The organism is Nostoc sp. S13 (genome assembly GCF_029379315.1).
In the GTDB taxonomy this organism is placed as follows: domain Bacteria; phylum Cyanobacteriota; class Cyanobacteriia; order Cyanobacteriales; family Nostocaceae; genus Nostoc.
The window spans coordinates 1-57,671 of record NZ_JAQYWQ010000014.1; the positions used below are offsets into that span (position 1 = coordinate 1).

At 42.1% G+C, this 57,671-nt stretch carries 57 protein-coding genes (1 of these 57 running past the window's edge); 26 read left to right on the forward strand and 31 right to left on the reverse strand.

Translation table 11 applies throughout. From position 1 onward, the window contains the following. Positions 1 to 151 precede the first annotated feature (151 nt). The 6 genes from PUQ00_RS07075 to PUQ00_RS07100 all read right to left on the reverse strand — a co-directional run bounded on the left by PUQ00_RS07075 (position 152) and on the right by PUQ00_RS07100 (position 5,299). On the reverse strand, positions 152 to 1,111 hold the full coding sequence (locus PUQ00_RS07075) for a branched-chain amino acid ABC transporter permease (protein WP_300414563.1): 960 nt from the start codon (positions 1,109 to 1,111) through the stop codon (positions 152 to 154). Between the two features lie 49 nt (positions 1,112 to 1,160). Then, entirely contained in the window at positions 1,161 to 1,763 is a 603-nt protein-coding gene (locus PUQ00_RS07080) for a Uma2 family endonuclease (RefSeq protein WP_300414565.1), read from the reverse strand. Positions 1,764 to 1,783: 20 nt separating this feature from the next. Beyond that, a complete protein-coding gene (locus PUQ00_RS07085) occupies positions 1,784 to 2,734 on the reverse strand; it encodes a branched-chain amino acid ABC transporter permease (RefSeq protein WP_300414567.1) in 951 nt (316 codons plus the stop codon). A gap of 7 nt (positions 2,735 to 2,741) precedes the next feature. After that, positions 2,742 to 3,998, reverse strand: a complete 1,257-nt coding sequence (locus PUQ00_RS07090; RefSeq protein WP_300414569.1) for an ABC transporter substrate-binding protein — start codon at positions 3,996 to 3,998, stop codon at positions 2,742 to 2,744. Between the two features lie 249 nt (positions 3,999 to 4,247). Next, positions 4,248 to 4,574: a DUF6464 family protein gene (locus tag PUQ00_RS07095; RefSeq protein ID WP_300414571.1), complete on the reverse strand. Its 327-nt coding sequence runs from the start codon at positions 4,572 to 4,574 to the stop codon at positions 4,248 to 4,250. Positions 4,575 to 4,804: 230 nt separating this feature from the next. Beyond that, positions 4,805 to 5,299 (reverse strand): hypothetical protein, encoded by a 495-nt coding sequence (locus PUQ00_RS07100; RefSeq protein WP_300414573.1) that lies wholly within the window; start codon positions 5,297 to 5,299, stop codon positions 4,805 to 4,807. A gap of 527 nt (positions 5,300 to 5,826) precedes the next feature. On the opposite strand from PUQ00_RS07100, the gene PUQ00_RS07105 reads away from it, so the two are divergent. Genes PUQ00_RS07105 through PUQ00_RS07115 form a run of 3 tightly spaced genes read left to right on the forward strand, consistent with a single transcriptional unit; the run spans position 5,827 to position 7,740 of the window. Further along, complete coding sequence (locus tag PUQ00_RS07105; RefSeq protein WP_300414575.1) at positions 5,827 to 6,552, forward strand: hypothetical protein; 726 nt, start codon at positions 5,827 to 5,829, stop codon at positions 6,550 to 6,552. 59 nt (positions 6,553 to 6,611) lie between these two features. Next, entirely contained in the window at positions 6,612 to 7,277 is a 666-nt protein-coding gene (locus PUQ00_RS07110) for a hypothetical protein (protein ID WP_300414577.1), read from the forward strand. Further along, positions 7,261 to 7,740: a hypothetical protein gene (locus tag PUQ00_RS07115; protein ID WP_300414580.1), complete on the forward strand. Its 480-nt coding sequence runs from the start codon at positions 7,261 to 7,263 to the stop codon at positions 7,738 to 7,740. The genes PUQ00_RS07110 and PUQ00_RS07115 overlap by 17 nt, the downstream gene beginning before the upstream one ends. 539 nt (positions 7,741 to 8,279) lie before the next feature. Here the strand turns inward: PUQ00_RS07115 and PUQ00_RS07120 are convergent. Continuing rightward, the gene (locus tag PUQ00_RS07120) at positions 8,280 to 9,350 is read right to left on the reverse strand and encodes a 1-acyl-sn-glycerol-3-phosphate acyltransferase (protein WP_300414582.1); all 1,071 of its coding nucleotides are present in this window, start codon (positions 9,348 to 9,350) and stop codon (positions 8,280 to 8,282) included. A gap of 916 nt (positions 9,351 to 10,266) precedes the next feature. On the opposite strand from PUQ00_RS07120, the gene PUQ00_RS07125 reads away from it, so the two are divergent. After that, positions 10,267 to 10,521 carry a helix-turn-helix domain-containing protein gene (locus tag PUQ00_RS07125; protein WP_300414584.1) on the forward strand — a complete coding sequence of 85 codons (255 nt, stop codon included), beginning with the start codon at positions 10,267 to 10,269 and terminating at the stop codon, positions 10,519 to 10,521. Between the two features lies 1 nt (position 10,522). Next, positions 10,523 to 14,299: a PAS domain S-box protein gene (locus PUQ00_RS07130; protein ID WP_300414586.1), complete on the forward strand. Its 3,777-nt coding sequence runs from the start codon at positions 10,523 to 10,525 to the stop codon at positions 14,297 to 14,299. Positions 14,300 to 14,367: 68 nt separating this feature from the next. Here PUQ00_RS07130 and PUQ00_RS07135 read toward each other — a convergent pair whose 3' ends face one another. From PUQ00_RS07135 to PUQ00_RS07185, 11 genes are all read right to left on the reverse strand, one after another. Continuing rightward, positions 14,368 to 14,919 (reverse strand): hypothetical protein, encoded by a 552-nt coding sequence (locus tag PUQ00_RS07135; protein WP_300414588.1) that lies wholly within the window; start codon positions 14,917 to 14,919, stop codon positions 14,368 to 14,370. A 707-nt stretch (positions 14,920 to 15,626) separates the two neighbouring features. Continuing rightward, on the reverse strand, positions 15,627 to 15,803 hold the full coding sequence (locus PUQ00_RS07140) for a hypothetical protein (protein ID WP_300414590.1): 177 nt from the start codon (positions 15,801 to 15,803) through the stop codon (positions 15,627 to 15,629). Positions 15,804 to 15,919: 116 nt separating this feature from the next. Next, the gene (locus PUQ00_RS07145) at positions 15,920 to 17,125 is read right to left on the reverse strand and encodes an aspartate aminotransferase (RefSeq protein ID WP_300414592.1); all 1,206 of its coding nucleotides are present in this window, start codon (positions 17,123 to 17,125) and stop codon (positions 15,920 to 15,922) included. After that, entirely contained in the window at positions 17,122 to 18,387 is a 1,266-nt protein-coding gene (locus PUQ00_RS07150; RefSeq protein WP_300414594.1) for an iron-containing alcohol dehydrogenase family protein, read from the reverse strand. Before PUQ00_RS07150 ends, PUQ00_RS07145 begins: the two co-directional genes overlap by 4 nt. A 418-nt stretch (positions 18,388 to 18,805) precedes the next feature. Next, positions 18,806 to 19,327 (reverse strand): Ycf51 family protein, encoded by a 522-nt coding sequence (locus tag PUQ00_RS07155; RefSeq protein WP_300414596.1) that lies wholly within the window; start codon positions 19,325 to 19,327, stop codon positions 18,806 to 18,808. Between the two features lie 318 nt (positions 19,328 to 19,645). Next, positions 19,646 to 20,164, reverse strand: coding sequence for a hypothetical protein (locus PUQ00_RS07160; RefSeq protein WP_335029530.1), 519 nt, complete (start codon positions 20,162 to 20,164; stop codon positions 19,646 to 19,648). A 488-nt stretch (positions 20,165 to 20,652) separates the two neighbouring features. Further along, positions 20,653 to 22,032, reverse strand: a complete 1,380-nt coding sequence (locus tag PUQ00_RS07165) for an O-antigen ligase family protein (protein WP_300414598.1) — start codon at positions 22,030 to 22,032, stop codon at positions 20,653 to 20,655. Further along, positions 22,014 to 22,856, reverse strand: coding sequence for a YaaW family protein (locus PUQ00_RS07170; RefSeq protein ID WP_300414600.1), 843 nt, complete (start codon positions 22,854 to 22,856; stop codon positions 22,014 to 22,016). Before PUQ00_RS07170 ends, PUQ00_RS07165 begins: the two co-directional genes overlap by 19 nt. Positions 22,857 to 23,109: 253 nt before the next feature. Beyond that, complete coding sequence (locus tag PUQ00_RS07175; RefSeq protein WP_300414602.1) at positions 23,110 to 23,484, reverse strand: hypothetical protein; 375 nt, start codon at positions 23,482 to 23,484, stop codon at positions 23,110 to 23,112. 2 nt (positions 23,485 to 23,486) lie between these two features. Beyond that, a complete protein-coding gene (locus tag PUQ00_RS07180; protein WP_300414604.1) occupies positions 23,487 to 24,494 on the reverse strand; it encodes an SPFH domain-containing protein in 1,008 nt (335 codons plus the stop codon). 110 nt (positions 24,495 to 24,604) lie between these two features. After that, positions 24,605 to 25,039, reverse strand: a complete 435-nt coding sequence (locus PUQ00_RS07185) for an NfeD family protein (RefSeq protein ID WP_300414606.1) — start codon at positions 25,037 to 25,039, stop codon at positions 24,605 to 24,607. Between the two features lie 212 nt (positions 25,040 to 25,251). On the opposite strand from PUQ00_RS07185, the gene PUQ00_RS07190 reads away from it, so the two are divergent. The 7 genes from PUQ00_RS07190 (at position 25,252) to PUQ00_RS07220 (ending at position 33,329) form a co-directional block, all read left to right on the forward strand. Next, positions 25,252 to 27,246: a protein phosphatase 2C domain-containing protein gene (locus PUQ00_RS07190; protein ID WP_300414607.1), complete on the forward strand. Its 1,995-nt coding sequence runs from the start codon at positions 25,252 to 25,254 to the stop codon at positions 27,244 to 27,246. A gap of 73 nt (positions 27,247 to 27,319) precedes the next feature. After that, on the forward strand, positions 27,320 to 27,616 hold the full coding sequence (locus tag PUQ00_RS07195) for a hypothetical protein (protein WP_300414609.1): 297 nt from the start codon (positions 27,320 to 27,322) through the stop codon (positions 27,614 to 27,616). A gap of 230 nt (positions 27,617 to 27,846) precedes the next feature. After that, entirely contained in the window at positions 27,847 to 29,472 is a 1,626-nt protein-coding gene (locus PUQ00_RS07200; protein WP_300414611.1) for an NACHT domain protein, read from the forward strand. Further along, on the forward strand, positions 29,465 to 29,734 hold the full coding sequence (locus PUQ00_RS07205) for a hypothetical protein (protein WP_300414613.1): 270 nt from the start codon (positions 29,465 to 29,467) through the stop codon (positions 29,732 to 29,734). Before PUQ00_RS07200 ends, PUQ00_RS07205 begins: the two co-directional genes overlap by 8 nt. A 39-nt stretch (positions 29,735 to 29,773) precedes the next feature. After that, complete coding sequence (locus tag PUQ00_RS07210) at positions 29,774 to 31,801, forward strand: WD40 repeat domain-containing protein (protein WP_300414615.1); 2,028 nt, start codon at positions 29,774 to 29,776, stop codon at positions 31,799 to 31,801. Between the two features lie 5 nt (positions 31,802 to 31,806). Next, positions 31,807 to 32,892, forward strand: coding sequence for an ATP-binding protein (locus PUQ00_RS07215; protein WP_300414617.1), 1,086 nt, complete (start codon positions 31,807 to 31,809; stop codon positions 32,890 to 32,892). A 209-nt stretch (positions 32,893 to 33,101) separates the two neighbouring features. Next, positions 33,102 to 33,329 (forward strand): hypothetical protein, encoded by a 228-nt coding sequence (locus PUQ00_RS07220; RefSeq protein WP_300414619.1) that lies wholly within the window; start codon positions 33,102 to 33,104, stop codon positions 33,327 to 33,329. A 72-nt stretch (positions 33,330 to 33,401) separates the two neighbouring features. On the opposite strand, the gene cobM is transcribed toward PUQ00_RS07220, so the two are convergent. The 3 genes from cobM to PUQ00_RS07235 all read right to left on the reverse strand — a co-directional run bounded on the left by cobM (position 33,402) and on the right by PUQ00_RS07235 (position 35,744). After that, positions 33,402 to 34,226: a precorrin-4 C(11)-methyltransferase gene (cobM, locus tag PUQ00_RS07225; protein ID WP_300414621.1), complete on the reverse strand. Its 825-nt coding sequence runs from the start codon at positions 34,224 to 34,226 to the stop codon at positions 33,402 to 33,404. Between the two features lie 244 nt (positions 34,227 to 34,470). Further along, positions 34,471 to 35,346 carry a prolipoprotein diacylglyceryl transferase gene (lgt, locus tag PUQ00_RS07230; RefSeq protein ID WP_300414623.1) on the reverse strand — a complete coding sequence of 292 codons (876 nt, stop codon included), beginning with the start codon at positions 35,344 to 35,346 and terminating at the stop codon, positions 34,471 to 34,473. Positions 35,347 to 35,405: 59 nt separating this feature from the next. Continuing rightward, positions 35,406 to 35,744 (reverse strand): hypothetical protein, encoded by a 339-nt coding sequence (locus PUQ00_RS07235; RefSeq protein ID WP_300414624.1) that lies wholly within the window; start codon positions 35,742 to 35,744, stop codon positions 35,406 to 35,408. Positions 35,745 to 35,880: 136 nt separating this feature from the next. Between PUQ00_RS07235 and coaD the strand changes: the two genes are divergently transcribed. From coaD to PUQ00_RS07260, 5 genes are all read left to right on the forward strand, one after another. Beyond that, positions 35,881 to 36,432 carry a pantetheine-phosphate adenylyltransferase gene (gene coaD / locus PUQ00_RS07240; protein ID WP_300414626.1) on the forward strand — a complete coding sequence of 184 codons (552 nt, stop codon included), beginning with the start codon at positions 35,881 to 35,883 and terminating at the stop codon, positions 36,430 to 36,432. Next, the gene (locus PUQ00_RS07245; protein WP_300414628.1) at positions 36,342 to 37,010 is read left to right on the forward strand and encodes a DivIVA domain-containing protein; all 669 of its coding nucleotides are present in this window, start codon (positions 36,342 to 36,344) and stop codon (positions 37,008 to 37,010) included. Before coaD ends, PUQ00_RS07245 begins: the two co-directional genes overlap by 91 nt. Before the next feature lie 293 nt (positions 37,011 to 37,303). Continuing rightward, on the forward strand, positions 37,304 to 38,710 hold the full coding sequence (locus PUQ00_RS07250) for an AAA family ATPase (protein ID WP_300414630.1): 1,407 nt from the start codon (positions 37,304 to 37,306) through the stop codon (positions 38,708 to 38,710). Positions 38,711 to 38,832: 122 nt separating this feature from the next. Next, positions 38,833 to 39,483, forward strand: coding sequence for a DUF4276 family protein (locus PUQ00_RS07255; protein ID WP_300414631.1), 651 nt, complete (start codon positions 38,833 to 38,835; stop codon positions 39,481 to 39,483). Positions 39,484 to 39,673: 190 nt separating this feature from the next. Continuing rightward, positions 39,674 to 39,844 carry a hypothetical protein gene (locus PUQ00_RS07260; RefSeq protein ID WP_300414632.1) on the forward strand — a complete coding sequence of 57 codons (171 nt, stop codon included), beginning with the start codon at positions 39,674 to 39,676 and terminating at the stop codon, positions 39,842 to 39,844. Positions 39,845 to 40,107: 263 nt separating this feature from the next. Here the strand turns inward: PUQ00_RS07260 and PUQ00_RS07265 are convergent, their stop codons facing one another. The 4 genes from PUQ00_RS07265 to cysS form a co-directional block, all read right to left on the reverse strand. Then, positions 40,108 to 41,454, reverse strand: coding sequence for a TldD/PmbA family protein (locus tag PUQ00_RS07265; protein WP_300414634.1), 1,347 nt, complete (start codon positions 41,452 to 41,454; stop codon positions 40,108 to 40,110). Positions 41,455 to 41,569: 115 nt separating this feature from the next. Further along, complete coding sequence (locus PUQ00_RS07270) at positions 41,570 to 43,009, reverse strand: TldD/PmbA family protein (RefSeq protein ID WP_300414636.1); 1,440 nt, start codon at positions 43,007 to 43,009, stop codon at positions 41,570 to 41,572. After that, positions 42,937 to 43,140 (reverse strand): hypothetical protein, encoded by a 204-nt coding sequence (locus PUQ00_RS07275; protein WP_300414638.1) that lies wholly within the window; start codon positions 43,138 to 43,140, stop codon positions 42,937 to 42,939. The genes PUQ00_RS07270 and PUQ00_RS07275 overlap by 73 nt, the downstream gene beginning before the upstream one ends. A gap of 55 nt (positions 43,141 to 43,195) precedes the next feature. After that, positions 43,196 to 44,662: a cysteine--tRNA ligase gene (cysS, locus tag PUQ00_RS07280; protein ID WP_300414640.1), complete on the reverse strand. Its 1,467-nt coding sequence runs from the start codon at positions 44,660 to 44,662 to the stop codon at positions 43,196 to 43,198. A 136-nt stretch (positions 44,663 to 44,798) separates the two neighbouring features. Here cysS and PUQ00_RS07285 point away from each other — a divergent pair, with 136 nt between their 5' ends. Further along, positions 44,799 to 45,905 (forward strand): GTP-binding protein, encoded by a 1,107-nt coding sequence (locus PUQ00_RS07285; protein WP_300414642.1) that lies wholly within the window; start codon positions 44,799 to 44,801, stop codon positions 45,903 to 45,905. A 142-nt stretch (positions 45,906 to 46,047) separates the two neighbouring features. Here PUQ00_RS07285 and PUQ00_RS07290 read toward each other — a convergent pair whose 3' ends face one another. Then, positions 46,048 to 46,242 (reverse strand): hypothetical protein, encoded by a 195-nt coding sequence (locus PUQ00_RS07290; protein WP_300414643.1) that lies wholly within the window; start codon positions 46,240 to 46,242, stop codon positions 46,048 to 46,050. A 202-nt stretch (positions 46,243 to 46,444) separates the two neighbouring features. Here PUQ00_RS07290 and dtd point away from each other — a divergent pair, with 202 nt between their 5' ends. The 4 genes from dtd to PUQ00_RS07310 all read left to right on the forward strand — a co-directional run bounded on the left by dtd (position 46,445) and on the right by PUQ00_RS07310 (position 49,853). Then, on the forward strand, positions 46,445 to 46,897 hold the full coding sequence (gene dtd / locus PUQ00_RS07295; RefSeq protein ID WP_300414645.1) for a D-aminoacyl-tRNA deacylase: 453 nt from the start codon (positions 46,445 to 46,447) through the stop codon (positions 46,895 to 46,897). Positions 46,898 to 47,001: 104 nt separating this feature from the next. Further along, a complete protein-coding gene (gene psb28, locus PUQ00_RS07300; RefSeq protein WP_300414647.1) occupies positions 47,002 to 47,343 on the forward strand; it encodes a photosystem II reaction center protein Psb28 in 342 nt (113 codons plus the stop codon). 108 nt (positions 47,344 to 47,451) lie between these two features. Then, complete coding sequence (locus tag PUQ00_RS07305; RefSeq protein ID WP_300414650.1) at positions 47,452 to 47,964, forward strand: MogA/MoaB family molybdenum cofactor biosynthesis protein; 513 nt, start codon at positions 47,452 to 47,454, stop codon at positions 47,962 to 47,964. A gap of 137 nt (positions 47,965 to 48,101) precedes the next feature. Beyond that, positions 48,102 to 49,853: a diguanylate cyclase gene (locus PUQ00_RS07310; protein WP_300414652.1), complete on the forward strand. Its 1,752-nt coding sequence runs from the start codon at positions 48,102 to 48,104 to the stop codon at positions 49,851 to 49,853. A 190-nt stretch (positions 49,854 to 50,043) separates the two neighbouring features. Here PUQ00_RS07310 and PUQ00_RS07315 read toward each other — a convergent pair whose 3' ends face one another. From PUQ00_RS07315 to PUQ00_RS07330, 4 genes are all read right to left on the reverse strand, one after another. Then, the gene (locus PUQ00_RS07315; protein WP_300414654.1) at positions 50,044 to 51,180 is read right to left on the reverse strand and encodes a hypothetical protein; all 1,137 of its coding nucleotides are present in this window, start codon (positions 51,178 to 51,180) and stop codon (positions 50,044 to 50,046) included. 25 nt (positions 51,181 to 51,205) lie between these two features. Beyond that, on the reverse strand, positions 51,206 to 52,333 hold the full coding sequence (locus tag PUQ00_RS07320) for a hypothetical protein (protein ID WP_300414656.1): 1,128 nt from the start codon (positions 52,331 to 52,333) through the stop codon (positions 51,206 to 51,208). A gap of 682 nt (positions 52,334 to 53,015) precedes the next feature. Then, positions 53,016 to 54,107, reverse strand: a complete 1,092-nt coding sequence (mraY, locus tag PUQ00_RS07325; protein WP_300414658.1) for a phospho-N-acetylmuramoyl-pentapeptide-transferase — start codon at positions 54,105 to 54,107, stop codon at positions 53,016 to 53,018. An 80-nt stretch (positions 54,108 to 54,187) separates the two neighbouring features. Beyond that, positions 54,188 to 54,427, reverse strand: a complete 240-nt coding sequence (locus tag PUQ00_RS07330) for a DUF3134 domain-containing protein (RefSeq protein WP_300414731.1) — start codon at positions 54,425 to 54,427, stop codon at positions 54,188 to 54,190. Positions 54,428 to 54,671: 244 nt separating this feature from the next. Between PUQ00_RS07330 and PUQ00_RS07335 the strand changes: the two genes are divergently transcribed. From PUQ00_RS07335 to PUQ00_RS07350, 4 genes are all read left to right on the forward strand, one after another. Beyond that, entirely contained in the window at positions 54,672 to 55,256 is a 585-nt protein-coding gene (locus PUQ00_RS07335) for a PAP/fibrillin family protein (RefSeq protein WP_300414660.1), read from the forward strand. Between the two features lie 310 nt (positions 55,257 to 55,566). After that, on the forward strand, positions 55,567 to 55,782 hold the full coding sequence (locus PUQ00_RS07340; RefSeq protein WP_094349537.1) for a photosystem I reaction center subunit IV: 216 nt from the start codon (positions 55,567 to 55,569) through the stop codon (positions 55,780 to 55,782). 245 nt (positions 55,783 to 56,027) lie between these two features. Further along, a complete protein-coding gene (locus tag PUQ00_RS07345) occupies positions 56,028 to 56,906 on the forward strand; it encodes a DNA-formamidopyrimidine glycosylase (protein ID WP_300414664.1) in 879 nt (292 codons plus the stop codon). A 77-nt stretch (positions 56,907 to 56,983) separates the two neighbouring features. Continuing rightward, positions 56,984 to 57,199, forward strand: coding sequence for an NAD(P)H-quinone oxidoreductase subunit O (locus PUQ00_RS07350; RefSeq protein WP_300414665.1), 216 nt, complete (start codon positions 56,984 to 56,986; stop codon positions 57,197 to 57,199). 384 nt (positions 57,200 to 57,583) lie between these two features. On the opposite strand, the gene PUQ00_RS07355 is transcribed toward PUQ00_RS07350, so the two are convergent. Continuing rightward, positions 57,584 to 57,671, reverse strand: the 3' end of a protein-coding gene (locus tag PUQ00_RS07355; protein WP_300414667.1) for a translation initiation factor. It continues 245 nt past the right edge of the window; only the last 88 of its 333 coding nucleotides appear in the window; its start codon lies off the right edge, out of view — the gene reads right to left on this strand; the stop codon is at positions 57,584 to 57,586.

The following is a 57,671-nucleotide window of genomic DNA, read 5'->3' on the forward strand; positions in this document are numbered from 1 at the left end:
TCTTGTTTTGTGGTCAACTTTCGTAGTCGCGGGTCTGAATCCCCGACTGATAGCGTCACGCTTTCTCGTGTCCGCGTTCGCTTTTAGCGTCTCGTAGAGAGCGTCTTGATTCTGACGAATGTATTCTGACGAATGTATTCTGAATTCTTCTTCAATACTTTGCGTCCTTTGCGTCCTTTGTGGTTCGTTTATTCATGATTTTGCGTCTTGGGAAAATATCTGGAGTAATTAACCCTTGGGGGAAAAAGATTGTACCTATTACTATTAGTAAACCAAAAATAATTAATCTCCCATCTCGCAAAAATTGTGCTAACCAGTTAGGTAAGCCACCAGTATCAGCGAGGCTTCGCAGAATCTCTGGTAATGCTGTAAATACCATACCTCCGACTACCGGCCCTAAAAAAGTTCTCGAACCACCAATCAAAACAAAAGTTAAATATATAATACTGGCATCAAAAGTACCTTGACGAGCATTCCAGGTATTAAGGAAGTGGGCGCTAATTGCACCTACGATTCCTGCAAGAATAGCCCCTAGTGTAAATGCCAAAACTTTGTAATAAGTGTGATTAATTCCCATTGCACCCGCAGCTAATTCATCTTCGCGGATAGCGATAAAAGCCCTTCCGACGCGGATGCGTTCTAAACGATAAAGCAGCACCATACTAATTAATAGTAAGGGCAGAGCAATCCATAAATATTCAAGTTGTGTTTGGAAAGGTTGAGGAATGCCAAAAATTCCCACAGCACCGCCTGTAATATCTAAATTAAGGGAGATGACGCGCAGAACTTCCACAAAAGCGATAGTAGCGATCGCTAAATAAATTCCTCGTAATCTCAATGCTGGAATTCCCACTACTACACCCAATAAACCAGAAATTACACCAGTAATTAACATCTCCAATAACAACAATGGAATGGGATATAAACTACTACTAGATGTCAAAACTTTTGTGGATAAAATTGCTGCAATATACCCACCTAAAGCATAAAATCCTGGACTAGCTAAAGACAATTGCCCTGTCATTAGCGGTAAGTAAAGCGATAACCCTAGTAGCGCCCCCAATACCATAGAGACAATTAGAGAACCGTAAGTAGCGAAAAAATCAGCCATTTTAAAACATTCTGATGAAGCTTAATCAAACTATTGCTTTTATCAACTATTAAGCTGTTAATATTTGCTCTGCTGTCAGCGCCAGTTTAGGAAAAGTTTGTGACACAATCCGTTCTGAACCTCTAAACTGTGTGCGTTGGTATTTTCCTTCAGCATCTAATAGAAAAACAAACACAGCCGGAACTTTTGGATTTCCTAAATACTCTCTTAGTCCAATTGCTAAATAATCTACAATCCAATATTCTGTAATCCCTAAGCGTTGATATTCATCTAATTTATCAATGTAGTCATCTTCCCAATTAGTTGATGTTACCTCTATAGCTAACTGGATGAGTTCTTCAAGTGCAGAATAAGCAGAACGATTTGAGCGCCATCTATCTTTATCTATGACACTTACATCAGGCTTGCGTCCTTGCTCTATCCCATTGGCAGTTATAGTTTTAAAGACTGCTGTGTTATTAACTACATAATTTAGGTTTTGTCGCCTAATTTCATCATTGAAACCAAACAATAGAAAATTAGCGACATCATCATGATTTCTTGTTGCACGCACTTCTACAATTTCTCCATCCACAAGTTCATATAAACCTGACTCTGGACACTCTTCCAAAAATTGCTCAAAAGTTAATTTTTGTTTGATGTATGTTTTCATAGCGCTACGTCTCCTTATCCTTAAACTTTCTGAATAAACCGCCGTCCCAGTAAACCTTGGGGTCTAACTAATAGCATGATAAACAAAATTCCAAAGGCTACTGCGTCTTTATATCCAGAGTATTCGGCGGGTACAAACGCCTCTACTAGTCCAATTACTAAGCCTCCTAACACTGCACCGGGAATACTACCTAAACCACCTAAGACAATTACCGCTAAACCCCGCAAACCAAAAGCAATGCCAAAATATGGCCCTGCAATACTAACACTAGAAGCAACTAAAGTTCCTGCTAATCCTGCTAAAAAACTGCTGATGAAGAATGTTAAAATGATAAAACGATCGCTATTAATTCCTAACAAACTAGCTGTAGTTGGATCTTCTGCGATCGCCTGCATTGCTTTCCCATATTTAGTTCGATTGATAAAATAGGTAAGAATTGCCACAATCACCACAGATACAGTAAAAATTACCACCTGAACGCTGCGAATCGGAATTGGATTTTCTGGACTCCCAAAGTTAATCGCGGGTGGCAAATTGCCATAAGTATTTGCAGGGTATGTGTAACTTTCTGCGCCGACTAAATACTGGATTAAATTCACAATTACCACTGCTACCCCCAAGCTGGAAACAACAGTTAGTAAAGGGTCAGATCCTTGACGGCGCAAAGGTTGAAAAGCAACACGTTCCATCACTACCCCTACCAATCCCGCCAAGGTACTTCCTAAAATCAAGGATATAGCAAAAGGTAATTTTATCGGCAGGGCTGCATTCGCCAATAAGCCATTAAATCCAAAGTTACCACCCATAAGTGCATAAGTAAAATATGCACCCAAGGTAAAAATTGCGCCATGAGCTAAATTAATGATGCCCAAAATGGAATAAACTAAGGTATATCCCAAGGCAAAAATCGCATAAACACTGCCGATGGATAACCCATTTAATAACTGCTGCAAAAACAGATTGATATTCATGTAGCAACTATTTGAGGAATGTGAATTTACCCTGGCTTCCGTCTTTTGCCATCTTGATTTGGGCTACATAGAAATCCTTTTGAATAACTTCACCTATAGGAGTAAACCCAATTTCACCTAGTGGTGTATTGTATGTTCCGACAAGTATCTGTTTATTTAATTCAGTCCGAAATTCTGGTAGCTGTAATTTGTTGACTTTGCTCTTTTTATCTAAAGCTTGGAGTGCTTCAACATAAACCTGCACTGCTGTAAAAGCTTGGGCGCTAAACTGAGGTGGTTCTTTCTTGTATTCGTCAGTATAAGCTTTATGAAATGCCGCGTTAATTTCACCTGGATGTTCTGGACTGTAGGCTTGAGCAATCAATACGCCATCACAAAGTGCCTTACAAACTGGCAATATATTCGATGTATTTAGACCATTTCCACCAACAATTAAGCCTTTATAACCCAGTTCCCGCAATTGTCGGATTAAATTACCACCATCAGCAGCCAAACCAGAAATAATGATCAAATCTGGTTTAAGATTAATGGCATTGGTAGCTTGGCTTTGAAAATCTGTATCACTGGTTTGGAACTTTTGTACTGTTACTAATTCTAGCCCTTGATCCTTAACTGTTTGCTGAAAAATTTCCGTTTCTGACTTGCTATATGAATCATTTTGAGCATAAAAAACTGCGACTTTTTTAAGTTGGGGGTTCTGCTTAAGTGCAGCTTTCACCGAATTAGGCGCGACGATGGAAACTGGTGCGGAAACACGAGCAACGTAATCACCAATTTCGGGAATGTTTTTAGCAGTATTTGATGGGCCAATAATTGGTATCTTTGCACGTTCGGCAATCGGGTCAGCGCTAAAGGCTTGCTGTGACAAAGTTGGGCCGACAATCCCAATAACTTTATCTTTGTTAATTAAAGTTTGAAAAGCGTTAATTGCCCCCGCTTCATCACCGCTAGTATCTTGAAACACCAATTTAATTGGTGTGCCATTAACACCACCTTTACTATTGAAATACTTCTCGGCGAGTTTGGCTCCAGCGACTTGTTCTTGACCTAGTAATGCCACGTTGCTAGTTTGAGCAACGGCAATACCGATGGGAATAGCAGCCGACGATGTACTCGTTGTCGTTGCGTTATCAGTTGGAGTGTTATTTGGAGTACTATTTGGACTATTCTTTGTAGAAGTCACAGTGTTAGTGCCACCACAGCCGGTTAGTAGCAAAGCGCAAGTTGATAATAATGCAGTTGTCCGAGCGATCGCGTTGTTCATCGTTGCATAATCATGTAGTTATTAGATATTCGGCAAAAGTTAATAGGAAAGTTGATAATATGCAAACAAAATGACGCAGATTTGCACTTTTGCACGAATTCTATTAAATCATTCTTATTTCACCATGCAAAGAGAAATATTCAAAGTGTTTGTAAATACAAATTATTATAATTAGTAATGATTTTATCATTACCCAGTTCTATTTGGGAATGTGCAATGAAGTCGCTTTGTCAGTTCAGGTAAGGACTCTTAAACCGTTTTTTGACTACCAGCTAATCCCTTAGATTCATAGTGACGGCAACCGTTACATGGGCCATCGGGATTGACAGCACAACGAATGTAACCAGACCGGGCATTAAATTTGCAGCTGATATCGCCAATCAGATAACCCACCCCTTCTAGATAATAGCGATCGCCTTCAACCGAGCTGACGTTTTGCCCTTGCTGCACCGATGAAAAATTCATGGCTGCTTGTCTGAGCCGTAAACGCGATCGCAAATGGGTTTTGTGGATTACCCACAGGGAAATCAGAGACGGTAAAAAACCAACGGCAATCACTAAAAGTGTCTTTAACACCTTCTTTTTACCTCTTCTATGCGCTGATTGATTGTCCCTGATGTTACACTCTGGTTTTACGGAAGTGCAAATCTAAGGGCAGCTTTGCCTATTTGCTACCAACTGTGGCTGCAATTAGCAATCGCAGTGTGCTATTTTATAGCAATTTTCAGGAAAAAGTTCCTTCTGCCACTTCAATCAGCATAACTGTCAAAACCTCAAGGGTGATCTGCCGTTGAATATTGATAATTTTAAGATTTGTTGACTAATACCTTTTTGAACAAGCATTTTGTGTGAGCCTCAGCCCCACTGTTGTTTTTTCTGTGTCGCTGCGATGCTAATCTTTTTTTGGTTTGCTGACGAAGTTGCTCTGCTAGCAGTGCGGCTTCCCTTTCGGCTCGGAATAAATCAACTCTTCGCGTCGTCAAAATAAATGATTCGTCTGGCTTTCGTTTCACCCAAGGGACGCTAACTGCAAAATACTGAAAAATATTTTTACATGGCTCCTGATTTAAAACTGGGTAACGTTTTTGAGTATTGAGTGTGTTAGCGATCGCTTTCAACTCTAATATCGCTGCTTCTAGCTCACCTGCCATCTGATTGATGCGTTTGACTTGCGCTATCAAACGCCCCCGTTCACTAATGATTTTTTCCTCTTGGGGTTGCAGTGGCACTATTGCAGTAGTTACAGATGTCGGCTGCAACAGCAAAATAGGCTTTTTGTCCGTGTCTAGGATTTTTTTCATACTACCTCAAGCTAGGCTAGCTGACTTGTAAGGCATTTTAGCAGTAAATTAGTATATTTGTACTAAAATGATATCTTGAGTCCCATCACATTTGCTTCTGTGCAAGAAAAGCTTTGTTCAATCAGAAGATTCTTCAAAAAGCGGAAGCTAATGGATGGGTGCGGCAAGTTGAGATGAACCAGAAGCTTAAAACCAATCTAGAAAACATCTAGATTATTTTCAAAAAATTGCTATATTTAAGCTGTTATTTAAGTATAAATTTTATCCCTCTTGTTCATGTTCTCAAGAATAAAATCAATAAAGGCTTATTAAAAAAAACTTACTTAATATTAAAATCTATAATAAAAACCAATCAATATTTGTATTGACTATAATATACTATATAGAGTAAGCTGGGAAGTTTTTTAACAAGAGCTTATTCATTATGGTAAAAATGTAATGTGTATAGATTTCAGTGCAGCAAAGTACAGTACGATTGCTGCGTAGTATTTGTGTTCCAAGTATTTTTGGTAGGAGTGGGATAATTTATGTACTTGAAAATTCCTGAGCAGTATAAGTCTGGAATGGAATTTATTTTAAACACTGATGATGATAGTATTGATGTAATTATATCAGCTTTACGTGATTTTCTTCCGACCGCCGAAAACGTTATATATAAAATTTCTGAAAGAATAGTTCAAACACAAAAAGTTGATGCCCCTACTGCCGTAAAGATTGTTGACACTTTAGTATCTTTAAGGCAATTAAACAAAGAAGAAAAATTGCCTAATGAGGCTATTGTGACTTTAATCAGTGAGTCTCTAGAAAAAGATACTGAATTTGTAGTCACAACAGAGCTAAGAGAACGTTTTAGAAAGAGGTTATCCAGCCTACTACAAGCTTTAGAAAGTATTGCTTTCTCCTTAGATATTTCGGATAAAGCTTCTAATTTACTAGTTGAACATGAGCGAATATTTTCAGACTCAAAAATTTTTACTGACATAAGACCTGTCTTTGACTCAGAAACTGAGAGAAAAGTAGAAGCTGCCATCTTAATTCATACACTTAAAATTGAGTATAGAGATACAGAGGGAACTAAAGAATTTTATATAGCTCTTGACTCAGATGATTTAGATAATTTGTATGAGCAAATAACTATTGCAATAGACAACAGAGATGCTCTTGGATCTATTTTAAAAAAAGCAGAAATAGAGTGTATAAATCCTGTACTTGAAGTTTCAGTGTTAGAAAATCTAGAAAATGGCGATGAATAACAACATTGATTTAACCGTATAAATATCAAAAATTTCCAATCAAGAATCAGGAGAGAAATATGTTGACATTAGAAAAAGCGAAAGAGAAAACAAACTCTTGGACTAAAAAAATAAATACTAAAAAATTAAGTAAATATTCACATTTTCCTCAAATTAGTCAATTTTGTGTGTCTCCTGTGCCAATTCAAGAAAATTCTAAGAGTTTCAATTTACTCAAAGATAATAACTGCGATATTTATTTGAGTAATCAAATTAAAACTGAAGCAAGCAAAGTATCGTTATTGAGAACTAAAAGTTGGAAGCAAGAGGCTTTTTCTTGGAGAGAAGAAAAAGTGCTGTGTGTTTCTTCTCAACAATCCTTACTCAAAAAAAGTAAAACTCGGAAAGCGAAGCAAATAACAAACCGTCCGTCGAGTTATCTATTAAGGCAAGCAGAAATAAAAGACACTTTTATGAAACTTGCTAATCAATGGCGTAGCGAAACCAAGCATATGTCATTAATGAGTGATATGATTTTACACACTGCATATCAACAAATAATAGGCATGGGGACAAATGCAGTGCCTTTAATTCTTGAAGAACTAAGCAGAGAGCCGGAACACTGGTTTTGGGCATTAAGATCGATCACTGGAGCAAATCCAATTAAGCCAGAAGATAGGGGTAGGGTCAAAAAAATGGCAGAGGCTTGGTTGGATTGGGGCAGACAGCATGGATACAAGTGCTGAACTTGAAGCCGATTGGCCTAACTTAGCCAAGACTACATACGAAATCACAAGCAAATTCACATCTGAATACAATTGCATTGCTTGGGCAATTAACAATGAAGATGACCGTTGGTGGTCTCCTGCTCCTGAAGAGGATTATTACTGGCCTGATGGTGCCCCTAGAGAGCAAACACTACAAGCATTTATTATTGCATTCCAAATTTGCGGTTACGAGATATGCACTAATGCGGAAATTGAAGCTGGATTTGAAAAGATTGCTATATATGTAAAAGAAGACGGTAAGCCACAGCACGTAGCTAAACAGCTAGATGATGGTATGTGGACTAGCAAACTTGGACGTTATGAAGATATAAAACACGAACTCGACGGATTAGTTGGTGAACTATACGGAAATGTGCAACAGTTAATGAAACGTGCTTTAGAGGATTTTGGCGAGATTATTTTGTCTAAGACTTTCCCTTAGTGATTTGACAGATTACCTTTGTTGATATATCTACAAAGTAAAATGCTTACTGTATAGAACTTTGTTGTTAATAACTATAGATAAAATTAACTTATGTATACACCGTAGCCCCGCAGGCGGGGAGGGGATTAAGGGTGGGGTTCTTCACATAACATGACATTTCCTAAGCCCAAGACAAGGGTGTGGTTGGCTGTTAGGCAATGTTGTCCCACTTCAGCAACCATTACCACGCACGTAAAAGCAATCGTTACTAAAATGACGCTTTTGTTCTTAAAGTTGAAATTTTCCCCTTGAAATCACACGCAAGGGGGGAAACAGGAAATTTAGTTCCCTCACCTTTGCAAGGGGAGAGTTAGGGTGGGGTGACGCGGGTAGTGATTGGAAGCCAGAGAACTGAATATCACGTCTTAACAAGGGTTTCACATTAAGTTCACACCAATGAGCAATGCTAAACCCCTACAGTGCGGATCTATTAGACATCTCCAGAAATTAAATATGCGTTATCTATAACCCTTGTAGAGACGCGAAATTTTGCGTCTCTACATTCTTTTTTGGAGATGTCTATTTAACATCAAAGTAATTTTAATTTGCAATTTTTCTCGTAATTTTTGCGCCTGTTGATAGATTGCTATACGCTTTTTACCGGAGTGAGTTTTCAACCCTACTTGTTCCAAAGGCTGAATAAAGTAACGCAGGCGAGTTCTCATTGCCCAAATTCCCATTGAAGGAAACAGAATTAAGACAAGCATTAAAGGCGAGAAAGGCAAAAATGGTAATTTGACTAGTCGTTGTAATTTATGCAAATTAACAGCCCAAGGATGTAAAAATTCACTACCGATGCAAACTACTGAGAGAATGGGAATTTGATAGCGATCGCTCAACTGAATAAAACTCCCATCAAACTTTTGTAGTTGATAGCGTTTTTTCCAACCTTTCAGAGGGCCGCGTATACCTTCGGGTGCATATAAGAGAATTTTACCTTGAGCGATCGCCGTAGGCGTTGACGTAGCGATCGCTGCCTCAAAATCATCTAATTCCGCTCTCACACCACCTAAAACCTGCGACCATTTAGGTGGTAGCCACCAAATCACCCAAGGATGCTCAAATAATGCTGGACTTGCTACGGGTTGTACCACCCATTCTCTAGCTTCACTTAATAAATAACCCAAAGTCAAAAAGTCCCAAGGAAAACACATCCCTGCGTGATTCATTGCCACAATCAATGGCCCTGTTGGCGGCAAGTTTTCGGCTTGTTGCAATTCTCCCCGAAAATAGTGTTTAACGATGGGGCGGAGAACTTCTTCGCCAAAAGCTTGTTGATATTTAGGATCAAATTCACCAATTTCTTTTTGCGGTGAACGAAAACCAAGACGCAACCAGCGACTCAGCAGCGCCAGATAAAATCCGCCAGGAATTAAAAATAATCCATATTCTAACCAATTCCAACCATCTGGATCGCTTTGATAATGCTGCCAATGGCGATTGAATAAAATTAGCCAGCCTGGAGGATACCAAAGACAAAACCAATCAAACCAGCTAAATATATAGCCTTCAACTGGTGCATTTTCCAGTTGAGTGTTTAAGAGGTTTTCGGAGTCTTGATTAATCAAAATAGTAATATAGATTAGGTAAAAATTTTATTTAAATCTGATCATAGCTTTACAGCTTTGCCATTCGCCTCTTACCTTAGAAGTAAAATTAACTACATATTATTTTTATAAATATTTCAAATAGTGTGATCAGAATTAGTGATGATTGGGAAACATTTATAAATGTAAAGTATTAGATAAAAATTATATAGCGGTTCCCAGGTGTATTAAGTACATATCAAAACCTCACCTTTAACAAATTCAGTGTGTTTAAGTTTCATAGCAACTAACAAGCCGTAAGTATGTAAGTCTGGTTCTGTCTTGCAAAGTGCGGTCTTGGGGAGACCCCAAGACCGCACTTTGCGCTAAATCCCCGTTACAGAACTTAATTACGAATTACGAATTATTTTAACTCCTCTATGTGAGTTCAAAGAGGGGAGATAAAGCACAGCTTTATCGGGGGTTAAGCTGTACAATGTAACGTACCACCCATAAAATTTTGGCGGTGGATGATGGCAGAGAATCATCAAATCGCCTTAAATAATACTATTGTGGCATCAGATACCAGACGAAATTTAATGTTTATTTTATAAATACTCGGACTTACGCACTGTACAAATTAATCATGGTATGCATTTACCAAAATAGGTTGTTTCAGGGTTTTATTGCTCATTTTTTGATGGTAAATAAATCCGCGCTGTCGGGGCTACTCATGAATTACCCGGACGACAGATGTGGTTTTTTAAATCATCCATATTTGGTATTTTCCGTCAATGCGTAAATTCTAGATACTTTCTAGAGAGAACATTAACCAATGAAGACTGATAACTGATATCAGTCTTCTGCCAAAAGATGAAATTGATAACAACTGATGATTGTTTAAATTCTTCCTCAAGTTGGAATCAAATGATGAGACATCTGTCCTAATCTTCCTATTATGCAACTAGGAAAGCCACTAAAAATTTTAGATTTAATCCGTGAACTTCGGCAGCAACTCAATCTCTCTCAGGAAAAGTTTGCAGCCAAGTTGGGAGTTTCGCTGCGAACAGTCAATCGCTGGGAGAACGGATCTACAGTGCCTTCACAGATGGCACTGAAGCTAATTGAAAAAATGTTAGAGAACATGGGCGAACCAGGCAAAAGATTACTGAACGAGTATCTTCCAAAAGCGAAGCAACGGGAGGACTCTTAAAATGATGGTGAAAGTATCCAAAAAAATTTTGATGATGCGTCCTCGGTTACTAAGCTATGGTGTGATGATTCTGGCAGTCATAGCGGCGCTCTTAGTGACACGACTGTTGTTACCAGTCTTCGATCCGAGCGTATTTACATTATTTTATGCTGCCGTGGCAGTGAGCGCGTGGTATGGCGGCATGAGATTTGGAGTGCTAGCGATCGCCTTATCTGTTATAACTGCCTTTTACTTTTTGATTGAGCCAGTCTACTCATTCAATATTGTTAGCCTGAGCATCTTGGTACGATTAACCACATTCTCACTAGTATCTTTCTTAATTACTGCACTCTCTTCAGAGTTGCGAACAGCTAGAGGCAAGGCAGAGACAAGCCTGAAGTTGTTGCAAAATAGCGAAATGCGGTTTAGCCGACTGGCAGAATCCAACATCATTGGGGTGATCCTAACTGATATGAACAACGGCTCGATCATCGAAGCCAATGATGCTTTTCTGAAGATGGTCGGCTATACACCAGAAGATTTGTCCGCTAACCAAATCAACTGGCGTGAGATTACCCCACCTGAGTATCTTCTTTTAAGTGAGCGTTCAGTGGAAGAACTGAAAACTACCGGAGTATGTAAGCCCTTTGAGAAAGAATACATTCGTAAAAATGGCGATCGCATTCCTGTTCTGCTCGGTTCTGTGCTTGTGGGGGATACTCAAGAAACAGTCATTGGCTTCGTTGTTGATTTGAGCGAACGCCAACAAGCAAAAGCGGCATTACAGCAAGCCAATGAGCGGAACACACGCACTTTGGAAAACATGAGTGATGCATTTATTACTTTAGACCGGGGTTGGCGAATCATCTACCAAAATGCGGAAGCAGAGCGAATTAACGGCAAACCCCGCATAGAGGTGATTGGTAAATCGCACTGGGATGAGTGGCCTCTATCACTAGGCACGAATGTAGAGCGCCAGTACCATCGAGCGATCGCAGAACAGATTACCGTCCACTTCGAGCATCACTACTACTTGCCGTCTAAGTATGACCTGTGGCTGGAGATTCACGCTTACCCTTGTGAAGATGGTCTTGACATTTTCTTCCGTGACATCAGCAAACGCAAGCAAGCAGAGAAGGCAGTCGAAGCAAGTGAGGAACGCCTGAGAAGTTTTGTGAAAGCAAATGTAGTTGGCATCCTCTTTGGTGATGTGAATGGGGCGATCACTGAAGCCAATGACGAGTTCTTGCGAATTGTCGGCTATACCCAGGAAGATATCCAGGCGGGGAGACTACGCTGGAGTGATATCACGCCCCCTGAGTACCATTATTTAGATGAACTGGCGATCGCCGAGGCAACAGCGAAAGGAAGCTGCACTCCCTATGAGAAGGAATGTATTCGCCAGGATGGTTCCAGTGTCCCGGTTGTAGTTGGCTATTCCATGTTAGGAGAATCTCGGCAGAAATCAGTCGCACTCATTCTCGATATTAGTGATCTCAAACAAGCTAAAAAGGCGCTGAGTCAGAGTCAAGAGCAATTTCAAGCTTTTATGGACAATATTCCAGCCGCAGCATGGATTACGAATGCAGACGGACGTGTACTTTATCTCAGCCCAACTTATCTCAGCACATTTTATTTAGCAACAAATAAAGCGATTAATAAAAATATTATTGACCTATACCCAGCCGAAATCGCTCAACCCTTCCTCGATAATATTAGAATGGTTGTCGAGACAAATCAGGTTATTGAAACGATCGAATCTGCCCCCCGCACAGATGGCACCTTGGGGGAATTTTTGGTATATAAGTTTCCCATTGCCGATGCATCTGGGCAACGCCTGGTAGGAGGGGTTGCAGTTGACATCACCGAACGCGAACGCGCCCTTCGTGAACGCCAGCTTGCAGAAAAAGCCTTACAAGAGCGCAGTGAACGACTTAAACTGCTCTCTGAAACAACCAGCGATTTGCTTTCAACTGAGCGCCCTTTGGATTTAATGAACAGCTTGTTTAGCAAACTCTCGGCGCAGATGGATTTGCATTTTTACTTTCACTATCTAATTGATATACACGAAAATAAGCACAAACTTCGGTTAGTAGGTTGGAACGGCATTACTGATGAAGTATTTCAAGCAATTGAATACCTGGAATTTAATCAAGGGATGTGCGGACTAGTGGTGCAAGAACGCCATCAAATTGTCCTTAATGATGTGTTGCACTCTACCCATCCAAATGCTGAGATCATCCAGACTTTGCGAATTACAGCCTATGCAGGTCAACCATTAATTGCTCAGGGAAAGCTGCTTGGTGTCCTTTCCTTTGCCAGTCGCACCCGTACCCACTTCACTTCTGGGGAAATTGCTTTATTACAAGCAACCTCCGATCAGGTAGCGGTTGCTCTGGAACGCGCCGAGTTGATAGCTTCGTTACAGCAGCAAAAAGAGCAATTAATCCAAGCTAACCGGATCAAAGATGAATTTTTGGCAGTTCTTTCCCACGAACTTCGCACGCCGCTAAACCCGATTCTGGGATGGGCGAAGTTACTGCAAACTAAAAAGTATGATCAAGCAACCACCACTCGCGCTCTGGAAACCATTGAACGCAATGCCAAGCTTCAGACTCAACTAATTGAAGATTTGCTGGATGTCTCTCGCATTTTGCAAGGTAAACTCAGCCTGAATATTGCTCCTGTGAATCTGGAAAGTGCGATCGCCGCAGCAATAGAAACTGTACGTCTAGCGGCTGAAGCCAAATCTATCAATTTGCAATTTACGATTTTAGACTTTACTGCGGAACGCTACGCGAACGGCTTCTCTACGAGAGGCTACGCAAACGCTCAGTCGAACGATTTGGGATTAGAAAATTCTTATAGAAATTTAGAATCTATCGATTTTAATAAGGAATCTGACAATCTCAAATCCCAAATCCAAATTGGGCTGGAAGCAGATCAAAGGGGCGACCCAAAATTGCTAGTAACCGGTGATTCAAGTCGTTTGCAGCAAGTTATCTGGAATCTACTTTCCAATGCGATTAAGTTTACGCCCCCAGGTGGACAGGTAGAAATCAGTTTAGAGTCTATTGGTTCTCAGGTTCAACTTCAAGTTCGTGATACAGGTAAGGGAATTAACCCAGATTTTTTACCCTATGTATTTGCCTACTTCCGACAAGCTGATGGTGCAACTACCAGGAAATACGGCGGACTGGGATTAGGATTAGCTATTGTTCGTCACATCGTAGAACTACATGGCGGCACAGTTAAGGCAGAAAGTTTGGGCGAAGAACAGGGAGCAACCTTTACAGTCATGCTACCACTGATCAAGATTCATCTAAATAGCCAGAAAATTGATAGACAACCTGATGATTTTGCTGATCTAAAAGGGGTAAAGGTTCTGCTTGTGGATGATGAGCAGGATACGCGAGAGTTAATTGCTTTCATTTTGGAGCAGTCTGGCGCGGAAGTAATCCAGGCAGAATCGGCTGTGGAAGCACTACGAGTTATGCCTCAGTTCCAGCCAAATCTGCTGTTAAGCGACATTGGAATGCCGGAAGTAGACGGCTATATGTTGATGCGTCAAATCAGAGCCATGTTACCAGAACTTGGAGGGAAAATTCCCGCGATCGCCCTGACAGCTTACGCAGCTGAGGTTGATTACCAACAGGCAATTGCTGCCGGATTTGGTCAGCATATCACCAAGCCTGTGGAACCAGCTAAATTAATTCGAGCGATCGCTAACCTGATTTGTAGTTGTAGCGATCTGAAAACTAACTTACAACCCTTGGAAGCTCGAAAAAGACATAATTAACTCAGAGACCAATGGCACCCTTGACAAGCCAAAACACTTGTGTTTAAGCAATGACAAATGACAAATAACTAATTTTGAGAATTTACTTCAATTTTGCTTAACCAAATCACTAAGTCATCTGCATGAATTTCGATCTCATTTCCTAAAGTTTTGACATACAGAAGTCCATCACTAATGATTAAATCTCTGATTGGATACCATGAATCTCTTGTCTGGATTAAAAGATCCGATTGAATTCCTAGTTGTAAAGCATTCTTGCGATATTTCCACCAAGCTCGCCATAAAAGGACAGATTTAGTACATTGCAACCTATAGTTTTTAGGGATTTGGCAATATTGATAGTGATAGAAACCATGACTATCGATGTTTCCTTTAAGCAGATAATGGGATTCTGGTAAAGCCTGATTTAGTAATTCCCAATGGGATGAGTGGGACAAAACTAAGAATTCAGTTAGCGGCGTATTTAGTTGGACAGTAGCAATTACACCTTCAGCCTTTGTTGCCAAATTGCTAATGTTATGAACTGTTTGTGCTGTTAAAGAACGATTTGCCAATAAAATATCTTTTTTCTGGATAGAGTTGCTTACAAATTCTCGAACTAAATCTAAATTTGACAACATAAAATTATTTATACTAAATCAACTAGTGTTGTAATTTATCTAACACTCTGTAGATTAGTAAATACACTGCTGTTGTCCGTAAATCCGGATACTTTTTCAAATCGCCATAAATCTTGCTCTTTTATTCTTTAAAATTAGGAAATCCGTTGGAAAGTTTCTATGATTCAGCTTTTTCAAACCTAATCAGAAAGCAGTTTTCAAAATTGGCTTTGTTATTTAGTCCAAACCTTATTTGCAATAAGCTAAGAATTTAACGGATTTTCCTAAGGTTTATTGAGAATATGATTTTCGGATTTTTTTGCAACCTGTTATATGACAATAGTTTGAGTCATTTTCGCCTGACCTGAATCTTTACAAATTTTCGATATACTATCACTGCTAATCTCGTGGTTTTGCGCTTGATATTCCTTGTATCTTTTTTTCTTTAACGCACTATCAAATGTAGGGGCGTATTGCTACGAGGGGATATTTTTTTAAGGAACTTCCAAAAAATAAATCATCCCAAATTATGTATACATTTGTAACTGCCTATTGCAATACGCGCAGCAATCAACTCACCTGGTGTAGTCTACCAGCCTACACTGGATCGAATTTCGACTTTTGTAGTAGGAAGTAACGGTCATCTATATGACAAGTTTTATAACGGTAGTCAATGGGTATGGGAAGACCAGGGAACGCCATAGGAAAATAAACACTGCTAGGTGCAATTAGTTCTCGGTGTAGTCCTGGGTTTTTACAGAAAGGCTAATTTGCCTAAACTTTTTTTGAATACTTCCCCTCAAAATAGAAGAAGCTAGTTCTTCAACAGATATTTCTTTTAAAGCAGCAGCTTTGATTAGAGATTCTTGAGTTTGCTGACTGATGTAAATATTAATTAGTACCAATCATTTTCCACTCTCTCTACTTTTTTAGATGATATCAAACATCATCAGCAAAAATTTTAGTGATGTAATGTTGGCTTTCCTAACTCTAATCAACTGACGAGATCAGCGATCGCTTCTTAAGTAGAAACTACAGCTTCAGGTTGATAGCGAATGCCAGCTTGCTTGAAGCGATGTAAAGCTTCACCCAAGCGATCGCAATCGGCAATCAAACTGATCCTGACATAACCCTCACCTGCAACTCCAAAAGCATTACCTGGAGTCAGGACAACGCCTGTTTGCTGCAACACGTTCAGGGCAAAATCTGTGGAACCAACGCCAACGGGACACTTAACCCAAAGATACATTGTCGCCTTGGTTTTGGGGATATCCCAACCCAACTCTCCTAATCCTTGAATCAGGAAATCGCGGCGGGTACGGTAGCGTTGTTGTACCTCGTGCAAATACACATCTGGCAGTTGTAAAGCTGTTTCAGCTGCTGTTTGTAATGCTGCAAAAATGCCGTAATCCAAGTTAGTTTTCAGCGTCCGCAAACCTTGAATTACATGGCGATTACCCACCACAAACCCAACGCGCCAACCAGCCATATTGTAGGTTTTAGATAAGGTGTGAAATTCCACACCAATATCTTTCGCGCCAGGAATTTCTAACAAGCTAGTGGGTTGATAACCATCAAAAGCTAACTCGGCGTAACACAAGTCATGCACCAACAAAATTTCATATTTATGGGCGAAAGCGACGATTTCTTCAAAAAATTCGCGGGGTGCGGTAGCAGCAGTGGGATTGCTGGGATAGTTAAAATAGAGAATTTTAGCTTGTTTAGCAACCTCATCAGGAATCGCAGCTAAATCAATTAACCAGTCATTTTCTGGTTTAAGAATCAAACTGTGGATTTTGCCGCCAGCGATCGCCGGGCCGCGAAAATGGGCGGGATAAGCTGGGGAAGGAACCAGAACTAAATCACCAGGGTTAACGTAGGCGATCGCTAAATGGGTTAATCCTTCTTTAGAACCCAGTAACGGTAAAGCTTCACTATCAGGATCGAGAACCACACCATAACGGCGATGATACCAGTTGGTGATTGCACGGCGGAAACTAGCAGTCCCTTCAAAAGGAGGATAACCATGATTAGCGGGATCTTTCAAGGCTGCGATCGCCGCTTCTACCACTGGTGCTGGTGTTGCACCATCGGGATTTCCCATACCCAAATCAATTAAATCTAACCCTTGTTCCCGCGCTTTAGCTTTCAGTTCATCTAAACGGGCAAATACATAAGGTGGCAGTTTTTGTATGCGTTCTGCTGGCACTATCCAATTTAAACTCATAAAACCTCGTCACAAATTCCCTTGGGCGAAACTCGATTTATAAGGCTGCGCCGTGCGGAGGTTCCCGACGCTCGATGACTCGCTACCGCTTCGCTATCCGTTGAGGCGACTGCGGTAGTATCTCTACTATCTATAGGTGCAGTGGTAGAAACCATTGCCGCCATCAACTGTTCTGGCGCGACTTTAAATGGTAGTCGATGGATGTCAGAATTAGGAACTAGAGCAATCTCAGTCGCTGTTTGCAACTCGCCTAATGTGATGTTGCCCAATCCCAAATCAGTTAATTTTTGGGGTAGTCCAATTTCTGTGTAGAACTTTAACAACTGTTGTCGTGCTGATGCTGCTAGTTGATTGCCTTGTAGCATTTCTTCTAAACGCAGTTGTACCAAAATTCCAAAAGCAACCTTTTCGCCATGAATACTGCCATGTCCCGAAATGTGCGTTAAACCATTATGCACCGCATGGGCAGCAACTGTGCGACACTGCGCCCCTCCAAGTCCCCCAACGACGCCAGCGAGTAAAACAGTAGCGTCTACGACTTCTCGCCAAACTTCACTACCTGGTTCTTTGGTGGCGGCGGCTGACTTTTGCAAGAGGATATCTCGCAAAACTCGTGCTTGTTGTACCGCAGCAATAATTAAAGTGTCTTGCAAATGCCCACTGCTAACTGAAGCTTCATACCACTTAGCGATCGCATCACCAATTCCAGCTACTAAAGTACGTTGTGGTGCAGTTTTAATCAAGTCATAATCGAGTATCAGTAAATCGGGACATCTAGACAGCCCCACATCGTAAAGAAACGCCCCATCTTCAGAATAAACATTCGACAAGGCACTCCAAGCTGCACACGTAGCCCCTGAAGTCGGAATTGTCACCACTGGCAACTGTAACTGCTGCGCGACTAATTTCGCTGTATCTAGGGCTTTGCCACCACCAATACCGATAATTACATCAGCTTTATGTTCTTTTGCAGTCTTCTGTAAAGATTTCAGGCTAGCTTCGCAGCAATCTGCACCATAAGTAGCTTGGGCAGTATGTAACTGTTGCGTTTCTAAAAATGGTTGCAAATTTTGTTGGCTGATGGTGAGAGTAGACTCACCTGCCACAATTAAGGGACGACTTCCCAAACAGGCGATCTCTGCTGCGGCTGCTTGCAACACCCCAGAACCACGGATTACTTTTGCTGGGGCAACTGTGAGCGTAAATAATGGACTAGAGGTTTGAGTAGACAAAGAAGGTTTAGTAGAAAATTTATTGGGCATATAATCTAGTTTGCCAAAACCTTGATATTTTTTAATCAAATAGACTGGTGATCAGGGACACTTGTTGCCAAGCTCGTTTTTGGATGGTTCCAACCTTCCACCCGGCTGATCTGGATTTGAGCCAAGCAATGAATTAGACAAAGCCTGTTGCCGACTGATTGAGTAGTTTGACGACGTTGCTTGAATCTATGATGCCCATTCACCTAAAATTCCGAAGTATCAAAGTTTTGAATAACCGTATATTTAATTAACATTACCATTGTCACATTCTCAAGAAAAGCTATCGAGAATTGATTATGTGTAGATGGTCAAAATAAATGTTGTCATTCTGAATAAAAGGTAAATTATTTTGTCCTGTGAGATCAGGCAGAGGGAATAAGGAGAAACTTGTACAATAATTCCCCCTGTCCCCTGCTTCTTAAGCGGTGGGTTTTGGCAATTGGGCGAAATTAGCTGTATAAATTTCGACTGTGATTGGGGAATTTTGATGAGAAACGAGCGATCGCTTGACCTCACCCAAGTAAACTGGTACAGAAATCCCTGGTTCCGGGTGGATAATGGTACGGGCGCGAACTGTCAACTTGTCGTCTTGTTGTGTACCTGAGCGACCATAAGAAAACAGATTACTAGTTGCTTGACGTAGAGTTGCTTCTAATTGTGTGGGTGTAATTTGGGGTGATGTGGCAATCACCGCTTGTGTTGACCCATTGTCATAAACTAGAGTGTACCGGACTGCTCCGGGAATCACAGTCCGACTCAAGGGGACTATCGAGAGTGCAAATAAACCACCCGTCAGCACCAGCATAAAGCCAGTTGTACCCACTAGCCGAAAACGGATGCCCCATTTGAGAATAAAAGCCAAAACTGTTAAGGCAGCAAATACCAAGGTAGCGATACCTGACCATTGGGTGTACTGAAGAAAGTTAGCTGTTGTGAGCATAAGGTTGGTTATGGAGGCGTCTTTTTTTCGTTACCGACACACCTATTTTACCGAGAGCTTACACCATAAGGGTTATCGTTCAAAATTCAAAATTCAAAATTGTTCGTGTGCTCACTGAGTTTTGCCGAAGTGCAACGTCTCGTAGAGAAGAGAGTTTCAGACTGGGATTTAAGCCCCGACTGTAGCTTGCTTCTCGTAGGGTAACTGAGCCGAGTCGAAGCCACTCCGCCTCCAAGCTAAGTGTTAACGTTGCGGGTCTTCAAACCTTTAATTTACGATACCTAAAATTGGTATTACTTTTCCAAATTCCTCAGTTATTCAGAACAGTATTGATTCACCAGAGCCGATATGATAATTTTTAGATGTCTGCAACCTAGTTTGAACACTATCAATGATTGCCAGCCAATCAGCATCTCTGTTCCATTCAGAGCGAATTCTCGTTTTAGTCGCAGCGTCGTAAAGACTGCAAAAAACCACATTCTCGTTTCCAGCAATGGGAGCGATAATCAGGGGCTTGGAAAAGTCTTGAACTAGTGATACAGCTAAAAGGAAACTTTTAGCAAAGTTCGTTTCTATCCCAGTCCTGACAACATAAATTTCATCCGATCTCACAATGATGTCTAATTTAATGTTGTCCCTTCCCCTAAATTCTGTCGTTTTTAATTTCAGTTCAGATATATACCCAGTTAGCCCTGTTTGTTGTACAGGAATAGTTTGATTATTATTGATATCGTACTTATACCACAGGTAAGATTCCCCGTTTAATTCTCCGCTTTTCACATATAAATAAATAGGTTCTGGCGGGTTACAAAGACCTAGTTTAATTTCAGCAATCATGCTTGATGTTCCTTTATGAAAAATAAAAGTTTTTCAGATATTACGTCAAATTGAATATTTTTTAAAATCCTGCTTAACTGAAGAAAAATAATAAATATATAAAAGGGCATCTACAATAGATGCCCGTCATGCAGGAAAAACTTAAAGTTCTCCCTACACCTTCCCAACAATCAGCAACTGTGACTAATTAAGTATTAGTCACGCTGTATAGTAATATTATTTACTTAAAAAATTAAATTGTCCTGAGTGTATACACTGAAAACCAAATAATGGCTATTCTCAATGCCTAACTGACTAATTCGACAGAGCATATAGTGTCCACCTAATTAGTTAGCTCAATCAAAAGACCACTAAGGTGAATTCTAGTAATAAAATTACCATAACCGTTGGTTTCGACAACATAGGTATTTTTTTCATCAGAAATCACCTAAGAGGTTTTACTAGGCAAAACGTCCCTCTGCGAATCGGAGAGGTTCGTCGAGTTCACGTTAACTTGGATGAGATGCAAGCCTATCTTGTTGGTTATAACGATGTACTACTCCACAAATGGCAGCCAAAATTAACCATGAGAGCGCATTCAAACGCAACTCGAATAGAGTTACGTCTACTGTATTGAATAGAACCCACGCAACAAAAGCCAGAAGATAACTGAAAAATATCAATCTGTCTTGTGTATTTAAATATTTTGGCTTTCGCAGTAATTGGATACCTATAATCAAAATCCAAGCGAGTAAGCCGCAAAATAAAAAAGTACTCGGAAAACCAGTTTCAGCAGCTAACATCAAAAACAAGTTATGGGGATGACCCAAGGGAATCTGCATCTGCGCTTTGTAGAGTCCACTAAAACTGCGTAAGCCCCAGCCAGTCCAAGGATGTTCCTGAGCTAAAGACCAGGCAAACTCCCACTGAGTTTTTCGCATTAAAGCGACTGGTCTATCTGGATACATATCGTCATTTAACCTTGCCCAAAAGAAGGCCGGAACGTACTGACGAAAAAAGTGAGCGACTGGCGAGGGTGCAAAAGCTGCCAAAAGCACGCTAGAGACGATCGCAGCGACGCTACTGATAAGAATGCGCCAACCTTGGTAGAGTGCGTAAGCTAAACAGGCAAAAATAGCGATCGCCCACCCATTACGCGAGTTGGTGAAAATCAAGGCAATGAAATTTGTGATCACCGCCACGGTTAGGAAGAGGAGGGGGAGTGGGGAAGGTGCGGCCCCCTCTGAGGATAAGGGGTAATGGGGAGTAGGGAGAAGACGCCACTGCCTCCTCTTAACTCTGAGTTGCTGATAGTTTTCTAGCCACAACCCTAGACCAAGAATGAAAACTATCGCTAGATAAGCAGCGAAGGTGTTAGCGTGCATGAAGAGTGAAGCGATGCGACCTGGCGGATTTCCTCCTGGTCTGATCGTCCAAGCAAAGACAATCCACAAAATCTCGAACTTCAAACTCCAGCCCAAAAATAACTGTCCCAAGCCGATAATCACCACCGGCATGGAACCGATCACCAAAACCCAAGCCATTTGCCGCAATTGGGCAAATGTTTGAATCAGAGTGCTATGGGCAGCGAAAACTAAAAAGAATGGTAATAAATTAAATAAGCCGACGAAAGCTGTTGTCTTGTCTTGGGCAAACCCAGCAGTCACGATCAGCAACACGCTCAAAAGGGCAAATCCCCGGTTAAGGGGGCGGCGACTAATTTTGCGGTATTGTTTCAGGCAAGTTATTAATGAAACAATACCGATAGTCACAGCCCCCAATAAAGGACTCAATGGGAAGATTAACAGTGCCCATAGAGAGTAGTTCCAAGAAGATTGCCAACGAGACTTGAAATAGTAAAAAACCTTGTTCAAGCTGGCTCCCAACATTCCTCACGAGTGAGGCGAATTTGAGCTAAGGCGAAGATCGTCGGGATGATCCGACCGTAGTTAGTGGCGATCGCTCTCCACCCTAAATCCGCAAAAAACCAAGCCCACATCATCGGCCCAATCACAGCAAACATCGTGCGGGCTGCCCCGTAACGAGCTGCACTCATTGTCATACCCCGTTCCGCCATTTGCATAGCTACATAGCTTTGAAATTGCGTTGCAGCTGCTTCTGAGCCTGTAATCACCGCTTGTTTGGCTACTTCATAGGTAGCAAAGTGGATGGCAAATTGACGGGCAATTTGCTTAAGTACAAGTGGTTGCAGCATCGAAGTCACAGCGATCGCACTACCACCTTTGAAAAGTAATCCTAAGGGGTCACGTTGCAATAGAAGTGGTAGTGGTTGTTTTAGTTCTGATTTGAGCAGCTGACGCTGCACCTGTACAGTCAATTTTTGCTTTTCCTGTTCAGGCAATTTTTTCCACACCTGTCCTAACAGATGCAAAAATACTTCTGCTTCTAAATCAATAGTTGCCAGCTGATTAGAATAGGAAATTTTTAGATACTTACATACTTGAACTAACGCTTGTCGATAAGTTACCTGGCCTGTGCGTCCCCGCAATACCGTCATCCCATCTGCCGCCAAAAAGCGAAAGCGACCCTCTAGTGAGTCTAGCCAAGCTTTACGGTCTTGGCTTTGTACTTCGATAGGTTCGGGTGTGTGTACATAGTCTAGGGGATTGAACTTACGACTAAATAGAATTGCGGTTAAGTCTTGCAATTCTTCTTCGGTCGCTAACTCTAGCGCCGCCCTCATCTCATCCAATTTCCCTTCCTCCCTTCCGTGCAGCTTTTCTGTACCTTATTCTACTATTAGCTTTCAGCAGTCATTAGTAGTAATTTTGTCCTTTGATAATAACCAATAACTAATGACCAATGACCAAGGACTATCGACTGATGACTGAATATTGCACTGATTGGTGCCGGAATAGCCGGTTTAGTCTGGGCTTAGTAGTTAAATCAAGGTGGATATTTGGTGCGATTACTGCTATGGCAGGAGGGTGTTTTTTTATTAGGACTTACGCAAAATATCTCTGAAACTCTGATTTCCACCGTTCGCGCAGCGTCTCCCCTTGGGAGAAGTTCAGAGACGCTCGCGGACTCGCTACCGCTACGCTAACGGCGGAAGCCGCCGCTCCGACTTCTCTCCGTGTCGCGCCAGTTGCTACAACGGGGGGAACCCCCGCAACGCACTGGCTTCTCAGCGCCTCTGCGGTTCGTGATTCCGTAACTCGTGCGTAAGTCCTATTTATTTCTGCTCCCACTGTCGGATCAAAATTAGCAAGCCAGATATCACCCTGTTTAGGAGCAGAATAACTATTGAGAGTTGCTGAGGTCGGGCATGAGGCATTGAGCATGGCTTCTCCCTCATCTCTCTCATCCCCACTTCCCACTCCTAACTAGGGCGGTTGTTTTCTAATCCTGGTATTTGCTTAGAAAACAACTCGTTAGAGTCAACCTGACCATTTGAGATAACGGAACGCATACCCTCGAAAGCAGCAGGGATAGTGCGCGGATCTATAAATAAGACCTTGCTGCTATCGCTTCTACCAATTGTCGCGCCCATATCCAGATAGCCCAAGGCAAACAAAACTTCTACTGCTTTATTGGCATTGGGGTTAGTCTGGAGCTTTTGGGCGATAATTTCTGTAGACTCTGCGATCGCCTGCGCTTTTAGAACCTGCTGCTGACGTTCTGCTTGAGCTTTCAGAACGGTCGCCTTTTGTTCAGCTTCCGCTTGCAAAATTGTCGATTTTTGACGAGCTTCCGCATCCAATATTTGCGCCTCCGCTTTACCTCTAGCACTATTGACAGCAGCTTCGCGTTCGCCCTCAGAAGTTAAAATTGCTGCTCGTTTGCGTCGTTCTGCCGACATTTGCAATTCCATCGATTCTCGCACTGCCTGAGATGGAATAATATCTCGCAGTTCTACCCGTGTCACTTTTACACCCCAAGGATCGGTAGCAACGTCCAAATCCTGTAATAAAAGTTCACTGATGTGGGAACGAGCAGTAAAAGTTTGATCCAACTCCAGTTGCCCCATTTCGGCGCGAATTTGAGTCAGCACCATGTTTACCATTGCCGACTGGAGATTTTCTACCTTGTACCAGGCTTTTTCCATATCCACGATCCGCCAGTAAAATACTGCATCTACCTCAATGCCAACGTTGTCACGGGTGATGCACTGTTGAGGAGGAATATCCAAGACTTTTTCTCGGATAGTTTCTCGGTAGACAACTCTATCTAGGAAAGGAACGACAAAGTTTAGTCCTGGTTCTAGTTTTTTGTTATAACTACCCAATCTTTCCACCAAAGCTTGATTACCTTGATTGACGACTTTCACAGAACCCGCTACAGCAGAACCACCAAGGGCTAAAAAGACAAGCAAAAAGAACTGTTCCATTGTGAATCTCCTGATTTTTAACAAAGGGAGTAGGGAGTAGGGGGATGAGGGGGATGAGGGAGATGAGGTGGATGGATAACTCCTAACTCCCTATTCCCCACTCCCATTAACTAAGAATTCAACAAGTTTTCTGGTATCACAATCAAAGTAGTACCTTCTCTCCTAACCACATAAACTCTTTGATGGGGTGGTACGGTAAATTTGTCATCGTCACATCTTGCTTGCCAAGAATTTCCCTCATACCGCACCCGCCCTGTTTTACCAGGCAGAATTTCTGTTAAGGTTTCAGCTATGACTGCATCCTGAATTTTAGATTTGCGTTGTCGCGGTTGCAAAAACCGACGAGAAAGCACGATTAGTGCGGTGGAAAGCAATAGCCAAACCACAATTTGTAACCATACACTTCCTAAACCCACTCTAGACAGCAGCGCCACCACAAAAGCGCTAATTCCCATCATGAAGGCGACAAACGCCGATGGTAAGAACAATTCCGTTAAACACAGAACTGCTCCTGCCAGAAGCCAGATTAAGGTAAAACTTGGCATAGCGCCATCCTAAACTCTACATTGACGTAAATGTATTTCTACGATTAGATACAGCCAGACTAAGTTATTTACAGAAAGCAAAACTTGGTCTTTTTACCAATAATTTTGATTAATTTCAGTAACAAGGTGTAGCTAGCGGTACACCAATCCAGTCTATTCTAGCCTTCAAGTCATTGCCAATGAGTTGATTGGTTTCTTAAATTTATACCTTTATGATTTCTACTCAACTGATAATTTATTGTATAAATCCAGGCTGTAATAGCCCCATTAATCCTATGGAAGATAGTGTTTGTGCCAGTTGCCAAACTCCTTTAGTTCACCGCTATCTTTGGGCTACTGGCTCATTGTCTGCTCAAATCTCACCAGGCACTAAGGTAGCAGATAGGTATGAGGTAATTAGTCACCAGATTTGGCTGGATACTCAACCGGGATTGCCGCCAGATGTACCTGAAGAATTGCCAAAAGAAGTAATTCCTTATCTACTGTTATATCAAGAGCGGTTGCATTTGCCCCAGGTTTATGGATTTGCTTCTAACTTTGAAAGAGATACAACTGATATCCTCTTATTGGAAAATGTACCGATAGATGAGACAGGAAATATTTATCCAACTATTGTTGAGGCATGGGAGCAAGCAACGGCAGTACGACAAGTTTATTGGCTGTGGCAAATTCTCCAACTTTGGACACCTTTATCAGAATTGGGACTTAGCCGCAGTTTATTGTTAGTAAATAACTTGAGAGTCCAAGGTTGGTGTGTGCAACTGTTGGAACTCTATCAAACACCAGCAGATGAGAAGCTAAGTTTACAAAATTTGGGGCAGTGTTGGCAGTTTTGGGTAACGTCTGCAAAGGCATCAGTAGCCAAAGGGTTACAGAACATAGTCCAGCAGATGTGTGAAACTGAGGTTGAGTTTGAGGCTATTAATATTCAACTTAATAATTTACTACTAGCATCTGCGGCAGAATTGCCATTAGTCCTGAAAGTGGCAGGCTCTACAGATATTGGCCTAGTTATGGCACAAAATGAAGACGCTTGCTACCCCAATGCTTTGAGTAACTTAGATGAACCTTTATTGTCTCACTTGTCGATTGTTTGCGATGGCATTGGCGGACATGAAGGCGGCGAGGTTGCTAGTAAGTTGGCAGTGCAGTCTATAAAGTTGCAAATTCGCGCTTTACTAACGGAGGTAACAGAACAAGCTGTAGTTGTACCACCTGGGTTGTTGCAGGAACAATTAGAAGCAAGCTTACGGGTGGTAAATAATCTGATTTGTGCCCGCAATAACGAACAAAAACGCCAAGGGAAAGAACGCATGGCTACAACTATTGTAATGGCGGTACAAGTTCCCCAACAAGTGCAGACGAGTACTGAGTGGCAATCAAATAATACTCATGAACTTTACTTGGCTAATGTTGGCGATAGCCGTGCCTATTGGATTACTCGTAATTATTGTCAGCTACTGACAGTCGATGATGATGTGGCGACACGAGAAGTACGTTTTGCGAAAAACTTGTATCGAAAGGCACTTCTTAGACCAGATGCTAGTGCCCTAACTCAAGCATTGGGAACAAGAGATGCAGAATCTTTACGTGTCAAGGTTCAGCGATTCATTCTGGAAGAAGATGGCATCTTGCTACTGTGTTCTGATGGTTTAAGTGATAATAACTGGGTGGAAGAATCTTGGCAGGATTATGCAATACCCGTGTTAACAGGTCAATTGACAGTTGAAGATGCTGTCCGCAACTGGATTAACTTGGCAAACGAAAAAAATGGGCGTGATAATACGTCTGTTGTTCTCACTTATTACCGTGTCTCTCCAGAATACTTAGTACCTGTGACTCCGGCTTTGCCAGAAGAGCTTATAGAAGCAGAAATACAAGAAGAAGAAGACAAACAAGAGGAACCAATTTCCTTTACAGAAAGTTCGCGATCGCTGCTAGATCCAAATCTAAATTTGGATCTAGACTTGGATCTAGATTTGGATCTTTCAGAGGAACCATTTACAAGTCCAGAAATCCCACCAACCTTAATTACAAAACCTAAGCGGGGTAAACGTTTGGTAATGCTGGGGGGAGTGTTGGCGTTGCTTGCGGGAGGTACAAGTCTGGGATTATTTGCTTGGTGGCAATTTAATCCTCAAGGATTCCAGCAGATGTGTTGGCAACTTCCCCAAAGAATACAGCAATTATGTCGGCCTGGGAAATAGGGAGTGGGGAGTAGGTGACAGTAATAACTACCGTAGGTTTTTCACCAATGTTTCAACATTAGTTATCTAAGTCATGGCGGGAACAGTTTCACAAATTATGGGAACGGTTTCACAACTTATGGGAGCAGTTTCACAACTTATGGGAACGGTTCCACAACTTACGGGAGCAGTTTCCCAACTTACGGGAACGGTTCCACAACTTACGGGAGCAGCTTCACAACTTATGGGAACGGTTCCACAACTTACGGGAGCAGTTCCACGACTTACGGGAACGGTTCCACAACTTAGGGGAGCAGCTTCACAACTTATGGGAGCAGTTTCAGTAGCGATGTTATTTAAGAGAGTTTTTGCATTCACAGTGAGAGTTTAACTGGTGAACTGATACTGTGAAGCGATCGCACCAGAGATAACTTTACATCACAATGGCAAAGGCGATCGCTAGCTATTTATTTATGGAATACTGTGTTGATATATTATGGCGATCGCACCACACATAACTCTACATCATATCTTGCACCAACATGGGAGCTAGTTAGCAACTTGACTCAGTGAATCTGCGATAAGGTAAGGGTATCACAACCTGCTCTCACCACAGGAAAGATGAATATTGACCCCGTATCTGTAGTTAATGCTATTAAAGCAGTTGCACCTGCTACTGTTTCCCTTGGTATCCAGCAGGCTCAACGTAACGAATATATTATTAAAGTTTTAAAACGTTTAAATCTTGCTCGAATACAGCCTCCCAAAGATTTTGAAGGTGTTTATACTTATGCTTTGGTAGAGTATGGCGTCTTTCAAGCTGATGATATACTCAATTTTTTTAGAAATAAAGAGATTAAAAAAACTTTTTATAAGGCTTTTGCAGAAAAGGCATTGGCTATTGATAATGAGGAATGGAATACATTAAAAGATGAGGCACAACAAGCCAAAATAGACTTAGTTAAAGTTCAGGAATTTCATCAAGTTTTTGTCAGTGTGGCAAAACGCTCTAGAAATCCTGGAGAAATTCTAGCTAATGTACAATTTCCAGAACACCTGAATAAATCTACAGAACCTGCAAAACAGTCTCTTTATCCAGATGAGTTTAAGGCGCTAATTGAAGAAAAAACTAAGGCATTTTGCGGACGGGTATTTGTATTTAATGAGTTTAATGATTTCCTCAAAAATCATCCCAAAGGTTATTTTACTGTAATTGGGGATGCGGGGATGGGGAAAAGTGCGATCGCAGCCCAATCTGTATCTAAATACAAAGCTATCTGCTACTTCAATATTCGGGCAGAAGGTCGCAACACACCAGAGCAATTTTTGCAAAGTAGTCGTCAACAACTGATTAATTGCTATCAGTTACAGAATGCAGAGAATGATAATTTACCTACTTTGCTGACGAAAGTAAATGAAAAGCTAGCAACTGGTGAACCCTTGGTAATTGTGGTTGATGCACTTGATGAAGTCGAACAACCAGGGTCAGGAAATCTTTTAGATTTACCCAAAAATTTGCCAGAGAAGATATATTTTCTGTTAACTAGGCGACGTTATGCCCAAAATGAAAAGCGCTTGTTGACTGAAGAAGTTCCAGAGCAGCAGTTGGATTTAACAGCGAATAAGTATGAGGTCTGGAATCGAAAAGATATCAAAGAATACATTAGTACATTTATCAATGATGAGCCAGAGCATGATGGTTTAAAGGCATGGATTCAAAAACGCAACATTCAGCCGCCATATTTTATTGAGCAGGTAGCACAAAAAAGTGAAAACAATTTTATGTACCTGTACTATGTCTTACCAAGTATTGCTAGAGGAGATTATCAAGACTTAAGTTTAGAAGAATTACCTGAGAAACTTCAGGGTTATTATGAACAGCATTGGAAGCAGATGGAAATGGATACTCCAGACAAGCGGAGAAATGCGATTATCCTCTGTGTACTGGTTGAGGTAGGTAAACCGATTTCCTGTAAATCCATTGCCCGCATTACTGGTCGAAATGAATATGATGTTTTGGAGCTTTTGAATAAGTGGCTGGAATTCTTGAGAAGACAAAAACAAAATCAGGAAGACTACTATTCAATTTATCACCAAAGTTTTGCAGATTTCCTCCGCAAGCAACCGATTATCAAAAGAGAAAAAAAGAGCAATAATATTGATTGGCAAGAGGTTCAGCGTCTTATTTCCGACTCTAATGACCAATTGTGGGCAAGGCTCAAACCTGGTGAGGACGAAGATGAATAGTTTTGCTGAAAAATTTGCCCAGTTATCTTTAAGCGACCAGCGAACCATCCTCATTGACCCTCGTGTTAAAGCAAATCTAGGAAAATGGAAACTGTTTTACAAAAGACTGACTGATTTTGATTTTATCAATGCTAAAGTCAACCATTCTGATTTTGGTGTGCAGTCACTCATTGACGATTATGATTTAATTAACGACTTAGAACTATTAAACAAACCAGAATATAATTCAGAGCAAGTTAAAACGCTGAAATTGATTCAATGAGCGTTGCGACTGTCAGCACATATTTTAGTAAAAGATAAAATGCAACTGGCAGGGCAATTGTGGGGGCGAATGCAGCACTTTGCAGTACCAGAAATTCAAGCAATGCTGAAATTAGCAAAGCAGCAAGTTTTACCTTGGTTCTGTCCGTTAACATCTAACTTAATTTCCCCCGGTGGAAGTTTACTTCTCACCCTCTCAGGTCATAGCCTCTACGTAAGTGCAGTAGCCCTCACCCCCGATGGCAAGAAAGTGATTTCTGCTTCAGCTGACAACACACTCAAACTTTGGAATCTGGAAACTGGGGAGGATGAGTGGACTTTCCAGGGTCATAGCGGCTCGGTAAATGCAGTAGCCATCACCCCGGATGGCAAGCGGGTAATTTCTGGTTCATCTGATAACACACTCAAACTCTGGAATCTAGAAACTGGTAAAGATGAGCGGACTTTCCAGGGTCATAGCGGCTCGGTATTTGCAGTAGCCCTCACCCCGGATGGCAAGCGGATGATTTCTGCTTCATCTGACAAGACACTCAAACTCTGGAATCTGGAAACTGGGGAGGATGAGCGGACTTTTAAAGGTCATAGCGACCCTGTACTAGCAGTAGCCCTCACCCCCGATGGCAAGCGGGTGATTTCTGCTTCACATGACAGCACACTCAAACTCTGGAATCTGGAAACTGGTGAGGATAAGCGGACTTTTTATGGTCATCGCGACTATGTAAGAGCAGTAGCCATCACCCCCGATGGCAAGCGGGTGATTTCTGCTTCATCTGACAGCACGCTCAAACTCTGGAATCTGGAAACTGGGGAGGATGAGCGGACTTTTTATGGTCATAGCGGCTCGGTATATGCAGTAGCTCTCACCCCCGATGGTAAGCGGCTGATTTCTACTTCACATGACAGCACACTCAAACTCTGGAATCTAGAAACTGGTAAAGATGAGCGGACTTTCCAGGGTCATAGCGGCTCGGTATTTGCAGTAGCTCTCACCCCGGATGGCAAGCGGCTGATTTCTGCTTCATCTGACAGGACACTCAAACTCTGGAATCTGGAAACTAGGGAGGATGAGCGGATTTTTAATTGTCACAGCGGCTTTGTACTAGCACTAGCCCTCAGCCCCGATGGCAAGCGGGTGATTTCTGCTTCATTTGACAGCATACTCAAACTGTGGAATCTGGAAACTGGTGAGGATGAGCGGACTTTTTATGGTCATAGCGGCCCTGTACTAGCACTAGCCCTCACCCCCGATGGCAAGGGGCTGATTTCTGTTTCTCATGACAGGACGCTCAAACTCTGGAATCTGGAAACTGGGAAGGATGAGCGGACTTTTTATGGTCATAGCGGCTCGATATATGCACTAGCCCTCACCCCCGATGGCAAGCGGGTGATTTCTGCTTCTTATGACAGGACACTCAAACTCTGGAATCTGGAAACTGGTGAGGATGAACGGACTTTTTATGGTCATAGCGGCCGGGTAGATGCACTAGCCCTCACCCCCGATGGCAAGCGGGTGATTTCTGCTTCTTATGACAGGACACTCAAACTCTGGAATCTGGAAACTGGTGAGGATGAACGGACTTTTTATGGTCATAGCGGCCGGGTAGATGCACTAGCCCTCACCCCCGATGGCAAGGGGCTGATTTCTGTTTCTTATGACAGGACACTCAAACTCTGGAATCTGGAAACTGGAGAGGATGAGCGGACTTTTTATGGTCATAGCGACTCGGTATATGCAGTAGCCCTCACCCCCGATGGCAAGCGGGTGATTTCTACTTCTCATGACAGGACACTCAAACTCTGGAATCTGGAAACTGGGGAGAATGAGCGGACTTTTTATGGTCATAACGGCTTGGTATATGCAGTAGCCCTCACCCTCGATGGCAAGCGGGTGATTTCTGCTTCAAATGACAACACACTCAAACTCTGGAATCTGGAAACTGGGGAAGAAATTGCCACTTTTACAGGAGAAGCTCCATTTTTTTGCTGCGCTGTTGCAGCAGATGGGGTGACAATTGTCGCAGGGGAGTCGTCAGGGAGAGTGCATTTTTTGCGGTTGGAGAATGTTTAAAAAGTATGAATACTTCACCTCGATCGCCAACGCCAATCAATTCACCCTCATACCCAACAGAATTTCAACAAATCATTCTCGAAAAAAGCCAAAACTTTGTTGGTCGTGAATTCGTCTTCACCGCAATATCCAACTTTCTCCAACGTCATGACCGGGGTTACTTTACCATAATTGGCGCACCCGGTAGCGGCAAAAGTGCCATCCTCGCCAAATACGTCACAGAAAATCCCCACCTTCTCTATTACAACGCCCAACTTCCAGACAAAAATCGCGCTGGGGAATTTATTGCTACTATCTGCACGCAAATTGACCCGACATCTCAAGAAACCTCTCTACCTTCCCTTCTTCAGCAAGTCAGCGACAAGCTAGAATCTCAACAAAAGTTTATCATTGCTATTGATGCCTTGGATGCTGTTAACCGCACCAACCAAACCCCAGGCTCAAATCTCTTTTATCTTCCCAGATATCTCCCGCGTGGCGTCTATTTCCTTTTTACCCGCCGTCCTTATGTGCGAAAACAATCCGGTTTGTTGATAGAAGCACCTTCCCAAATTCTCGACTTAGCAGAATACCCACAACAAAACCACGAGGATATCGAAGCATATATTCAACGATATGTCAACAATGACGAAGAACTCACAGCACAGCTAATAGCCAAAAGCGAAAACAATTTCATGTATCTCACTCAGATATTACCTGCTATCTCTAAGGAGGTTGACCGACTTACCCCTGATTTAGAGGCGTATTATCAACAGCATTTGCACAAGATGATTCCCCCTAATTCGCCAACTTTTGAGAGGAAATTGAAATCATTTGTGCTGAGTGTGTTAGTGCAAGTTTCATCACCTTTATCAGCAGAAGTGATTGCTAGTGCAATTGATGCTGATGAATACGATGTTGAAGAAGTTCTGGAAAATTGGCGTGAGTTTTTAATACTCCAGGACGGCACTTGCTACCCTTCGGGAACGCTAAGAGCGAACAAGTCGGGAAACCGCAAGGGCGCAGTGCCTCAAATTGATGGAGAAATCCGCTACAGTCTTTATCATTCCAGCTTCCGCGATTTCTTAAGCAAGCAAGCAAATTTTGCTTAGATTCTATAGCGTTTCTCAGTTGAATCCAATAGAGACCTAACCCCCAACCCCTGTTGTTCTCACTTATTACCGTGTCTCTCCAGAATACTTAGTACCTGTGACTCCGGCTTTACCAGAAGAGATTATAGAAGCCGAAATACAAGAAGAACAAGAGGAACCAATTTCCTTTACAGTAAAGTTCGCGATCGCTGCTAGATTCAAATCTAGATTTGGATATTTTAGAGGAACCATTTACAAGCCCAGAAATCCCACCAACCTTAATTACAAAACCTCATCGGGGTAAACGCTTGGTAATGCTGGGGGGAGTGTTGGCGTTGCTTGTGGGGTGTATAAGTCTGGGATTATTTGCTTGGTGGCAAATTAATCCTCAAGGATTACAGCAGATGTGTCGGCAACTTCCCCAAAGAGTGCAGCAACTTTGTCCGCCACAAAAGTAGGGACTAGCGACTTAAAGAATAGATTATACCGAAATATCATGATGTTGCTCAGAAATTTGTCATATGGGTACTTCACTGATGAGATGAGCGAAATAAGTGACTATGTTCGGGATGATATAAACGCGATCGCCCTTTTGCTGTCGAGAGTGCTGGAGTGATTATATAAAGTGTAGTGCGAATTAGGTTTTCTTGATGAGTGCAGTCTGCCATTTGATTAAGGGGAACAACCCTGATTTTTTCATCAGGCCAGCCGATGCGAAAGCAAATTGCAATGGGAGTTTCGGCTGGGTAATGTTCGAGTAATTTAACTTGGGCATTTTCGACGTGACGCGCACTGAGATATAGGCAAAGGCTAGCCTGATGCGCTGCCAGCGAGGCTAATTCTTCAGTAGCGGGGACTTCTGTACGTCCACTGATGCGTGTCAAAATGATGGTTTGGACTAAACCAGGGACAGTCAGTTCTATTTTGAGTTTGGCAGCAGCAGCTTGAAAGGCGCTGATACCTGGTATAACTTCAAAAGGGATATTTGCCTCTCTTAGGAGGTGCATTTGCTCGTGGATGGCGCTGTAGAGGCTGGGGTCGCCAGAATGGAGACGGACTAGAGATTTATGCTGCGATCGCACCCTATCGATCATAACCGGCAAAATCTCTTCTAATGTCTGATTCGCAGTTCTAATTATCTCTGCATCTTCTCGGCAAAGTTCTAAAATCTGTTCGGGTACTAAAGAATCAGCAAATAAAATCACATCAGCAGCAGCCAGTAGTTTCTGCGCCTTCACCGTTAATAAATCAGGATCTCCAGGCCCCGCCCCCACAATATAGACAGATGGTTCTACAGCATATAATGTTTTTTTATAGCTTAGGCTTTCTGTATATTCACTTTTAAAAGAACACACGACAATCCCTCAAAAATTTTTTTGGCATTTTCTCAGTATCTTTCCGGATTCTCCCTCTTCTGTTAGTAGAGAGTAATGGTAGATGCACCCTGGTTAAGCCCTAGAGAATACTCTGGGGCATTTTTTATTTTTTATTTTTTGGGCATTGGGCATTGGGCACTTCAATTTTGGATTTTGGATTTTAGATTTTGGATTAAATTTCAATCTAAAATCTAAAATCTAAAATCTAAAATTCTTACTCCCCTCATCTCCCACTCTCCGCATTTACTTTAGGAGTAGGAACTACATCGGGTAAAGGGCGTTTGAGTAAGTAAAGCCAAGCTAACCCAACTAATCCCAATAAAATTCCTAGACTACTGACTACTTGTGCCATCCGTAATGGCCCCAGCATTAAGCTATCAGTGCGAAAGCCTTCAATCCATAAGCGTCCTAAGCTGTAGGCTGGCCAGTAAACTAGAAACAGCGTGCCTACCTTCAGGCGTGGTTTACCGGATAAAGAGCGGAAAAACAAAGTTATTAGTAGCGTAAACACCATTAAATCCCATAGAGATTCGTAGAGAAAGGTGGGATGAAAGTAATCGAAACTAGCATATTCTAGAGGACGATGGTCTGGTGGAATATAGAGCTTCCAAGGTAAATCAGTAGGATCGCCAAAAGCCTCAGAATTAAAGAAATTGCCCCAACGTCCGATCGCTTGCCCTAAAATCAGCGAAGGCGCTACTAAATCTGCGAGTTGCCAGAAAGAAACCTGCTTGATTTTGGCAAAGATTAACGCAGCCAAAACGCCACCAAGAATTGCTCCATGAATAGCAATACCTCCTTCCCAGATAGCAAAGATTTTTCCTGGAGTTTGGGCATATTTTGACCACTCAAAGAAAACGTAATATAGCCGTGCGCTAGGAATTGCCCCAATCAACAACCAAAAAAACAAATCACCTAGCAACTCAGGATTAACATTACGGCGTTTTGCCAAATGCTGGGAAAGCATGACGCCAATTAATACTGCTGTGGCAATCAATAAGCCATACCAACGGATAGTTAATGGCCCTATTTTCAACAGAATCGGTCCTGCAGAAGTAAATTGAAACGCCAAAGGCAAGGTGGAAAAATCCAGTGCCATGAAAAATTACCTAAAAAAGTTCGTTAACTACCCGCGCACTTTGCTAAGTACGGAGTTTCTTATGTCTCAAATACTGGGGAGTTACGTTTGAATCTACCACAATGTAATTGTGAAGACGCAGGTAAAAATCCAGCATCCATCTTTAGGAAGTTCCTAACGCCTAGTTGAGCATAACTTGTGTCACCAGAACAATTGAGTTTACAGCATTTTTCATTTATTTGAACCACATCTGTTGTCAGGGCACAGCAATGCTTTAGAGCCAAGGCAATGGAATACCCACGCCAGCAACTGGCGTCGGCAATGCCTGACTTGTCACTTGCTGTGTCTCCCAAGGGGAGAAACAACTGGCGTGCGGTTTCTAATTGCCAATTTAACGTTAAGTTAACACCGATAAGCAATGTTCCCTACAGTCTGGTCTATTTATATCAAACTAGCTTTAACATTCTTACCCAGAGCGCAAGATGGTAAATTTGAGTAAGTTACCCAAAACGGTTTCGATATAATCACCTAAACAACTTTGATATATCTAAAATTGTGATTGCTATTTATCCTGGTAGCTTCGACCCCATCACATTGGGACACCTTGATCTCATCCAGCGCGGTAGTCGGCTGTTTGAGCAGGTGATTGTCGCTGTACTGCGGAACCCCAACAAAATGCCACTTTTTAGTGTGCAGCAACGGCTAGATCAGATCCGTCATTCTACACAACATCTACCTAATGTAGAAGTAGATAGCTTTGATGGTCTTACCGTCAACTATGCCCAAATGCGACAAGCACAAGTTTTGCTGCGGGGTTTACGGGCTGTGTCAGATTTTGAAGTGGAACTGCAAATGGCTCACACTAATAAAACTCTTTCTACCCAAATTGAAACAGTTTTTCTCGCCACCTCAAATGAGTATAGTTTTTTAAGTAGTAGTGTGGTAAAAGAGATTGCAAGGTTTGGTGGTTCTATCGATCATCTTGTTCCTCCACACATTGCTCTAGATATATACCAATGCTACAATCACAACTCTCCAATGTTGAACCCAATCTCAACGGAAGCAATCCCCCCCCTCAAGAATATCTCGGTCGAGAGGGAAGTATAGATATTCAGCAGGAACTCAACCGCCTAGAGGAAATGGTTCTCTCTAGTCTTAGAATTCCACTGACGGGACGCACACTCATAGATGAAGAAAAGTTACTCGATCAGCTTGATTACATCCGGCTGGCCTTACCATCACTTTTTCAAGAAGCAGCAGTGATTCTGGAACAAAAGGATGAAATTCTGCTGGAAGCAGAAGAGTATGGACAGCAGGTTGTTGAGGCCGCGCAAGCCAAAAGAGCGCAAATTTTAGCTGAAAGCGATATTATTCAACAGGCAGAACAACAAGCTGAACAACTGCGGCGACAAGCGCAACAAGAGTGTGAGGCGATAATGCAAGAAACTCTCGCGGAGATTGACCGCAAGCGGTATGCTTGTCAGCAAGAGTTAGAGCAAATGCGACAAACTGCGATCGCACAGGCTCAAGAAATTGAAGATGGTGCTGATGCATATGCCGATGGCGTTTTGGGAAATATTGAGCAGGATCTCAAAGATATGTTGCGAATTATCACCAACGGACGGCAACAATTGCAAATTGATAACCTCACTCAGCGCAATTCACCTCCTGCCAAGAAAAAATAAACTGTAGTCCTAGCATTTACCAGTTTGGGCTGACGGGGTTATATAAAGATGGTTTGATACATTTTTCTCATAGAGATGCAATGTACATATCCCGTTCATACAAAACATGCTTTGCTAGAGGCGTGACAGCTGATTGAGCTGTGTTGCGAGTATCAGGATATAACCAGGTTTTATCTAACGAGACTCAAAATTTCTCAGGTTGTACAGTCAAACTAGAACAAGGAGGTCTATTCTGTTTGTGAGCCACATCTGCTTGGCAAATTTATAATGTTTTCTGCCAACAGAGGAATATTATGCTAACTAGGTTGAAAGTTTCTGGTTTTAAGAACCTCGTCAATGTTGATGTCCGCTTCGGGCCATTTACCTGTGTAGCCGGGGCTAATGGGGTGGGGAAATCTAACTTATTTGATGCTATTAGATTTTTAAGTGCGATCGCTGATCGAACCCTAATTGATGCTGCGTTATCTGTGCGAGATGAAGAAGCACGAACAACAGATGTGCGTAGTTTATTTCACCGAGTTGGTGATGAATATGCAGGTAAAATATTATTTGAGGCAGAAATGATAGTACCGGAGGAAGGCGTAGATGATTTAGGACAACAGGCAAAAGCTAGTATTACCTTTCTTCGTTACTCTCTCACTTTAGCCTACCGTTCAGATCATAGTTTACGGTCTTTAGGATCGCTGGAAATCATCAAAGAAGAGTTAGTTCACATCAACCTTGGTGATGCCAGAAAAAACTTATTGTTTCCTCACAGTGTTGAGTGGCGTAAATCCGCAGTTAAGGGAAAAAGAACTTCACCATTTATTTCAACTGAAGGTGATAAAGATAGGAGAGTTATTAAGCTACATCAAGATGGTATTAAAGGGAAACCTCTGTCTCGATTAGCTGCCAATCTTCCCCGAACCGTGCTTTCTGTGGCTAATGCGGCGGAAAGTCCAACAGTATTGCTGGCACGACGGGAAATGCAATCCTGGCGGCTACTTCAGTTAGAGCCTTCAGCACTACGGCAACCAGACGAATTTACATCGCCTACAAAATTAGACATGGATGGTTCTCACTTAGCTGCAACACTCTATCACTTGGCACGGTTCAACAAAAATCATCCAACAAATGGACTGTCAGATGATGAGGCGGAAGCACAAGTTTATAGCCAAGTTGCGAATCGGCTGGCAGAACTTATTGACGATGTGGATGAAGTAGGAATTGACCGGGATGAACGACGCGAAATTCTGACGCTAATAGTTACTGGCAAAGACAGCACATCACATCCAGCAAGGGCGCTATCAGATGGAACCCTGCGCTTTTTGGCATTAGCAGTTCTAGAATTAGACCCTCAAGCACAAGGTCTTTTGTGTTTAGAAGAACCGGAAAACGGTATTCATCCAGAGCGTATTCCCAAAATACTCCAACTACTTCAAGACATTGCTACTGATGTTAATGAACCTATTGGGATAGATAACCCCCTTCGTCAAGTAATCATAAATACTCACTCACCTTCAGTAGTTATGCAAGTACCTGACGACAGCCTATTGGTTGCTGAATTAAAGGAAACAGTAGATTCAGGGAAGCGATTTAAGCGAGTGTCGTTTGCTTGTCTACCTGAAACTTGGCGACAAAAAGACCCAGAAGGCATGAATGATGTACCTAAAAACAAATTACTTGCTTACTTGAATCCGGTAGTACTTGGTGAATTATAGCCTGATAGCAATGGAAAAGTAGGAAATCTTCAGCAATCAAAACCAACACAACCGAAGAAACATCGAGTTGTGGATAGAGCTGATCTTCAACTACTAATTCCCGGTTTTCCTAGTGAATAGGCATGAAAGAACTTTGCTACACTTTGCTGTCAGACGGCAGCTCAGATAAAGCACTGATGCCTATCCTCACTTGGTTATTACGGGCGCATCAGGTTGAGTGTGCTATCCAGTCTAATTGGGCAGATTTGCGACGCTTACCCAAACCACCGAAAAAGTTATTACCCCGTATTATCAACAGCTTAGAACTCTATCCTTGTGATCTCTTGTTTATCCATCGAGATGCAGAAAGAGAACCACGCGAAAAACGTATAACAGAAATTTTAGAAGCGCTAGAAGAAGTAGTTAAAAAATCAGTAGTAGTGCCACCTCATATTTGTGTGATTCCGGTGCCTATGCAGGAGGCGTGGCTCTTATTTGACGAAGCAGCGCTACGGAAGGCGGCAGGGAATCCTCGTGGGCGTCAGCCATTACAACTGCCAGATATCTGTAAACTTGAACAACTACCTGATCCAAAAGATATTCTCTATGGACTTCTGTACGAAGCTAGTGAGTTGACAGGTCGGCGGCTAAAGCAATTCTCGGTTAACCAACGTGTACACCCATTAGCTGAACTAATTGATGATTTTTCACCACTAAGAGCTTTGTCTGCTTTTCAATTACTGGAAACTGAAATTCAACAAGTTATAAAAACACAAGGTTGGTGTTCCTTATAGAGATGCAAAATTTTGCATTTATAGAGGATATTTACATGAACATTATTATATATAAAATGCTCCAACAGCATACCGGGAGAGTAATGTAAAGGTTTGTAAATGATTTGTGTAGTTCCCAAAATTCAAACTGAATACTAAATAGGTACGTGGTTTTACTACGTGCAAAATTATTCATTAGAGGAGCATTATAATGAGCACCTTCGGTCAGGCTTTTGTAGCTCTGGACTATGGTTTTACTGTCGTTGATGGTGGATGGACTAGCTTTAACCAATATCCACGTCAGCTTGGTGATATCAACGGCGATGGTCGCAATGATATTGTTGGTTTTGGAAATAGCGATGTCTACGTTTCTCTAGCTTAATAGGATGACACTTCTCATAAGTAATAATTTGTTTATCATTGCTCCAATGTCACCTCCCCGTTAGGGTAGATTTTTAGGTTCTATCCCCCGCCTTATGCTCAAGTGACTTACGCTATTATTAAATACCAAGCTGGAAAACTGTAAAACCCTTTATATATAAGGATAACAGCTTTAAAAAAGCATGTATTTAATATTAGGAACGATAAAGGGAGCAATAGAGCCTATTTCTATCTGTTGGTTTTTGATAGGCTGTCAGCAGATGATTACAAAGTATATGTAAAATCTTCCACCAGCATACCGGGAACTAAACTACCTCCCAGTTGACGACTTTCGTATGTACCTACTTCGGGAATGAATTCTTGAAAAGTGGTCAAATCTACTAAGTTTTCTCCCCAAAAGCGATAAAGACTTTCATCAAAACGCAAGTTTTCAATGGGGGCAATGATTTCTCCATTTTCTACCCAAAAACAAGCATAACGGGTCATGCCTGTGATTCTACCAGTTTGGCGATCGCTCCAATTCAAGTAATGCAAATTAGATACATATAGTCCTGTATCTAAAGTCGGAAGAATCTGCTCAAATACTAAATTTCCCGGACTCACTTCTGGCGCTCGTAAAGTCTCTGAACTATTAGCGCCGTTGGCATTTTTTTCATATTCTTTAGCAGTCCGAGAATTTACCAAAGTATTTATCAAATCTCCTTTTTCTATTATAGGTAACTCCAGTGCTGCTATTTCTCCCAATTCATTAAATCGCGGTACTAATCCCCGTTGAAAGTTTTCTTTCAAACTAAATGCAGTCGAAAGTTGTTTTTCTTGGCGCCATAGAGCAGCTAAAGCGCTGTTTCCTTGTTGGATATCAGCTTCGCTTAGAGACCCCCAAGAAAGCATAATTAATAAATCTGCAACAGCAGCAGGTGCAAAATAAGTTTTGTATTGTCCCCGTGGCAATTCTTTAGCTGGGCGAGAAAGTAATTCTAGTTGCTTTTTGGCTTCGCTAATTTTGGCTACATAAGTAGATTTATCCCAATCACTTCCGGCAAATGTGCCCTTAACTGCTTGTTCAGAGGTGGTGAATAGAGAATAATCTAAGGTAAAAGAATCAGTAGCAAACCAGTGTTTCTGTCCGTTAGAGTCACCATAAGCTTTAATTACCACTCCCCCTGCATATATGCCTGTAAAATCTAATTCAGCAACTAGTTCTAGCACAGTTGGTACTACTGCTTCCGCCGCCAATAAATTCCCATAATGTATTTCTCGACTGGTATTATTTCCTGATGGTAAAACTAAATATGAATCAATGGGTAGTAGAATAAGTTCGTCACGTAGTTCCTGCAAAGCAGCATATGCTAACTGCCAATCTACGTCCCAATTTCCAGTAAAGGGAAACTGTCGAACACTGCTGCGTTTATCTGCCATCAAAGTTAGTTCGATCCAACCATCAGCAACACAACCAGTTTGTCGTACTTTCGCATGATTGAAACGAGTAAATTGACTTCTTTCACTGCTTAGTCTTACGGTAAATTGTTCATTCTCTGCTTTTTTGATAATTAGAGTTTCAATCAGTCGATAAAAGCTGACTTCTAACGCAGATAATTCCTCAAGTTTCATAGATATTAAATATTAATAGGAAAATCAAAAGAGGGAGGAAGTTAGGAGCAAAGCGTCTTTGCTCCTAACTTATAACTACCAAGTCCTAACTCATAGCTCATCACTCATAACTTTTTCAAGTTCCTCCGCCAAAAACTTCGACATTAGCAAATACACAAACAGGTGAACCATGTCCTACCCAAATGGCCTGATTTGGTTCTCCTTTACCACAATAAGGAGTACCATACATTTGCCAGTTGTCAGCATTTCCTACTTGGATTAAGCTGTGCCAAAACTCTGGTGTTGTAGCGCGATAGTTCGGATTGCGGAGGGTTTTAGTAAATTTACCGTTTTCAATTAATTTAGCGTACTCGCAACCAAATTGAAATTTGTAGCGGCGATCGTCAATTGACCAAGAGCGGTTAGATTCCATATAAACGCCGTGTTCTATCCCAGCAATAATGTCTTCAAAGGTAGCGTTTAAAGGCTCTAAATTCAAGTTTGCCATGCGATCGATCGCTGGTCGATTCCATGAGGAGGCACGGGCACAGGCAACTCCTGCTACACCTGCTCTTACTTGACTCTCCAGACTGCCTAAACCCCGTTGGAGTACACCTTCTTTAACCAAATACTCCCGCGTTGCTACAGCACCCGTATCATCAAAACCATAGCTGGCAAATTCACCAGGCACGGTGGGATCAAAAGTAATATTCATCAGTGGCGAACCATATACTAGGTTGCCAAAATCACTTTTATTAACAAAGCTGCCCCCAGCATAGTTACGCTCATCTCCCAAAATTCGGTCAATTTCTAGAGGATGCCCGACACTTTCATGGATTTGCAGCATCATTTGATCTGGGGCTAAAACTAAATTGGTACGGCTGGTTGGGCATTCCTCAGCTGTCAAGAGTTCTAGTGCTTGTTTGCCAATTTGCCGCACCCGATGCCATAAATCTTCTTGTTTTAAAAGCTCTAGTCCGCCTTGGTAACAGTTTGCCTGGGAACCATTGTGACTGCGCTGCTGTACAATCACCCCATCTTGGGCAGTGGCTCCGTAATTAGTGCCTATAGATAGTATTTTTTGATAGACTTCTGAACCGTTGCTACTGACAAACCAAGATTCTCTCTCGGTTGTGCTAGCACTGGCTATGGTTTGCACAATCTTGTCGTCAACTTTCAGCGTTTGGCAAATACGAACCAGTAAATCGTTGATTTCTCCCGGACTCAGAGCATCCAATGGCTCAAGAAATGGAGAGTGATATTCACCAACGACTTTAGGGCGCTGACTTTCACTGAAAGGATGTATCCACCATTCACTGGCTGCTAGCGCCTGTTTATAGGCTGTTTGAGCAGCAGCTTGTAGAGACGGTAATTCCAGAGAGTTAGTAGCTGCATAACCCAGACAGCCATTAACCAAAACTTCCAGCATGGCTCCTACAGTGAAGGATTTGCTATTTAACTGGGGTAAGGCGTCACGGACTGACCGGATAGTTGAAGTCTCTTTTACGGCTCTGATACCAATCCAATCAGCAGGAATATCGAAACTAGCGATCGCTTTTTTAAGTTCAGACCACATAATTTAAGGAATTGGGAATTGGGAATTGGGCATTGGGCATTGGGCATTGGGCATTGGGCATGGGGCATGGGGCATGGGGCATTGGGCATTGGGCATTGGGCATTGGGCATTGGGCATTGGGCATTGGGCATTGGGGAAAGAATTTTTATAACTCCTAACTCCTAACTCCTAACTCCCCACTCCCCTCTAATTCCGATGCCAGCGTGTGCCATCACGACTATCAATTAGCGTAATACCTTCTGCTTGAAGTTCGTCACGAATACGATCGCTTTCAGCAAAATTCTTGGCAATACGTGCTTCTTGCCTTTGCTGAATTCGCGCCTCAATTTCCGCATCGCTTAAACCACTACTGGTGTGAGTTTCTGTTTCTATCTCGGCTTCTAAACCCAAAATTCCAGCTAATGTGATCAGAGTTTGCCATTGACGTTGTAACTCATCTGGTGATGTTTCGGTTTTCCCTTCATGCACAAGAATATTTCCCTCACGACGCAGTTCTTTGGCTAATTCAAACAGTACCGTTAACCCACCAGGAAAATTAAAATCATTATTCACAGTTTCTTGGAAACGTTCAACAGTTTCAGGGAGTAGTGAGCTAGTTCCCACTTCCCAGCCTAGTTTTTTGCCGTATTGGTAGCCGAAGAGTAAACCTTCTTTAATGGTGTGCCAACCGTTGGTTGCTGCGGCGATCGCTTCGTCGGTAAAATCTATGGGTGTGCGATATTGAGCGGTCAGCACGAACAACCGTACTGCCATCGGGTCAACTCCTCGATCCAGCAATTCTCGAATAGTGATAAAGTTGCCCAAAGATTTGGACATTTTTTCACCATCTACCTTCACCATGCCGTTATGTAACCAGTAACGCGCTAAGGGTTTTCCTGTCACAACCTCTGATTGGGCAATTTCGTTTTCATGGTGGGGAAAAATTAAGTCACTACCACCAGTATGAATATCTATGGTATCACCCAAGCGATCGCGTACCATTGCCGAGCATTCTATATGCCACCCCGGACGACCTGCGCCCCAAGGTGATTTCCAAGCTGGTTCTCCCGGTTTTGCTGCCTTCCACAAAGCAAAATCAAAGGGATCTTTCTTTTTCTGGTAGTCTGGATCTTCTACGTTCACGCGTAGGCGTAGCCCGCCGTAGGCATCGCTTTTACCCGCTTGCATATCTTCTAACTTGCGTCCCGAAAGCTTGCCATACTCAGAAAACTGTCGTACTGCATAATACACATCGCCGTCAGAGGGGTAAGCAAAACCCTTGTTTTCCAACTCATGAATTAATCGTTGAATGCCATTCATCGTGTGGGTAGCACGGGGATACTCATCAGCTTCTTTGATTCCCAATCGCGCCATATCCTCAAAATATGCTTTGATAAAGCGATCGGCTACAACTTCCATTGATGAATGTTCAACACAAGCTCGATTCAGAATCTTGTCATCAATATCAGTAAAATTTTGGATATATCGCACTTGATAGCCGATAAACTGGAGGTATCGGCGCACTACGTCCCAAACGATGCAAGCTCTAGCATGACCCAGATGGCAGTAGTCGTACACCGTCACGCCGCAGTAATACATCTTAACCTTGCCTGGTTCGACTGTTTCAAACGGTTCTTGACGACGGGTGAGGGTATTGTAAACGGTTAGGGTCATAACAGAGTAATGCTGAAATACAGAGATACGTAATAATAGGGTAAGGCAGCTGGGATGACAGTCCAGCATCCCTATGCTAATGTTTTCTGGACTATCTGCGCTACATTACTATTTTTTGACATTTGATAACAGCGCTATGCAATCAGCAGTTACACCCGAATCTTCCGCAATGGATACGCCCAAACAAGGAATGCCAGTAACAATTATTACGGGTTTCCTCGGTAGTGGCAAGACGACTTTACTTAATCATATCCTCAACAACCAACAGGGTTTGAAAACCGCTGTTCTCGTGAATGAATTTGGCGAAATTGGCATCGACAACGAGCTAATTGTTTCCACTGGTGAGAACATGGTGGAACTAAATAATGGTTGTATCTGCTGCACCATTAATAATGATTTGGTAGATGCAGTTTACAAAGTTTTAGAACGCCAAGAAAATCTAGATTATCTAGTCGTGGAAACAACTGGATTGGCAGATCCGCTACCAGTAGCTTTAACATTTCTGGGCACAGAGTTGCGTGATTTAACTCGTCTGGATTCGATTATTACCGTGGTAGATGCGGCGAATTATAGCCTAGATTTATTCAACTCTGAGGCCGCATACAGCCAGATTGCCTATGGTGATGTCATTGTGCTGAACAAGACTGATTTGGTTGATGAAGCCACTTTGAAGGAGTTAGAAAGAAAAATTAACGAAGTTAAGGAAGGAGCAAGAATTATTCGCACCACGCGATCGCAAGTGCCACTTCCTTTAATTCTCAGTGTTGGTCTGTTTGAATCTGATAAATATTTTGACACAGTGGTAGATGACCACGACGATCACGACCACGATCATGATGACCATGATCACTCAACATGCGGTCATGACCATCACGATCATGACCATGACCATCACGATCATCACCATCATTCTGACCATTTAGAAAATGATGGTTTCACTTCCATATCTTTCCAAAGTGACAAGCCTTTTTCTATTAAGAAGTTTCAGTATTTCTTAGATAACCAGCTACCCTCAAATATCTTCCGAGCGAAGGGGATTATGTGGTTTGATGAAAGTCCGAAGCGTCATATTTTCCACCTTTGCGGTAAACGCTTCACCTTGGATGATGATGAATGGCAAGGTCAATTGAAAAACCAATTAGTGCTGATTGGTCAAAATTTGGATCGTGAGGCTTTAATTACTCAACTCCAAAACTGCATTTGTCTACCTTCAACCTCTCGCGGTAAAGGGTTTGGGAAATAAAAGTTAGGAGTGAGGAATTAAGAGTTTAACATTCGTACTCGTTCCCAGGTTCCACCTGGGAATGCATTCCCAATAGCTCCGCCATCGATTTTGAGTAATGAAAATGCGAGAATAACGTAGGACTATCGTAGACATCGGTTCCTCACTCCCCAACATTACTAGCTTCTTCGCTTGCCAACTGCTCTACCTGCTCCACGGTTAACCCCGTCACTTTCGCCACTATTTCCACCGAGATTCCCTCTTTGAGCAAATTCATCGCTACACGCCGCACTTCTTGGGCACGACCTTCGGCTAAACCTTCAGCAAGGATAGCTTGATAAGTTACTGACTCTTGCATAAGTTCCCTCCGCAGCAATTGTTGAATTATCTCTTTCTCTAACTACTAGTGCAGCCAGAATGAACGCTGAGGCTGCAATATTATTCTGGATACGTTGATCAGTAATTTCTGAAATTTCCTGAACAACTTGTTGTAACGTAGCGTCACAGCCCGTCGTAGACATTGCTCTAAAATTGATACGTTCATCAACGTTTAGATTAAAATGCGCGTTATCATCCAGCGAGTTAAATCATCTCAAGTTACAGTTAATCATGAAATTGTCGGCAAAATTGGGCGGGGGCTAAATTTACTCGTAGGTATAGCCAATACCGATACTGATGCTGAAATCGACTGGATGGTACGTAAGTGCTTAGAATTGCGGCTGTTTCCTGACGAGCAAGGAGATGACCGTTGGCAAAAATCTGTACAAGAAATTAGCGGTGATTTGTTAGTAGTCAGTCAATTTACCCTTTATGGTGACTGTCGCAAAGGTCGCCGTCCTTCTTTTGACCGTTCAGCCGCTCCCAAATCGGCAGAAGATTTGTATAATCGTTTTGTTACCAAGTTAAGAGCTAGCGGTTTGCAGGTGGAAACAGGTCAATTTGGTGCAATGATGCAAGTTACAATTGAAAACGATGGCCCCGTAACTTTGTTACTTGAAAAAGAAACAATTTAAGTATATACACTAGAAAGATGAATAACAGTAGCCTTTAGACCGTGGTGTTCTAATTGGTGAGAGAATATTAAATTAACCATCACAAAAGTTTAAATTCATTCATCATGGCGAAAATCCAGTTTTTTAAAGGTCTTGACGAAGAAGTAACTCCAGAAGTGCGCTTGACGCGATCGCGCACTGGCGAGAGTGGTACAGCAACGTTTATTTTTACGAATCCCAAGATTTTAGATCAAGGCAGCACCGAAGATATTACCGGGATGTATTTAATTGACGAAGAAGGGGAAATAATTACCCGTGAAGTTAAGGCTAAATTTGTCAACGGAAAACCGGAAGAATTAGAAGCACTTTACGTGATGAAATCAGCCCAAGAATGGGATCGCTTTATGCGCTTCATGGAGCGATATGCTGAAGAAAACGATCTGGGACTGAGCAAAGCTGAAAAATAGGGCATTGGGCATTGGGCATTGGGCATTGGGCATAAGTAATTATTTTCATGTCCAATGTGCTATTTCCCATGCAAAATTACTCGTGATCACAAGTTGAAAGCTTAACCGATGACACAACAACCTCACCCAGACTCCCCTGTAATTATGGTAACTTGTGCTGTGGTTACTGTCAGCGATACACGCACTTTTGAAACAGACAAAAGTGGCCAGCTAATTCAGCAATTACTCCTTGGTGCTAACTATGCTGTAGGAGCCTACACAATTATTAAAGATGAACCAATACAAATACAAGGACAGATAGAAAATCTGGGTAAAAGCTCAAATTTGGATGCTGTAATTTTCAATGGCGGCACAGGTATTGCACCAAGAGATACTACCTACGATGCTATTGAGAAGTTATTAGAGAAAACGTTACCGGGATTTGGTGAGTTATTTCGTTTTTTAAGTTATCAAGAAATTGGTTCGCGGGCGATCGCTTCTCGCGCTGTTGCTGGTGTTTATCAAAATAAATTAATCTTCTCGCTTCCTGGTTCCACTAATGCTGTGCGACTGGCGATGGAAAAACTGATTGTGCCGGAACTCACTCACTTGGTAAATCAGGTTTGTAAGGGGGTGAAATGAGCAGCCTTTCAGAAAGTTACCATGATAATTTTTGTAAAACTAACACATCACGCTCTAAAATCATCCCTTCTATGCATACATCTTCAATCTACCAAGAATTATAGTATAAGGGATAAAATGTTAATATCAGGTCAGCAATGGAGCCTATTCAGTGGAATTGGATAATTGCTCACGGCATCACTGCATTTTCATACTTTGGCATCCCTACTATAATAGGGGTTTTCTTTGCCAAAACTAAGGCAACTATCCCTTCTAAGTTTTGGCTAGCCTTTTTCTTATCAGGTGGATTCATACTATTGTGCGGATTTCATCATCTTCTGGCGGTCTTTGAGCCACATATGGCAGTCTCGCTGCTGCACTTAGGTCTGCTCGACTTAATGGCGTTTATTTCCTTGTCTGCCCTGCTCTACCTGATGCCAACCGCTTATCAAATTGTAGAGGCGATCGGCAAATATCAAGAAGATACCTGCGAACTTAAACGCAGCCAGCAGATGCAAGGGCTATTCCTAGATAATGGCCCGTTTGGGGCCTATATTAAAGATGAGCAATCTAGAATGCTCTACTACAACCAGGAGCTACAGTCTATATTTTCGATAGATTCACAACAATGGTTGGGGAAAACGGATAATGAATTCTTCCCAGATCCAGAAGAGGCGCGGCAGGTAATAGAAAACGATAAAATCGTTTTGAGGACTCTACGCCCCTTGAAGGTGATTGAACAGGTAAAAAAACCTGGTAATGATCAGACGTCCTACTGGCTATCGTTTAAGTTTCCGTTTTGCGATTACGTAACGGGCGCTAACCGCATCGGTGGGATCAGTATTGATATTACAGAATCCATAGAAACACAGCGATCGCTCACTGACATAAATCGGCAGCTAGAAGAAAAAACACTGAAATTAGAGGCAAAAAAACAGGAACTTATATCTCTCTCAGATATGGCGGATATGCTTTATTCCTGCGAGTCTGAAGATGAGGTGTATCAAGTGGTCGCTTTAACCTGTTCCAAGCTGTTTCCTAATATGAGTGGTTGTATCTGTATAATTGCTAATTCCAAGAATTATGTTCAGATCAATAGTATTTGGGGACGTGAAAGAAGCAGTAAAGAAATATTTTCACAATCTCAGTGTTGGGCATTGCGGAGAGGGAAATTCAACCTTTTATCGCCTCGCAACTCAGGACTGATGTGCAGCCACTTAGTACAGCCTGTTAGCGGCGCACATTTATGTGTTCCCTTGTTTGGACAAGGCGAAGTAGTTGGGGTTTTACACATCTATGCCCTTGAAGAAATTAGTCCAGAAGAGCAACAAACTACTGAGATTATTGCTAGATCCTTAGCCTTTGCACTGAATAATATATCGATAAAAGAACGTCTAACCCATGATAACTTGCGGGATGCAATGACCCAACTATTCAATCAAAACTATCTGCAAACTATAACGGAACAGAGGTTGGCGGAAGCTGAACGGTCGGCACAACCTCTAAGTGTTATTTTCCTTGATATCGATAACTTTAAATCTTACAACTCGCGCTATGGGCATTTGACTGCCAACATTGTTCTTCAGGGATTAGCAAAACTGCTCTTAAAATCTATTCGCTCCTTTGACATTGCTTGCAGATGGGGTGGTGAAGAATTTGTAATTGTGATGCCTAATATGACGCTGGAAACGCTCAGGAAGCGAGTAGAACAACTAAGAGTAGATGTTGAACAAATGCAGTTGAAGGACGGCGATCATATCCTCGAAGGCATCACGGCTTCTTTTGGAATAGCTGTATCAGAACCAGGAATTACAGTTAAGGATTTTCTGAATCGGGCAGATCAAGCGATGCTTGAGGCAAAGCGAAAAGGGAAGAATCGGGTTATGGAGTATATAAATACCTATAATTAATTCCGGTTCTACCGCTACCCTCATAATCAGGGTTTTATAGATAAGTTCTAAATGCTTAAAACTCAATCTATATAAGGAACACAGTTTAGAAGGGGAGTGGAAGACAATAACACTACTACATTAGCCGTATCTCTTCATACTCTTTTTTGGCTAAAGTCTTGCTTGTAGTTCACCAAAAGATTTGGAGCCTTTAATCTAGAGGCGCTCTAGTATTTCGCAATAACCCTCCAATATTCGTAAATTCAGGAGTATTATTCAAAGCTTTTAAAGAATTTCTATCAGCTTTATCTACAATGGCATTGTAGGCATTAATTGCCTGATTGAGTTTAGTCAGATCGACAGCGTTCTGGTTTGTTACCAGACCGACAGCGTTCTGATTTGTTACCAGACCGACAGCGTTCTGATTTGTTACCAGACCGACAGCGTTCTGGTTTGTTACCAGACCGACAGCATTCTGGTTTGTTACCAGACCGTTGAGGCTCAAGATTAAATCGGTTATGGATAGAGGATCAGCCCCTGTTAACCCCAGGCTTATCGCAGTATTCGCAGCACTAGGATCAACTCCGGCTGCCAACACAAATGCTAGAACAATGGCTGCATTCTTAACCTTATCCCGTGGGCCAACTATTTCAAAATTAAATGTTTCCCCATTAGGTTTATTGACTGTAACAACCTTTTTTACAGTTTCTATTGGTGAACTATTAAGGGTTGGGGCTTGAATAGGAGGTATAACTGTTGTGTTACCACCAATTAGAACATAAATAGAGCCTTTGACAGGTAGTGTAGTAATTGCAGTCTTTACATATTTAATGGCAGCCGCTAGAGTGGCAAAACTTTTACTGTTACCACTACCTGTTAACAACGATCCGCCACCAGGAACTAGCGGTTGAATAATATTCACAATTACAAAAATCCGACCAGGAACTGGCGCTTCAGTTCTATTCACAATAACAGGAGCCGCCGCCCCAACCAAAGCTGCAATTTGTTGTTGTGTCAAACCGCCAGTTTGTAAGGTGACAACAGCCCTTTGTGCAGATGTATTCAGAATATTTTGAATATTTGGCGGTACAGTAATTTTAAATATTCCACCACTATTAGTCACTGTAATGTTGCCAAATTTTGTTGTGCCACCATTTTGAAGAGTGACAGGCACTGAAAAAATAGTACCACTTGCGGCATCAGAGTTATTACCACTTGTATGACCACTGATTCCCAGACTGTCCCTCTGCCCGATCGGGAGAGGGCGAGCTTGGCTTGGCAATTGCCAAGTACTCAAAAGCAGAGGACTTAGACTTAGAGCAAGGATTAGAGACTTGATTTTGATCATAGTGATTCTCTGAAAATAAAGGGATTTACTTGGGCAAGAAATTGAAACCATAGCTGACACTCAAAAGTACGGCACTACCACCAGCAGTCCGATCCGTCAGGTCTAAACCTTCAAGCTGAATCGTCAGAGGAATAGTTTGGACAGGAACGAAAGAAAGCCCAGCGTTTAAAGCTACTCCACTCCAAGATGCACCGATACCTACTTGAGGATGAACTTGCAAACCCACGCCTCCAAATACCCCAACGTCGTCATTTCCGTCACGGAAGTTGCCGCCTCCCACTCCTACGGTAAGTGCCAATGGCATCTGATTTTGAGGACTGTTAGGTTGCAACAGGGAGACACTTGTAACTTCACCATAGACACTAGAATCAGCCACTCCTTCATTCCCATACTGGGCAAAGGTATTCCAGCCAACAGCAGCCGCAATTTGATTGGTAGTACTAGTAGAGAGAACACGGTGAGCTTTAAGATCGAAGGTTCCATTATCACCAAAGTTTTTGATACTACCTTCGTTGAAGGCGACTTCTAAACCGATTGACTTTTGGCTATCTCCCAAACCAAAACCCGCACTGATACTCCCATCCAAACCACCATTGCCATTGCGCTCTTTGCGAGTTGCTCCTGATGCTTGCACGAAAAAGTCTCCCCAGTTAGCTCCGAAAGCACTGGGAATGCCAAAGCTGAGGCTAGGAATATAGCTTTGTTTACCACCTCCAAACAAAGGCTTAATTTTTAGCCTTTGACGTAATTCACTATCATTTAATTGAGTTTGGGAGTCAACAGAGGGAGTTTGAGCTTGTAATAGAATTTGATGATCACCTTGCTTTGGTGATATCATCAGCATCTGTGCTGGACTGAGATTTGAAGAGTTTACTTTCGGAAAAACAATCGCTTTTGGGGTTTGAGTCTTGCCTGATTCAGTTAAAGATGCAGTCTGTTGTTTTTCAAAAATAATTTTATCCTCTAAGGATGGAGTCTGTTGTTCTTGAGAAACAATGACAATATTATCTTCAGCAACTGCGGGATTAACTGAAATAGCCATTAATGCTGTGAAGGAAGTTACCAGACTTGCCCCTAAAATATAGAAAATATACTTAACAACAGTCAGTTGATAAATCTTCTTGCTGTTGTGCCTCTTTTGTTTTTTATCCACTTAAAACTCCTCAGACCTAAATAACTGCGTGGTTCATCGAAATTTATACTAAATCTGTAATTTCATCTTCATGAGTCAATCGTGGAATCGCCTTTGGGGCATTTATAGTGCTATATTCCACACTTAAGTATTTACTACATACTCAGTAAGTTTTGTATGGACTTATATCATATGAGCAGATATGTAATAGTGACAATAGTGACAAGATCAGTAAATCGTAAAGTTTTTCTTAAGGGCGATGCCTGCGGTGGCCACTGAGCCAAGTCGTACCCTTCCTTACGGGACGCCAGGGGCGAACGGGAAGCAAGCTACGCGCAGCGTCTGGTAGAGAAGTGCGGGCTACGCCTACGCTAATGATATTTTACGTACAGTTTAGTTGTAAATAATACCTATTTCAAGACAATACCATTGCCAACTTACGAGGTTCAACACCTTAGAAACTTGAAAGCGAACCGTATTGGAAGTGTTAGAGCTTTAATTCCTAATTCCTAATAAAAAAACAACTCCCTGAAGATGTGGGAGTTGTCATTTTATATTCGAGTAGTTTTTCAAACGATTCAGAATGGAGCGATGCCTGCGGTGGCCACTGAGCCAAGTCGTACCCTTCCCTACGGGACGCCAGGGGCGAACGGGAAGCAAGCTACGCGCACGCAGCGTCTGCGTAGAGAAGTGCGGGCTGCGCCTACGCCAAGCAGATAGTAGCCAATATAGCAGCGATGACATAGAATACTCCAACCACCTGTAATTCTGACCAGCCAGTTAGTTCTAAATGATGGTGTAAGGGTGCCATTTTGAAAAGACGTTTGCCTTTGCCATCAGGGCCTTTCGTGGCTTTGTAATAACTTACCTGTACCATCACAGAAAGAGTTTCTACAAAGAAGATACCACTGAGAATGAACAGAGCGACTAAGGTGTTTGTCAATAGCGCTACAGCAGCTAAAGCTCCTCCCAGTGCTAAAGAACCGGTATCTCCCATGAAAACGCGAGCTGGGTTACGATTATGGGCTAAGAAACCTAAGCACCCACCACTTAAAGCAGCACAGAAAACCATCAACCCAGGAGCTGTAGGTGCGATCAAGGCGCCTAATGCCAAAAGTGCGATCGCTACTGTTCCTGCTGCCAAGCCATCAATACCATCTGTTAAATTAGTAGCATTACTTTCTGCAACTAGCACAAAACCTGCTAAAGGCCAGAATAAGAATCCTAATGGTAATGTAAAACTTACCCAAGGCAAAGCAATATTTGTAATATTAGAAGGTTGATTAAACATCAGCCATATACAAAATACAGCCGCAAAACCCACCTGTAAAGCCAGTTTCGTTATGGGAGATATACCTTTATTTGATTTCCGGCGCAGAATTTGCCAATCGTCGAGCCAGCCAATCAATCCGTAGCTGATTGTCAATGCCGAAACTGCAAGCACATCTGTAGCAAAGTTAGACAATATGCAGGCAATTATCACACCTACAGGTATAAAAAATATACCGCCCATTGTTGGGGTGCCTGCCTTTTTTAGATGGGCTTGGGGGCCATCTTCGCGAATTATTTGTCCAGTTTTGAGTGCTTGAAGTAGGGGTATTACCCAATAGCCCACGACACCTGAACCCAGCGCACACAATAATAGTGGCAAGGTTAATGACATACTTTGCCACGGTAGCCTATTGGCGATCGAATCCAAATAAAATGCTGTTGTACCTAGCCCTATGGCTAATAAACAGGCTAAAGCGATTCCAGAAATATTTAATCCTTGCTCAGGAGATAATTTAGCGTCCACAGAAGTTTCCCTTCACTCCACACTTAATAAAACTGAATACCAGGAACTAGGGATACAACCAAGTCCCTAACCTGAAAAGGCTAATCCTCAGCGATTCCTATATCGTCGTCATCATCATCAAGGTCGTAGCCAATTCCATCTTCTACACCCATTAAGGAGTCTATTCCTTCTTCGTCATTTTGAAAATCCGGTTCGTGAATGTCACGCGCGACGATCCGACCGTTGGTTTGCAACCAGTCCAACAAAGAGGACTCTGGCTTTAGGGGGATGACATCGGCTCGTTGGTTACGGGGTTCTTCACGTAATGGAGAGTTCAACATATCGAGTGAGGACAAGAAAAGGTTTACGTAAGTTGACATTTAGAGTCTATCACTTGACATGGATTTATTTAGTTATCTTTTCAACCCTTTAGTTGATAAATCCGCATTGAGATAGAAATTTTTTTATTTAATAGGCGTATGGCTGACATCAAGCGATTATTAGTAATTTTTATGGTTCTATACATAGGCGATGAATATCTTGTTTATGCTGATGGAAAGTGAGTGATTTTTGAGGTGACAGGCGATGATGGGAAAAGCGGCTCTTATAGATGCGATCGCACTTACAAATCGCGGTCTACTGGCGACTCAAGCACAGAAACAGGCTATCTTAGCAGCGATCGCCAATTTAGAAGACTTTAATCCTACACCCCGTCCGGTGGAAGCTAGTAATTTGCTAGATGGCAATTGGCGATTACTATACACCACCAGCAAGGCTCTTTTAAACTTAGATCGTCTACCTTTGTGCAAACTGGGTCAAATCTATCAGTGTATCCGGGTAGAAACTACCAGTGTTTACAACATAGCTGAGATTTATGGCTTACCTTATTTAGAAGGATTAGTTAGCGTTGCTGCTAAATTTGAGCCAGTTTCAGATCGGCGTGTCCAAGTTAAATTTGAGCGTTCTATTATCGGCTTACAACGTTTAATAGAATACAATTCTCCGGTAACTTTTATCCAACAAATTGAAGCTGGTAGAAAATTTCCCGGTATTGATGTTGCCATAAACAGTGATAAACAGCAAGGCTGGTTAGATATCACTTATATAGATAACGATCTGCGGATTGGCAGAGGTAACGAGGGAAGTGTGTTTGTCTTAACTAAAACATAAGCTTGTACAAAAAGATCGTTTGCGAACGAAGGTACGCTATAACGCGTGCCTTGTCAAGTAGGGTATAATACCGTTTTAAATTTGGGAGTGGGGAGTGGGGAGATGAGGGAGATGAGGGAGAAAAAATAACTAATATTTAATGCCCAATGCCCCATACCCAATGCCCCATACCCAATGCCCCATGCCCAATGCCCAATGCCAAATCCAGACAAATAACTTAACAAAGACTCTTGCTGCGACCTTCAGGTTGTAGAGTGAAATCAATTAGCCCTCTAGATTGGCGATTGATAACTATAAAGGGAAAATAATCATGGTTCAACGTGGTTCTAAAGTACGTATTCTCCGTCCTGAGTCCTACTGGTTTCAGGATCTTGGAACTGTGGCTTCTATTGATCAAAGCGGCATCAAATACCCAGTAATTGTCCGCTTTGAAAAGGTAAATTACTCTGGTATCAATACCAACAACTTTGCCCAGGATGAATTAGTAGAGGTTGAAGCACCAAAGGCTAAAGCACCTAAAAAATAAGCAGCAAAGCTACAAGGGGGTTGTTTGATGCGATGATGAAGGGAAGTCTTAAGTATGAAGTCTGAAAACTTTCAGTTTATTCATCCTTCATCCTAGCCTACCCTAATCGACGAGAAGCCGTCCTGTGGGTATTTACGGTTTCTTTCTGGTAGTACGGCAACCACGTACATGTGTATAACATACTACCTTATCTCTTCTTTATTGACTCCCCAAGTACATCAAAATTGCTTGCTTAATCAATTTGAATGCCTGAACTGCCTGAAGTTGAAACAGTCCGAAGGGGTCTAAATCAATTGACCCTCAACCAAGAAATTACGGGTGGAGATGTGTTGCTCGATCGCAGCATCGCCTACCCGTTTTCTGTCGGTGAGTTTGTTGATGGGATTAAAAAGAATGCGATCGCTACTTGGTATCGTCGCGGTAAATATCTCCTCGCTACACTCTCCCCCCCTTCTCCCTCATCCTCCTCATCAACTGGCTGGCTAGGGGTTCATCTGCGAATGACTGGTCAACTACTATGGCTGCATCGAGATGAACCATTACATAAGCACACACGGGTCAGATTATTTTTTGGGGATCAGCAGGAATTACGCTTTGTTGATCAGCGTACCTTCGGTAAAATCTGGTGGGTTCCGTCTGGTGTTGCTGTAGAAAGTATTATGACTGGTTTGGCAAAACTGGCAGCAGACCCATTTTCCCCCGAATTCACTGTCGAATATCTAGCTCTTAAACTCCAAAACCGTCGCCGTCCGATTAAAACTGCGCTACTGGATCAATCTGTGGTAGCGGGATTAGGTAACATTTATGCTGATGAAGCATTGTTTAAGAGTGGAATTTTACCTGAAACTTTGTGTATAGATTTGCAGCTAAAGCAAATTGAGCGTTTACGAACAGCCATAATCCAAGTGTTAGAAACCAGCATTGAGGCTGGTGGTACGACTTTTAGTAATTTCCTAAATGTTAAAGGTACTAATGGCAACTATGGTGGTGTTGCCTGGGTTTATAACCGCGCTGGAGAACCCTGTCGAGTTTGTGGCACAGCAATTGAACGGATTAGGTTAGCTGGGCGATCTAGTCATTTTTGCTCGCAGTGTCAAACGCTAGGGGGAGTTAGAAGTTTGTAGTTTGGAGTTTTTACTTCTAACTCGGAACTCTCTTAAAATGCAGATAGAAAGAAGTTACAAATTTGAGAGAGGAATTGATGGCAGTCAAAAAAGGAGATATGGTTCGCGCTGTCCGCGAGAAACTGGAAAACAGTCTGGAGGCCAAAGCCAGTGATACTCGCTTTCCTTCTTATTTGTTTGAAACCAAGGGCGAAATTGTCGATATCAAGGGTGATTACGCCCTGATTAAGTTTGGGAAAGTACCAACACCTAATATTTGGTTACGTGTGGATCAAGTCGAAGAGTTTAATTGACACTCCCCGTTCGCTTTGTGACGGAGATTCTAATTTCATTTTAGCTACTTGCTCTACCAGGCTTTCACCAAGTAGCGTAGAGGTTGCTAGTCCATTAGCGTTACTTGGTCAGTGAGGCGTAAATGCCTCACTTAGCCTTCAACCCAAGCACCTGAAGTCGGAAAAACGCAACTGCGTTGCTTTAACCCCCTAATTCCCTTGCCGACGCGGGAAGGGGGAAAATTAAAAATCTCTCTCCTTGTAGGAGAGAGATTTTGTTTGTTTGTAAAGTTTAAGTTGATGGGTAAGCAAATTTGTAGTAACGACTTTAGTCCTTAAAAGTTAAGGACTAAAGTGTTTATTACAAACCCTTCATTACTACCTTGACAAAGTATTAGTTTCGCGTTACCGGCGGGAATCCTGATCTGCGGGGTCGCCGTAGGGGTCTTCGCTGGCTGGACGCACGTCACCAAACTCCCCTTTGTCTGCGGGG

Coding starts and splice junctions, on each gene's coding strand:
- PUQ00_RS07115 (WP_300414580.1), top strand. CDS start 7,261: ATGGATACAAGTGCTGAACTTGAAGCCGATTGGCCTAACTTAGCCAAG.
- PUQ00_RS07195 (WP_300414609.1), top strand. CDS start 27,320: ATGGCGGGAACAGTTTCACAAATTATGGGAACGGTTTCACAACTTATG.
- PUQ00_RS07310 (WP_300414652.1), top strand. CDS start 48,102: ATGGAGCCTATTCAGTGGAATTGGATAATTGCTCACGGCATCACTGCA.
- dtd (WP_300414645.1), top strand. CDS start 46,445: ATGCGCGTTATCATCCAGCGAGTTAAATCATCTCAAGTTACAGTTAAT.
- PUQ00_RS07190 (WP_300414607.1), top strand. CDS start 25,252: ATGATTTCTACTCAACTGATAATTTATTGTATAAATCCAGGCTGTAAT.
- PUQ00_RS07165 (WP_300414598.1), bottom strand. CDS start 22,032: ATGTTGGGAGCCAGCTTGAACAAGGTTTTTTACTATTTCAAGTCTCGT.
- PUQ00_RS07210 (WP_300414615.1), top strand. CDS start 29,774: ATGCAACTGGCAGGGCAATTGTGGGGGCGAATGCAGCACTTTGCAGTA.
- PUQ00_RS07350 (WP_300414665.1), top strand. CDS start 56,984: ATGGCAGTCAAAAAAGGAGATATGGTTCGCGCTGTCCGCGAGAAACTG.
- PUQ00_RS07260 (WP_300414632.1), top strand. CDS start 39,674: ATGAGCACCTTCGGTCAGGCTTTTGTAGCTCTGGACTATGGTTTTACT.
- PUQ00_RS07275 (WP_300414638.1), bottom strand. CDS start 43,140: ATGCCCAATGCCCAATGCCCAATGCCCAATGCCCAATGCCCAATGCCC.
- PUQ00_RS07075 (WP_300414563.1), bottom strand. CDS start 1,111: ATGGCTGATTTTTTCGCTACTTACGGTTCTCTAATTGTCTCTATGGTA.
- PUQ00_RS07085 (WP_300414567.1), bottom strand. CDS start 2,734: ATGAATATCAATCTGTTTTTGCAGCAGTTATTAAATGGGTTATCCATC.
- PUQ00_RS07250 (WP_300414630.1), top strand. CDS start 37,304: ATGCTAACTAGGTTGAAAGTTTCTGGTTTTAAGAACCTCGTCAATGTT.
- PUQ00_RS07155 (WP_300414596.1), bottom strand. CDS start 19,327: ATGCTCACAACAGCTAACTTTCTTCAGTACACCCAATGGTCAGGTATC.
- PUQ00_RS07335 (WP_300414660.1), top strand. CDS start 54,672: ATGATGGGAAAAGCGGCTCTTATAGATGCGATCGCACTTACAAATCGC.
- PUQ00_RS07315 (WP_300414654.1), bottom strand. CDS start 51,180: ATGATCAAAATCAAGTCTCTAATCCTTGCTCTAAGTCTAAGTCCTCTG.
- PUQ00_RS07200 (WP_300414611.1), top strand. CDS start 27,847: ATGAATATTGACCCCGTATCTGTAGTTAATGCTATTAAAGCAGTTGCA.
- PUQ00_RS07130 (WP_300414586.1), top strand. CDS start 10,523: ATGATGGTGAAAGTATCCAAAAAAATTTTGATGATGCGTCCTCGGTTA.
- PUQ00_RS07180 (WP_300414604.1), bottom strand. CDS start 24,494: ATGGAACAGTTCTTTTTGCTTGTCTTTTTAGCCCTTGGTGGTTCTGCT.
- PUQ00_RS07345 (WP_300414664.1), top strand. CDS start 56,028: ATGCCTGAACTGCCTGAAGTTGAAACAGTCCGAAGGGGTCTAAATCAA.
- lgt (WP_300414623.1), bottom strand. CDS start 35,346: ATGGCACTGGATTTTTCCACCTTGCCTTTGGCGTTTCAATTTACTTCT.
- PUQ00_RS07150 (WP_300414594.1), bottom strand. CDS start 18,387: ATGCCCAATAAATTTTCTACTAAACCTTCTTTGTCTACTCAAACCTCT.
- PUQ00_RS07090 (WP_300414569.1), bottom strand. CDS start 3,998: ATGAACAACGCGATCGCTCGGACAACTGCATTATTATCAACTTGCGCT.
- PUQ00_RS07105 (WP_300414575.1), top strand. CDS start 5,827: ATGTACTTGAAAATTCCTGAGCAGTATAAGTCTGGAATGGAATTTATT.
- PUQ00_RS07340 (WP_094349537.1), top strand. CDS start 55,567: ATGGTTCAACGTGGTTCTAAAGTACGTATTCTCCGTCCTGAGTCCTAC.
- PUQ00_RS07245 (WP_300414628.1), top strand. CDS start 36,342: ATGCTACAATCACAACTCTCCAATGTTGAACCCAATCTCAACGGAAGC.
- PUQ00_RS07205 (WP_300414613.1), top strand. CDS start 29,465: ATGAATAGTTTTGCTGAAAAATTTGCCCAGTTATCTTTAAGCGACCAG.
- psb28 (WP_300414647.1), top strand. CDS start 47,002: ATGGCGAAAATCCAGTTTTTTAAAGGTCTTGACGAAGAAGTAACTCCA.
- PUQ00_RS07110 (WP_300414577.1), top strand. CDS start 6,612: ATGTTGACATTAGAAAAAGCGAAAGAGAAAACAAACTCTTGGACTAAA.
- PUQ00_RS07215 (WP_300414617.1), top strand. CDS start 31,807: ATGAATACTTCACCTCGATCGCCAACGCCAATCAATTCACCCTCATAC.
- PUQ00_RS07135 (WP_300414588.1), bottom strand. CDS start 14,919: ATGTTGTCAAATTTAGATTTAGTTCGAGAATTTGTAAGCAACTCTATC.
- PUQ00_RS07290 (WP_300414643.1), bottom strand. CDS start 46,242: ATGCAAGAGTCAGTAACTTATCAAGCTATCCTTGCTGAAGGTTTAGCC.
- PUQ00_RS07265 (WP_300414634.1), bottom strand. CDS start 41,454: ATGAAACTTGAGGAATTATCTGCGTTAGAAGTCAGCTTTTATCGACTG.
- PUQ00_RS07330 (WP_300414731.1), bottom strand. CDS start 54,427: ATGTTGAACTCTCCATTACGTGAAGAACCCCGTAACCAACGAGCCGAT.
- PUQ00_RS07100 (WP_300414573.1), bottom strand. CDS start 5,299: ATGAAAAAAATCCTAGACACGGACAAAAAGCCTATTTTGCTGTTGCAG.
- PUQ00_RS07080 (WP_300414565.1), bottom strand. CDS start 1,763: ATGAAAACATACATCAAACAAAAATTAACTTTTGAGCAATTTTTGGAA.
- cysS (WP_300414640.1), bottom strand. CDS start 44,662: ATGACCCTAACCGTTTACAATACCCTCACCCGTCGTCAAGAACCGTTT.
- PUQ00_RS07270 (WP_300414636.1), bottom strand. CDS start 43,009: ATGTGGTCTGAACTTAAAAAAGCGATCGCTAGTTTCGATATTCCTGCT.
- PUQ00_RS07160 (WP_335029530.1), bottom strand. CDS start 20,164: ATGATTGCTGAAATTAAACTAGGTCTTTGTAACCCGCCAGAACCTATT.
- PUQ00_RS07255 (WP_300414631.1), top strand. CDS start 38,833: ATGAAAGAACTTTGCTACACTTTGCTGTCAGACGGCAGCTCAGATAAA.
- PUQ00_RS07185 (WP_300414606.1), bottom strand. CDS start 25,039: ATGCCAAGTTTTACCTTAATCTGGCTTCTGGCAGGAGCAGTTCTGTGT.
- PUQ00_RS07145 (WP_300414592.1), bottom strand. CDS start 17,125: ATGAGTTTAAATTGGATAGTGCCAGCAGAACGCATACAAAAACTGCCA.
- PUQ00_RS07285 (WP_300414642.1), top strand. CDS start 44,799: ATGCAATCAGCAGTTACACCCGAATCTTCCGCAATGGATACGCCCAAA.
- PUQ00_RS07125 (WP_300414584.1), top strand. CDS start 10,267: ATGCAACTAGGAAAGCCACTAAAAATTTTAGATTTAATCCGTGAACTT.
- PUQ00_RS07305 (WP_300414650.1), top strand. CDS start 47,452: ATGACACAACAACCTCACCCAGACTCCCCTGTAATTATGGTAACTTGT.